This window comes from Ferrimonas balearica (assembly GCF_019802085.1).
In the GTDB taxonomy this organism is placed as follows: domain Bacteria; phylum Pseudomonadota; class Gammaproteobacteria; order Enterobacterales; family Shewanellaceae; genus Ferrimonas; species Ferrimonas balearica_B.
Genome location: NZ_JAHVHV010000008.1, coordinates 1 through 56,673, shown reverse-complemented (window position 1 = coordinate 56,673; position 56,673 = coordinate 1). Strand labels below are relative to the sequence as shown.

The following is a 56,673-nucleotide window of genomic DNA, read 5'->3' as shown; positions in this document are numbered from 1 at the left end:
TGGATCGTGGACGAGCCACTGACCGCCATCGATAAGCGCGGCGTAGCCGAGTTGGAGCGGATGTTCATGCAGCACGCCGATAACGGTGGCTGTGTCATCCTCACCACTCACCAGGACCTGCAACTGGTCTCTGCCGAGCGGCTCGCCAAGCTGCGGCTCGACTATCAATTTGTTTAGGGAAAAGCGATTCATGCGTCAGATTAACTATCGCCAAGCCTTCACGACGGTGCTGAAGCGCGACCTGCAGATCGCTTTTCGTCACTCCGGTGATATTTTCAACCCGCTGATGTTCTTCGTCATGGTGGTGACCCTGTTCCCGCTGGGGATCGGTCCAGAGCCGAACACCCTGACCCGCATCGCCCCGGGGATCATCTGGGTCGCCGCCCTGCTTTCCGCCATGCTGTCGTTGGAACGCCTGTTCAAGTCTGACTACTCAGACGGTGCGCTGGAGCAGATGATGCTCAGCCCCCAGCCGCTCTCCTTGATGGTGCTGGCCAAAGTACTGGCCCACTGGCTGGTCACCGGTGTACCGCTGATCCTGGCCGCCCCCCTGCTGGCCGTTCTGCTGCACCTGGACAGCAACAGCTACGGAGCTCTAATGGCCACGTTGGCGGTTGGCACCCCGATTCTGTCCCTGCTGGGGGCCATTGGCGTGGCCCTAACCGTTGGCCTGAGAAAGGGCGGCGTGCTGCTGAGCCTGCTGATCCTGCCCCTCTATATTCCCGTTTTGATTTTCGCAACCAGCGCCATTGATGCCGCATCGATGAACATGCCGTTCACGGGTCATCTGGCTATCCTTGGTGCAATGTTGGTTGGTGCCCTGGTGCTGGCCCCGGTTGCAATTGGTGCATCTCTAAGAGTGAGTACAAACTAACATGTGGAAGTGGTTACACCCTTACGCGCACCCTGAGCGCGCATACCATCTGGCCGGTGCCATGCTGCCCTGGTTTGCTACCCTGGCCGCCCTACTGATCACTACAGGCACCGTCTGGGGACTGGGCTTCGCCCCCGTCGACTACCAGCAAGGCGACTCCTACCGGATCATCTTCCTGCACGTGCCGGCCGCCTCCATGTCCATGAGCGCCTATATGGCCATGGCGATCTGCGCCTTTATTGGTCTGGTCTGGCAGCTGAAGCTGGCCGACATCGCTGCGGCCGCCATCGCCCCGGTGGGCGCCGTACTGACCTTTATCGCCCTGCTGACCGGTGCCGCCTGGGGTAAGCCCATGTGGGGCACCTGGTGGGTGTGGGACGCGCGGCTGACCTCCGAGCTGGTGCTGCTGTTCCTCTACCTGGGCGTTATTGCCCTGTACGCCTCGTTCGAAGACAAGGTGATGGCCGCCAAGGCGGCGGGGATCCTGGCCATCGTAGGCGTCATCAACCTGCCGATCATCAAATACTCCGTTGAGTGGTGGAACACCCTGCACCAGCCCAACGCCATCACCGTGGGTAAGAGCAACTCCATGCCTCCGGAGATGCTGATCCCGCTGCTGTGCAACATCTTTGGCTTTGCCATGTTGATTGGCGCCCTGTCCATCTTGCGATTCCGTGCAGAAGTGCTGGCCCGTAACAGCATGCGCCCCTGGGTGCGCGCCATGGTCGACGCTGAGGAGAAATCCGCATGAACCTGACTTTCCAATTTGCCTCCCTGGGTGAGTTCCTGAACATGGGCGGTTACGCCTTCTACGTTTGGCTCTCCTACGGTGTTGGGGCCCTGGCGCTGATCGCGCTTATTGTCAATTCCGCGCGAAAGCGCAAAACTGTACTCAACAACATTGCCAAAAAGCAGGCGCGCGAAGAGCGACTGCGTCAACACAGGAGTAATGCCGCATGAACCCACGTCGTAAAAAACGACTCGTCTTCGCCTCCGCCCTGATTGGTGGGGTTGCCGCCATTGCCTCTTTGCTGATCTATGCGCTCAACTCCAACCTGGACCTGTTCTTCACTGCCACCGAAGTGGTTCAGGGCCGTGACAACGGCCTGAAGCCAGAAGTGGGCCAGCGTATCCGTATCGGTGGCATGGTGGTTGAAGGCTCGGTTGAGCGTGACCCCAGCAGCCTGAAGATCGCGTTCCAGGTTGCCGATACCGGCCCGGCCGTTACCGTACTCTATGACGGCATGCTGCCTGATCTGTTCCGCGAAGGTCAGGGCATCGTCGCTCAGGGCACCCTGGTCGAGCCCACCGTTCTGGAAGCGTCAGAAGTACTGGCCAAGCACGACGAGAACTACATGTCGCCTGAGATCGCCGAAGCCATGGGCAAGAACCATGAGCAGATGGAGTACAGCGACGAGCAAAAAGGCGGCGGCTACTGATAGTCCCCTCTATTGAGAAAAGCCCCCAACCTTGGGGGCTTTTTTGTGCCTGTCATTCTCTCTTGCCCTCAAGCAGTTCTCCAAGGCACCAAAGTACACCCCCACTTTTAGGCCATCGCCACCTGAGTGGCAGCGCGCCCCAATAAGACTCGCACCACTGAGCTGCCTTGCATCTCCAACTGGGACCAACCCCGTGCATGCAACTGAATGCTTTATGACTGCGAGACCATTGGCCTATAGGGCTTTGGGGCTTTGGGGCTTTGGGGCTTTGGGGCTATGAAGCTGTGCAGCTATGAAGCTGTGAGGCTGTGAGGCTGTGAGGCTGTGAGGCTGTGAGGCTGTGAGGCTGTGAGGCTGTGAGGCTGTGAGGCTGTGAGGCTGTGAGGCTGTGAGGCTGTGAGGCTGTGAGGCTGTGAGGCTGTGAGGCTGTGAGGCTGTGAGGCTGTGAGGCTGTGCAGGAAAACAAAAAGGGCTGACAAATGCCAGCCCTTTTCTCGAAATGGGAGAGCTTACTCGGCAGAAGCTTGAGCTTCTTCGGCAACCTCTTCACCGGCAGGACGATCAACCAGCTCGATGAAAGCCATCGGCGCGTTGTCACCAGCGCGGAAACCACACTTCAGGATGCGGGTGTAACCACCCGGGCGCTCCTGGTAGCGGGGACCCAGTTCGTTAAACAGTTTACCTACAACAACTTTGTCGCGGGTACGTGCAAATGCCAGACGGCGATTAGCAACGCTATCAGTTTTAGCCAGCGTGATCAGCGGCTCTACTACACGGCGCAGCTCTTTGGCCTTAGGCAAGGTCGTCTTGATAACCTCATGGCAAACCAGGGAGCTAGCCATGTTGCGGAACATAGCCTGGCGGTGGCTGCTGTTGCGGTTAAGTTGACGACCACTCTTACGATGGCGCATGACCTTATCCTTTTAACCTAAATCTTTACCAGACTTGGTTACATGTTGTCGGCAAGTGAGGCCGGCGGCCAGTTCTCCAGGCGCATGCCCAGAGAAAGACCACGAGAGGCCAACACGTCTTTGATCTCAGTGAGCGACTTCTTACCCAGGTTAGGGGTCTTAAGCAGCTCGACTTCGGTACGCTGAACCAGATCGCCAATGTAATGAATGGCTTCTGCTTTCAGACAGTTTGCCGAACGAACAGTGAGCTCCAAGTCGTCGACAGGACGCAGCAGGATCGGATCGAATTCCGGCTTCTCTTCTTTCTCTTCCGGCTCACTGACGTCACGCAGGTCCACGAAGGCCTCCAGTTGCTCAGCCAGGATGGTGGCGGAGCGGCGGATGGCTTCTTCAGGGTCCAGGGTCCCATCAGTGTGCATGTCGATGATCAGCTTATCCAAGTCGGTACGCTGCTCAACACGAGCCGCTTCCACATTGTAGGCAATGCGGACAACGGGGCTGAAGGAAGCGTCAACCAGCAGACGGCCGATGGGACGCTCATCATCTTCAACTTGAGCACGAGCGGAAGCCGGGGTGTAACCACGGCCCAGTTCGACTTTGATACGCATGCTGATTTCGGCATCAGCACCGGTCAGAGTACAGATCAGGTGTTCCGGATTGACGATCTCAACATCACCGTCATGGGTGATGTCTGCCGCAGTGACAGGGCCCGCACCAGACTTGCTCAGAGTCAGAGTCGCTTCGTCTTTGCCCTCGAGCTTGACTGCCAACCCTTTCAGGTTAAGCAGGATCTCGAGAACGTCTTCCTGCACGCCTTCTTTGCTGCTGTACTCGTGCAGTACACCGTCGATTTCCACTTCGGTTACTGCACAGCCAGGCATAGACGAAAGCAGGATGCGACGCAGCGCATTGCCCAGAGTGTGGCCGAAACCACGCTCGAGCGGCTCCAGAGTCACCTTGGCCCGATAGGGGCTAACTTGATCAATATCTACAAGTCGCGGCTTTAGAAATTCGGTAACAGAACCCTGCATTGTGTCCTCTCTCTATGGTTAAGCTTTACTTGGAGTAAAGCTCGACGATCAGCTGTTCGTTGATATCAGCAGACAGATCGCTACGCTCAGGCAGGCGCTTGAAAGTGCCTTCCATCTTAGCGGAATCTACTTCTACCCAAGTCGGCTTCTCGCGCTGCTCAGCAACTTCCAGGGCACCTTTAATGCGGGCCTGCTTCTGAGCCTTCTCACGAACGGCGACGACGTCGTTCGGAGTAACGGAGAAGGACGGGATGTTCACAACACGACCGTTAACCTTGATGGCCTTGTGGCTCACCAGCTGACGAGCTTCAGCGCGAGTAGCACCGAAACCCATGCGGTATACCACGTTGTCCAGACGGCTTTCGAGAAGTTGCAGCAGGTTTTCACCAGTGTTGCCCTTCAGACGAGCCGCTTCCTTGTAGTAGTTGCGGAACTGCTTTTCCAGTACGCCGTACATACGACGAACTTTCTGCTTCTCACGCAACTGCACACCGTAGTCGGACAGACGAGCGCGACGAGCGCCGTGCTGACCAGGGACGGTATCGATCTTACATTTAGAATCGATCGCTCGAACGCCGCTTTTCAGGAACAGGTCTGTACCTTCACGACGGCTGAGTTTGAGCTTAGGACCCAAATATCTTGCCATGTTCTTTCTCCAACAGTCCTAGCGGGCGTTACACGCGGCGCTTTTTCGGCGGACGACAACCGTTGTGCGGAATCGGAGTCACATCGGTGATGTTGGTGATGCGGAAACCCGCAGCATTCAACGCACGGATGGAAGACTCACGACCCGGACCCGGACCTTTCACTTCGACTTCCAGATTCTTCAAGCCGTACTCTTTGGCCATTTCGGCACAGCGCTCGGCGGCCACCTGGGCAGCGAACGGAGTGGACTTACGAGAACCACGGAAACCAGAACCACCAGCGGTGGCCCAAGCCAGAGCGTTGCCCTGACGATCAGTGATGGTCACGATGGTGTTGTTGAAGGAAGCATGAACGTGAGCGATGCCGTCAGCTACCTGCTTACGTACCTTCTTACGAGTACGAGAAGGAGTTTTAGCCATTGGTTAATTCCCCTTACTTCTTAATCGGCTTACGCGGGCCCTTACGGGTGCGCGCGTTAGTCTTGGTACGTTGACCACGAACAGGCAGACTGCGACGGTGACGCAGGCCGCGGAAGCAACCCAGGTCCATCAGACGCTTAATGTTCATGGAGATCTCACGGCGCAGATCACCTTCAACGGTGAACTGACCTACTACGTCACGCACCTTATCGATGGTGGCGTCGTCGAGATCTTTGAATTTCACATCTTCAGCGATACCGGCCTCAGCGCAAATGGCTTTTGCGCGAGTCTGGCCGATGCCGAAAATGGCGGTCAGAGCAACAACCGCATGTTTATGCTCAGGAATGTTAATGCCAGCGATACGGGCCACTATAGCACTCCTACTATTCCAATGGGTCTACTGCGAAAAGCCCGATAGGATACTCGACAGCAGACCAGTTTGCAACAACACAGGGGCTGACCATGGGCCAGCCCTGTGCGCTTTGGTGGGTAGACCGGATAATCCGATTAACCCTGACGCTGTTTGTGCTTCGGCTCAGAGCAGATAACACGTACAACGCCGTTACGTTTGATGACCTTGCAGTTGCGGCACATCTTCTTAACGGATGCACGAACTTTCATTTTGGTACTCCGTATTCGGCGACCTTAACGGCCGTAGCCCTTAAGGTTGGCCTTCTTCAGCACAGAATCATATTGAGAAGACATCATATGAGTCTGTACCTGAGCCATGAAGTCCATGATTACCACCACCATAATCAGCAGTGAGGTACCACCAAAGTAGAAAGGTACATTGGTCGTAATCATCATGAACTCCGGAACCAAGCAGATAAAGGTGATGTAAGCTGCACCTGCCAGAGTCAGGCGAGTCATCACTTTATCAATGTAACGGGCAGTTTGCTCGCCCGGGCGAATACCGGGGATGAACGCACCACTCTTCTTCAGGTTGTCTGCAGTCTCACGGGGGTTGAACACCAGCGCCGTGTAGAAGAAACAGAAGAAGACAATCGCGACCGCATAAATCATCACGTACAGCGGCTGTCCGGGAGACAGTGCCAGAGAGATGTCTGACAAAATGCCACCCTGGTTCTTGTCGAACCACTGGGCCAAGGTGCCCGGGAACAGAATGATGCTGGACGCGAAGATCGGCGGGATAACGCCTGCCATGTTCACTTTCAGCGGTAAATGAGTGCTTTGGGCAGCGAACACGCGGCGGCCTTGCTGACGCTTGGCGTAGTTTACCACGATTCGGCGCTGACCGCGCTCCATAAATACCACGAAGGCGGTGATCAGGCTGACGATGACCGCCAGGCCGATCAGCAGCAGGAAGTGCATTTCACCTTGACGCGCCTGCTCTGCTGTTTGACCGATCGCGGAAGGCAGACCGGCGACGATACCTGTAAAGATCAGGATCGAGATGCCGTTGCCGATGCCACGCTCGGTGATCTGTTCACCCAGCCACATCAGGAACATGGTGCCGGTAACCAGGCTTACGACCGCTACGAAGTAGAAGCCGAAGCCGGGGTTGACCACCAGGCCAGGCAGCATGCTGGGCAAGCCAGTTGCAATACCGATGGACTGGAAGGTCGCCAGCACCAGGGTGCCCCAGCGGGTGTACTGGTTGATCTTACGACGACCAGACTCACCCTCTTTTTTCAGCTCCGCCAGAGTCGGGTGAACCACCGTCAGCAGCTGCATAATAATAGATGCAGAGATGTACGGCATGATCCCCAGGGCGAAGATGGAGGCACGCTCCAAGGCACCACCGGAGAACATGTTGAACATGCTCACGATGGTACCTTGTTGCTGCTTGAACAGTTCAGCAAGTACAGCGGCGTCAATACCAGGAATTGGCACGAAAGAACCGGCTCGGAAGACGATAATCGCTCCGAGAACAAACAACAGGCGCGCTTTCAGCTCTGAAAGGCCCCCTTTCGCACTTTTTAACTCAAGTCCTGGCTTAGCCATTGCGTACTTTCCCGTTACTCTTCGATTTTGCCGCCCGCAGCCTCAATGGCTTCGCGAGCGCCTTTGGTCACTTTCAGACCGCTTACAGTCACTGGGCGCTCGATCTTACCTGAAAGCACTACTTTCGCAAACTGAATGTTAGCGGAAAGGATGCCAGCGTCTTTCAGAGTAGCCAGGCTAACCACGTCACCGTCGACCTTGGCCACTTCGTTCAGACGAACTTCAGCGGAAACCAGGGACTTGCGGGAAGTGAAACCGAACTTGGGCAGACGCTGCTTCAGAGGCATTTGACCGCCTTCGAAGCCAGGACGTACGCTGCCGCCGGAACGGGACTTCTGACCTTTGTGACCACGGCCACCGGTCTTACCCAGACCAGAACCGATACCACGGCCTACGCGCTTGGCAGCAGTTTTGGAGCCAGCGGCCGGAGAAAGGGTATTCAGGCGCATGTTACTCCTCCACTTTTACCATGTAGGAAACTTTGTTCACCATACCGCGAACGGAAGGAGTGTCTTCCAGTTCTACGGTGTGACCGATCTTGCGCAGACCCAGGCCCACCAGAGTCGCCTTATGCTTAGGCAGACGACCGATGGAGCTCTTGATCTGAGTAACCTTGATAGTTTTAGCCATGTCAGATTACCCCCGGATCTCGTCGGCAGACAGGCCACGCTTGGCGGCGATCTGCTCGGGAGACTTCATGTGCACCAGCGCGTCAACGGTGGAGCGCACGATGTTGATCGGGTTGGTGGAACCGTAAGCTTTGGCCAGTACGTTGTGTACGCCAGCAACTTCCAGAACCGCACGCATCGCACCACCGGCAATAATACCGGTACCTTCGGAGGCGGGCTGCATGTAAACCTTGGAACCGGAGTGACGGCCCTTCACCGGGTGGTGCAGGGTACCGTTGTTCAGGGACACGGTGTACATGTTGCGACGGGCTTTCTCCATCGCTTTCTGGATGGCGGCGGGTACTTCGCGGGCTTTGCCGTAGCCAAAGCCAACGCGGCCGTTACCGTCACCAACAACAGTCAGAGCGGTGAAGCTAAAGATGCGACCACCTTTAACCACCTTGGAAACGCGGTTAACTGCAATCAGCTTCTCTTGCAGGTCACCGGCTTGATTTTCAATATTCGCCATGATCCACTCCCAACTTAGAACTGGAGGCCAGCTTCACGAGCAGCGTCAGCCAGAGCGGCTACGCGACCGTGATACTGGAAGCCGCTGCGATCGAAGGAAACGGCTTTGATGCCTTTTTCCAGAGCGCGTTCAGCTACAGCTTTACCAACTGCCTTGGCAGCGTCGGTGTTGCCGGTGCCTTTCAGTTGCTCTTTGATCGCCTTCTCTACAGTGGAAGCGGCAACCACTACATTTGCGTCTGCAGTGATAACCTGGGCGTAGATGTGACGAGGAGTACGGTGCACGACCAGACGAGTCGCGCCCATTTCCTGAATTTGTTTGCGCACGCGGGTAGCGCGACGCAGACGAGCTGCTTTCTTGTCCATCGTGTTACCTTACTTCTTCTTGGCCTCTTTACGACGCACGTTCTCATCAGCGTAACGCACACCTTTACCCTTGTAGGGCTCGGGAGCACGGTAAGCGCGGATGTTCGCGGCCGCCTGACCAACAGACTGCTTGTCTGCGCCAGTGAGGACGATTTCAGTTTGGCTCGGGCATTCGGCCTTCACACCTTCCGGCAGAACGTATTCAACCGGGTGGGAAAAACCGAGAGTCAGGTTGACTGCGTTACCTTTCACCGCTGCACGGTAACCAACACCGTTCAGCTGCAGCTTCTTAGTGAAGCCTTCGGTGACACCGACCACCATGTTGTTAACCAGAGCACGAGCGGTGCCGGCTTGGGCCCAAGCGTTGGCAGCGCCTTCGCGGGGACCAAAGGTCACCTGGTTCTCTTCTTTGGCAACAACTACGGCGTCGTTCAGGACGCGAGTCAGGGTGCCCTTACCACCTTTAACGGTGACTTCCTGGCCGTTCAGAGATACCTCTACGCCAGCAGGGATAGCAACGGGTGCCTTAGCTACACGAGACATATTGCTACCTCCTTACGCTACGTAGCAGATGATCTCACCGCCCAGACCCAGATTACGGGCTGCACGGTCGGTCATCACACCTTTAGAGGTGGACACGATAGCGATACCCAGACCACCCATTACTTTCGGCAGCTCATCTTTCTTTTTGTAGATGCGCAGGCCGGGGCGGCTGGCACGCTCGATGGATTCTACCACCGGCTTACCTTGGAAGTACTTCAGAGTCACTTCCAGAGTCGGTTTAACGTCACCGGAGACGGCGAAATCAGCTACGTAACCTTCAGATTTCAGAACGTTAGCAATAGCCAGTTTCAGCTTTGAGGACGGCATGGTCACTGCAACTTTGTTGGCAGCCTGGCCGTTGCGGATGCGCGTCAGCATATCCGCGATCGGATCTTGCATGCTCATATTCGCTTACTCCCGAATTACCAAGAGGCCTTTTTGAGGCCAGGAACTTCACCACGCATGGCGGCTTCACGCAGCTTGATTCGGCTCAGGCCGAACTTACGCAGGTAGCCATGGGGACGGCCAGTGACGTTACAGCGGTTACGCTGACGGGACGCACTGGAGTCACGCGGGAGTTGTTGCAGTTTCAGGACAGCGGCCCAGCGCTCCTCTTCAGAAGCGTTGACGTCCTTGATGATCGCTTTCAGCGCAGCACGCTTTTCGGCGTACTGAGCTACCAGCTTAGCGCGCTTTGCTTCACGCGCTTTCATGGAAAGTTTAGCCATAACCCTACACCTTACTTGCGGAACGGGAAGTTGAAGGCAGCCAGCAGAGCACGCCCTTCCTCGTCAGAGCCGGCGGAAGTGGTAATGGTGATATCCATACCGCGCAGCTTATCGATTTTGTCGTAATCGATTTCCGGGAAGATGATTTGCTCACGAACGCCCATAGAGTAGTTACCACGACCATCGAACGCTTTCGGGTTCAGGCCACGGAAGTCACGGATACGCGGTACCGCGATGGATACCAGGCGCTCGAAGAACTCCCACATACGCTCGCCGCGCAGGGTCACTTTACAGCCAATCGGATAGCCGTCACGGATCTTAAAGCCAGCAACAGATTTGCGAGCTTTGGTAACCAGAGGCTTCTGACCGGAAATCGCTGCCATGTCAGCAACGGCATTTTCCAGCACCTTCTTGTCCGCTACGGCTTCACCGACACCCATGTTAAGGGTGATCTTTTCAATCCGAGGGACTTGCATGATGCTCTTGTAGCCGAATTGCTGCATCAGCTCTTTTACTACAGCTTCTTTGTAGTAATCATGCAGTTTCGCCATCGTTTACTCCAAAATTACTTAACGATTTCGTCGTTGGACTTGAAGAAACGGACTTTCTTGCCGTCTTCAAATCGGAAACCCACACGATCAGCCTTGCCAGTGGCAGGGTTGAACAGAGCCACGTTGGACGCGTGGATGGGGGCTTCCTTCTCTACGATGCCACCTTGAACACCCAGTTGGGGGTTCGGCTTCTGGTGCTTCTTCACCAGGTTGACGCCATCGACGAGGATCTTACCGGTGGTCAGGACTTGGGAAACCTTACCGCGCTTACCCTTGTCTTTACCGGCCAGTACAATCACTTCGTCGTTGCGACGGATTTTTGCTGCCATGTTTAGCTCCTTACAGTACTTCCGGCGCCAGGGACACAATCTTCATGAACTGCTCATTACGCAGTTCACGAGTCACAGGGCCAAAGATACGAGTGCCGATCGGCTGGTTGTTTGCGTTCAGCAAAACAGCAGCGTTACGGTCGAAGCGAATGACAGAACCGTCGGGACGACGAACGCCCTTCTTGGTACGTACTACCACCGCGTTAAATACATCACCTTTCTTGGCCTTACCGCGCGGGATGGATTCCTTCACGGAAACCTTGATGATGTCGCCGATGCCGGCGTAACGACGGTGAGAGCCACCCAAGACCTTAATACACTGCACGCTGCGTGCGCCGGAGTTATCGGCAACATCCAGCACAGATTGCATTTGGATCATTTCAGTGCTCCGCTAATTTACTTCAATTACCCTTTTCGGGCTGTTGGCTGCCATGAAAAGGCGCGAAATTATAACACCAACCGCAAGAGAAAGGGTAGATAAAAATTAACCGGCCCGGGAGAACCCGGGCCGGTCGTTTTGTGTTGCTGTAAGGGCCTAAAACTTAGGCCTTTTCTACAACACTCACCAGAGTCCAGGACTTAGTCTTGGACAGCGGGCGGCACTCGCGGATTTCCACGAGGTCGCCGATACCGCACTGGTTGGTTTCGTCATGAACGTGCAGCTTGGTAGTGCGCTTCATGAACTTGCCGTAGATCGGGTGCTTAACTTTGCGCTCGATGGCTACGGTGATGGACTTGTCCATCTTGTCACTGATCACACGACCCTGCAGAGTACGGATTTTGTCAGACATTACGCACCTGCCTTCTCAGTCAGAATGGTCTTAACGCGCGCAATGTTGCGGCGTACCTTCTTCATTTCGTGAGTCGCTTTCAGCTGACCGGTCGCGTTCTGCATACGCAGGTTGAACTGTTCACGGAGCAGGTTCAGCAGCTCGGCGTTCAGTTCTTCAACGCTCTTTTCACGCAGATCTTGTGCTTTCATCACATCACCTTACGAGTTACAAAGGTGGTCTGTACGGACAGCTTGGCGGCAGCCAGGGAGAAGGCTTCGCGAGCCAGCTCTTCCGGAACACCTTCCATTTCGTACAGGACGCGACCCGGCTGGATCTGAGCTACCCAGTACTCGACGTTACCTTTACCTTTACCCATACGCACTTCAAGCGGCTTGTTGGTGATCGGCTTGTCCGGGAATACACGGATCCAGATCTTGCCCTGACGCTTGATGTGACGGGTCATGGCACGACGGGCCGCTTCGATTTGACGAGCGGTCAGACGGCCACGGGTGGTCGCTTTCAGGCCGAAAGTGCCAAAGGATACCTTGTCACCGCTGGTGGCTACACCGCGGTTACGACCCTTGTGCATCTTACGGAACTTCATACGTTTAGGTTGCAGCATCTCGGTTCCCCTTACTTACCACGACCTTTGCGCTTCGGCTGCGCCTTCGGCTCTTCCGCAACTACCGGCAGACCGCCCAGAACTTCGCCTTTGAAGATCCAGACTTTGATGCCGATAACACCGTAGGTGGTGTGAGCGGAGGAAGTGGCGTAGTCGATGTCAGCGCGCAGAGTGTGCAGCGGCACACGACCTTCACGGTACCATTCGGTACGTGCGATCTCGGCACCACCCAGACGACCAGAAACTTCGATCTTGATGCCCTTGGCACCCAAACGCATGGCGTTCTGAACCGCGCGCTTCATAGCGCGACGGAACATCACACGACGCTCCAGCTGAGAGGCAACGGAGTCACCTACCAGTTGAGCATCCAGTTCCGGCTTGCGTACTTCACTGATGTTGATCTGCGCAGGAACGCCGGCCAGCTTGGCGACTTTCAGACGCAGCTTCTCAACATCTTCCCCTTTCTTACCAATGACAACGCCAGGGCGAGCAGTGTGAATGGTCACACGAACACTCTTGGCCGGACGCTCAATGGTGATGCGGGAAACGGAAGCGTTCTTCAGTTCCTTTTTCAGGAACTCACGCACTTCGTGGTCGCTGAACAGGTTGTCAGCGTAGTCTTTCTTCTCCGCGTACCAGGTCGAAGACCAGGGCTTGGTGATACCAAGGCGGATACCATTAGGATGTACTTTCTGTCCCATTGCGGCTCCCCTTACTTATCGGCCACAACCACAGTGATGTGGCTGGAACGTTTCAGGATGCGATCGGCACGGCCTTTAGCACGCGGCATGATGCGCTTCATGGTCGGACCTTCGTCAACGAAGATTTTGGCGACTTTCAGATCGTCGATATCCAGACCTTCGTTGTGCTCTGCGTTAGCAATGGCAGATTCCAGTACCTTTTTAACCAGGCTGGCAGCCTTCTTGGGGCTGAAAGCCAGGATGTCCAGGGCACGGTCAACCGGCAGACCACGGATCTGATCGGCAACCAGGCGAGCCTTTTGCGGAGAGGTACGAGCAAAACGGTGTTTAGCTAAAACTTCCATCTTCTTCTACCCCTTAGCGTTTCTTCGCTTTCTTATCCGCAGCGTGGCCGCGGTAAGTGCGAGTCGGCGCAAATTCGCCCAGCTTGTGACCGATCATGTCTTCAGTAACGAAAACCGGAACGTGCTGGCGACCATTATGGACAGCGATGGTGAGACCAATCATATCGGGAATGATCATCGAACGACGGGACCAAGTCTTAACAGGCTTTTTGTCTCCGCTTTCCACCGCTTTCTCTACCTTCTTCAGCAAGTGCAGGTCGATAAACGGACCTTTCTTGAGAGAACGTGGCATGGTGAATCCTCTAAATTACTTGGTACGACGACGTACGATGAACTTATCGGTACGCTTATTGCTGCGGGTCTTCTTACCTTTGGTCGGAACGCCCCACGGAGAAACCGGGTGACGACCACCAGAGGTACGACCCTCACCACCACCGTGCGGGTGATCTACCGGGTTCATGGCAACACCACGAACGGTCGGACGAACACCACGCCAGCGCTTGGCACCAGCTTTACCCAGCTGACGCAGCATGTGCTCGGAGTTACCTACTTCACCCAGGGTGGCACGGCCTTCGGCCAGCACCTTGCGCATCTCGCCGGAACGCAGACGCAGGGTTACGTAAGCACCATCACGGGCAACGATCTGGGCATAGGCACCAGCGGAGCGGGCAATCTGACCGCCTTTACCGGGCTTAAGCTCGATGTTGTGTACGGTAGAACCAACCGGGATGTTGCGCATCGGCAGGGCGTTGCCCACCTTGATGTCAGCTTCCTGGCCGGAAACGATGGAATCGCCAGCTTGCAGGCCTTTGGGGGCCAGGATGTAGCGACGCTCACCGTCAGCGTACAGAACCAGAGCGATGTTGGCGCTGCGGTTCGGATCGTACTCCAGACGCTCAACCTTGGCCGGAACGCCATCTTTGTTGCGCTTGAAGTCGATGATACGGTAGTGCTGCTTGTGACCACCGCCGATGTGGCGAGTGGTGATGCGGCCGGCGTTGTTACGACCACCAGACTTGGACTTCTTGTCCAACAGAGCAGCGTGAGGCTTACCCTTGTGCAGCTCGTTGTTCACGACCTTAACGACGTGGCGACGACCCGCAGAGGTAGGCTTACACTTAACAATAGCCATTATCTAAACTCCTACTGCTTACTCAGCGCCGCCGACAAAGTCGATGTCAGCGCCTTCGGCCAGGGTGACGTAGGCTTTTTTCCAGTCGCTACGACGACCGAAACGAGCGCCGTGACGCTTGACCTTACCCTTAACCACGCTGGTGCGAACGCCAGTGACCTGCACTTCGAACAGCTTCTCAACCGCAGCCTTGATCTCTGCCTTGGTAGCGTCCGTGGCAACCTTGAACACGATGGTGTTGTTCAGTTCGGCAGCCATGGTGCTCTTTTCAGAGATGTGCGGAGCCAGCAGCACTTTCAGCAAACGTTCTTCACGGATCATGCCAGCTTCTCCTCAATCTGCTTAACTGCATCAGCAGTCATCAGAACCTTGTCAAAGGCGATCAGGCTGACCGGATCGATGCCGTCCACGTCGCGAACGTCAACCTTGTACAGGTTGCGAGAAGCCAGGAACAGGTTCTCGTCCACTTCGCCGGTCACGATCAGTACGTCGTTCAGCTCCAGCTCTTTCAGCTTGGAAACCAGTTCTTTGGTTTTCGGAGCTTCAACAGCGAACTTCTCAACAACGATCAGACGGTCTTGACGTACCAGCTCAGACAGAATGCTGCGCAGAGCGGCGCGGTACATCTTCTTGTTCACTTTCTGGCCGTGATCCTGAGGCTTGGCAGCGAAGGTTACGCCACCAGAACGCCAGATCGGGCTCTTAACAGTACCGGCACGAGCACGGCCAGTACCTTTCTGACGCCACGGCTTTTTGCCGGTGCCAGCCACTTCAGCGCGGGTCTTCTGAGCACGGGTACCCTGACGAGCGTTAGCGGCAAAAGCCACTACCACCTGGTGTACCAGAGCCTCGTTGAATTCACGACCGAAGGTAGTTTCGGAAACTTCAAGAGCGCTCTGCGCGTCTTTCATTACCAATTCCATTACTATCTCCTCAGACGTTACGCTTTAACGGCAGGCTTAACGATCACGTCACCGCCGTTGGCACCAGGGATAGCACCCTTGACCAGCAGCAGGTTGCGCTCAGCGTCAATACGTACCACATCCAGGTTCTGAGTGGTTACACGCTCATCACCCATGTGGCCAGCCATTTTCTTGCCCTTGAATACCTTACCCGGGGATTGGTTTTGACCAATGGAACCCGGAGCACGGTGGCTCAAGGAGTTACCGTGAGTCATGTCCTGGGTACGGAAGTTCCAGCGCTTTACAGCACCCTGGAAGCCTTTACCCTTGGATTGACCGGTAACGTCTACTTTTGCGACATCAGTGAAGATGTCGACTTTCAGCTCAGCACCCAGCTCGATGCCTTCGCCTTCACCCTCACCCAGGCGAAGCTCCCAAGTGCCACGACCGGCTTCAACACCGGCTTTGGCAAAGTGACCAGCTTCAGGCTTGGTGACGCGGTTGGCTTTTTTGGTGCCAGCAGTTACCTGCAGGGCACGGTAGCCGTCAGTTTCCAGCGTCTTAACCTGGGTTACACGGTTCGGTTCTACTTCGATTACGGTCACAGGGATAGACACGCCTTCAGGAGTGAAGATGCGAGTCATACCTACTTTGCGACCTACAAGACCGATAGCCATTCTTCTAAACCTCTTTCCGCTTAGGATCTCAGCCTTAACCCAGGCTGATCTGCACGTCGACGCCAGCAGCCAGATCCAGACGCATCAGCGCGTCAACAGTCTTATCGGTAGGCTCAACAATGTCCACCAGGCGCTTGTGAGTACGGATCTCGTATTGATCACGTGCGTCTTTGTTCACGTGAGGAGAGATCAGTACGGTGTAGCGCTCTTTACGGGTGGGCAGCGGGATGGGACCGCGAACTTGAGCACCAGTGCGCTTAGCAGTCTCAACGATTTCCGCGGTAGACTGGTCGATCAGACGGTGATCGAACGCCTTCAGGCGGATACGGATTCTTTGGTTCTGCATTGACCAGAGCTCCAACTCTAAGAAACACATAAACCAATCCCTTCACCACCTTCTATAGAAAGGGGAAGAGACGATTCGCTAACCAATCAACTCCAAATCGGAGTTGCTGTATTCATAGGCGCGCATTGCGCCTTACATCAGATGATGCAGCCGGGCCAATTGCCCGAGCCGGACGAATTATACGCAGACCTGGTCCAAACGCAAGGGCAAAGCAGAAAAAAAGCGCCGTGGTGTGGCCACGGCGCCTTTCGAGTCAGGCTGCGCTCTCCCTGGGTGACAAGCTGGCCGGCTTCTCTTCGTAACCGTGGCCATAGTAGTTGTCGTAACCGCTGCCATATTGGGCCTGCATGGCCCCCTTGCCAGCTCGGTTGAGCACCACGCCCTCCAACAGGATCTTGTTCTCCAAGACTCGGTCGATGGCACTTTTCGCCAGGCGGGCGCGAGTATGGTCCGCGCGTACCACAAACAGCATGGAGCCCGCCATCCGAGCCACCACCAGGGCATCGGATACCGAGTGGATGGGCGGCGTGTCCAACAGCACCATGTCGTACTCGGACTTGGCCAACTGCAACACTCGGCGGAAGCTGTCGCCAGAGAGGGCTTCCAGCGGGTGGGACAGTACCGTACCCGCCGACAGAATGTGCAGACCCGTTTCCTCATCCTTATAGATGCACTCCTCCAGAGAGTGAGTGCCGCTCAGGGTGTTGGTCAGCCCTGGCTGGTAGGAGGGCAGCTCAAAGGCTTTGCCGACCGAGGGTTTACGCAAGTCGCAATCCACCAGCAGCACCTTTTTCACCTGCTGCAGCGACAGCGCCAGGCTGATGGCCGAGGTGGTCTTGCCCTCCCCCGGAGCCGCAGAACTGATGGCCAGGGAGATCCCGCTGGTATTGAGATGCTGGAGCGTAAATGCAGTCCGCACGCTGCGCCACGCTTCACCAAACTCCGGCCGACTTCGATTGAAGTAGCTCTTGGCCAGGGCAGAGCCGCCAATGGCCTTCACCTCGGGAATGATCCCAAGCAGCTTGGCAGCCAACTCGGTTTCCACTTCATTTGCACGGCTGATCACATCGACGAAGCGCGCGTGCAGCAGCGCCAATATCGACGACACCGCCAGAGCCGCCAGCATGATCATGCCAAGCAGGGGCCCTTTCTGAGGTTTGCTGGGTTTGAGTGCCGGCAGTGCCCGATCGGTAAATCGCGCGATCGCTTCATTGAAATCGCCGGCCACGCCGGTCTCTTTAATCCGGGTCAGGAAGGTGTCATAGAGTTGGCGGTTGGTTTCCACCTCCCGTTGCAACTCTCGATATCGGCTCTCGTTCTTGCTCAGCCCCTGGTAGTTCTGCCGCGCCGCCACCAGCTCGGCCGACAGGGTGGCTTCCTGGGCTCGCGCAGTTTGATACTCCTGCTGAATGCCGCTGACCAACTGTCGGATCTGACGGCGCAGCGCAGCTCGCACCTCCCGCAGCTCCGCCTGGGCGGCGATCATGGTCTTGTGCTTGGGGCCGTATCGCTGAGAGAGCTGAGCGACTTTCTGCTCGGCCTGTGCCTCAGCGTTCCGCAGGCGCTCGACAGTGGGGTGACGATTGATCTCAGGCAATGACGCCAAGGCCTCCATGTCATTTCCCCCGGAAGACGCCACGTTTCGCGCCACCGACTCGGCCATGGTTCGGCGACTCTTCGCTTCCGACAAGCGACCGGCGATGGTCTCCAGTTCCTGGCCTTCCAGAGTAAGCAGTCCCTCCACATCCACCAGGCCGGCTTGGTCCCTGAACTGCTGCAGCGCCTCCTCGGAGGCCCGCAAATTCGCCTTGAGCCGCTCCAAACGCTCTCGCATCCAGCCCGTCGCCTCCTGAGTGGCGACCAGCTTGTCTTCCATGTAGGACTCGATGTACGCCTGACCGATGGCATTGGCCACCTCGGCCGCCAGCGCCGGATCCTCCGCCTCAAACTGGATGCTCACCAGCTGGGTGTTGCGCACCGGTTTGAGGGTCAGACGGTCGTAGTACTCGCCCAGTAGTCGCTGATGGCGGCGGTATGCCACGGCTTCCTCGCTGAGTGGAGGCCCCTCCTCACCCCCCAATAAGGCGTCCACTTTGGCCTCTGCCCAGTCCTTCACCATGGACAAGCCGAAGTCCATGCCTTCTTCCGGTTGGAACTCTGCCCGTTCTGCCAGGTTCAGCTGGTTGATCACCACATCGGCGATCTTGCGAGACTGGATGATTTCGTACTGGGTTTGGAAATACTCATCCCGGCTGGAGTCCACGCCGTAGACCCCTTCGATGGACACCACCTTTGAGGGAGAGTTTTCCAGCAGCAGAGTGGCAGTGGAGCTGTAGATGTGGGGCAGTTGCAGCACCACGGCCGCACCAGCAAGGGTCACTGCCAAGGTGAAGAGCGCAATCCACCATTTGTAGCGGGCCAGCACCGCCAGCCTGCCACCCAACCCGACCCACTCCATGGCCAAAACCTCATCCCTACGAGAACTGATATCGCGTTTCATAGGTCTCTCCCAGGGCGGGTCAGAAGAAGGAGTCTTCGATGTATATGGAATCGCCCGGTAATACTTCCGTGGCCATCGAAACGTCGATCACCCTCTCACCATTTGGGGTTCTGCGGGTCAGGGTGATCCCCCGACTGGAGGCCCTTTCGGTCAGCCCCCCGGCCAGCGCCACCGCTTTGCGCACCGTCAGGCCCGGTTGGAAAGGATAGCCGCCTGGGCGGCGGACCTCGCCATTGATGTAGAAAGGCCGGTATTCAACGATGCTGACGGAAACACTGGGGTTGATCAGGTACTCCCCTTTCAGCCCAGAGTGAATGAGCTGCTCCACCTGGGTCAATTTGAGGCCCGAGAGCTTCAACTGCCCCAGATAGGGATAGGAGATCACCCCAGACTCACTGAGCCGGATCTCCGAAATGCTCAGGTCTGCCTCACCAAACACCTGGATCCGAATCTGGTCTCCAGGTCCCAACAGGTAACCCGATGCATCGTCCGCCCAGGCAATGGCGCTCCACAGGCAGCACAAGCCGATTAACCATCTCATCTTTAACATCCTCAGAGCGCTACGGTTATCATCAATCCATACTGGTTTTTATCGTAATTCAGCTCAGGGTCATCCCGGGTTGAGCTGTTGTCGCGGTAGCTGTAATAGGGCTCGAAGCGCAACCAGCGACGAAAATCGTATATGACTCCCAGGCGAAGTCGGGTGATCTCATCTTCCCTGTCATCTCCGGTGTAATCCTTATCGGTGTAGCTGGCGCCGAGGCTGGTGCCCCAGCGTGTCTGCCAGAAGTGCTCCCAGGTGATCTCGTACCGGGACTCTTCGACGTAGTCGCCGTCGGTGAAGGGATCCTTGGTCTCCCGCGCACTGATGAGATCCACCGTGGAGTAGGAGGTGGGCCGCCAGGTAAAGGCGATGTCCCAGGCGAAGCCGGTGAAATCCTCGCGTCCCGAGTCATCGAAGCGCTTATCTTCGATGCCGAAGGCCGCCCGCCCCTCGCTTTGTGCCGAAGCCTCCCAAATCAGTCCGACCAGGCCACGGGTGACCTTGCTGTCCCGTGCCAGCTCTCCCGGCTCTACCCGGTCATAGCTGGTGTCGGTTTCCGACAAGTCCAACAGCAGGCGGGTGCGCGCGCCCATGCGCCATTTGAAGGTGGCCCCATAGCGAAACTTGTCATGGTCTCGATACTGGCTGCGTTCGCGGAAGTTGTCGTAGGTGCGCTGGTAGTATCCCAGGTTGCCGCCGATCTGCATGCGCGCCGACAATGCGCCAAATTCGTACGCCCCGGTGACGTCGTGGGAGGTGAACTCCACCGGCTCATCGGTCTGATCGAACTCGGCAATGCCGGTGCCTCGAGCCTGGTGCCCCTTGTGAAATTCGTAATTGGCGTCCACCCGGTGCCGCGCCGTGAACTCGTGATGGCCGGTCAGATCCAGGGTGTGGTCGAGGTAGTTGTCGTCGGAAGAATCAAAGTAGGTGGTGGAGTCCAGCAGGTAATCAACTCTCAGGTGGCTGATGCGGCGCCCAAACAGCACCCGCACCTCGGGCAACACCCTGAGATATTGGGAGTCCAGGGTGTCGGCACCGGAGTGAAGCAGGTTGTCATCGTAACCGTACTCCAGCCCGATTCTGGGCTCCATGCGGATCCCTTCGCCCAGGTCCACTCGGGCAGGCTCAAACTCCGCGGCCAGACCCGCACTGGCCCAGGCCCCCAATAACCATCCCACGCTCTTTCTCACACGCCACCTCTCTTCAGTAAGCGTTTTCGTGTAGAAAGCCTCTCCTCAACGTCAACAGCAGGATATGGATATCAAGAACCACAGACCAGTGGGTGATGTAGTGCATGTCGTACTCTACCCGCCTGGCCATCTTGTCCAGGGTATCGGTTTCGCCCCGCCAGCCATTGACCTGGGCCCAACCGGTGATACCCGGCTTCACTTTGTGTCGCAACATGTAGCCCTGGATAAGGGCTCGGTATTGCTCATTGTGTGCCACCGCATGGGGCCTGGGCCCCACAACCGACATTCGCCCCTGGAGTACATTGATGAACTGAGGCAGCTCATCCAGGGAAGTTCGCCGCAGAAACGCGCCTATCTTAGTGATCCGGCTATCGTTTCTGGTGGCCTGTTTTATAGTAGATCCATTTTCAACGCACGTCATTGAGCGAAACTTCCACACCTCAATTCGGCGCCCATCTACCCCGTAGCGCACCTGCTTGAACAACACCGGCCCCTTGGACTCCAGCCGGATGGCCGCGGCAATCAGCAGCATGGGCAGGGCAAACACCAACAGTGCCAGGGAGGCGATGGTGAGATCTTCGGCCCGTTTCAGAGCCCCCCAGGGGCCGCGGATGGGCGACTCATAGACGCTCAAGGTGCGGATCCCACCCACTTGGTACCAGGCGGCGTTCACCAGGTTGTAGATGAAGAAGTTGGGCACCAGGTGCACTTCGCTGGTGGTGTTGGCGCAGCGCTGCAAAATGGCGGCAATGCGATCCTCGGCTTTCATCGGCAGCGCCACGAAGATTTGGTCCACCCCGCCCTTGGCCGCCCGTTCCAGGGCAAAATCGATGTCACCCAGCAGTCGGGGCTGAACCATGGGGTCAAGCCGGTGCTTCTCCCGGTCATCACAGAACCCGAGGATTCGAACCCCTAACTCCGGCTGCTCCGCCATGGCGTCCGCCAACTGGATCCCCAAAGGTGTGGCGCCGACTACCAGGGCCGTTTTAAGGTTTTTGCCTTCCGCCCTGAGCCGGCGCAGATGATGGCGCAAAAGCCAGCGCCACCCCACCAGCAGGGCCGCTACCGCCGCCATCCAGTAGGCAAAGCCCACCCGGCCGAAGGTCACCCCCAGCTTGAGGAAGTAGAGCCCCAGCACCATGGCGATGGCCACAGCGCACCACACCAGCAGGGTAACCAGTATCACCTCGGAAAAGGGGGCCAGACGCCAGGAGCGGTAGAGAGAGAAGATTTCGGACAGATAGAGCATCATCAAAGCAGCGATGCAGGCCCAGAGCACGAGCTGCTCCGGAGGCAGGTACAACGGCCCGCCCAGCGACCAGACCAGGGCCAATCCCAACAACACAGAGGAAAAATCGAACAGGCGGACCCACCCAGGATGCAGCCCCCGGCCCGCGCCCTCATCGAACTCGCGGTCAATCACCTTCCCCTCCTACAACTCACCAACTTCTTACATCAACTGACTAGCGTTCAAGGGTCAAAAACAAAGGGCGCTTCCTGCGCCCTTTCAGTGTAGTCACTGGCCTGAGACCGAGTAGGTTTTATTTGAATAAGAGGAACCTGCAGAGGGTCCACCGGTCGCCAGTATCAACTGTCCCTGGTAGGTGCCAAAACCGGCCCCGTGGGTGGGGAACTGCGCATCCCCAAGGAACTGCCAGCTGTTTGTGGCCGGGTTGTACTCCTCATACTGGGTAAAGACGTTGCCAGGCACCCCGCTGGCGAACTCACCCCCGATGATCTGGATACGACCATTCAGGGTACCCACTGCAAAGGTACGACGCCCGGTGGGCAGGTTCGCTCCGTTGCTCCAGCTATTGCTGCCCGGATCGTAGATCTCCATGGTGTTGAGCTCGCCCTCAACGGTGTCGCCATTGGACTGACGATGGCGACCGCCCATCACATAGAGCTTGCCATTCACCGCGGCGGTGCCCGGGTTGTCCCGCACCTGACTCATCGACGGTCCGGTTTGCCAACTGTTGTTGGCCGGATCGTAGATCAGCAGGCTGTTCACCGAGGCGCCGTTGCCGTCCATGCCGCCGGCGATGTAGATCTTGTTGCCGATCACCTCGGCACGGATCCCCCCAAGGGCCACCGGCATGTCGGCGATGCTCTGCCAGCTGTTGCTGCCGGGATCGTACCGGTAGCTGTCATTGACGGCGCCGGAGAAGGGGCCGGAGGAGCCACCAAAGGCGTAGAGATCTCCGTTGTAGGCGGCCACTGCCAGGTTCTCCACTGCGGTCCCGGGCTTGGCGGCCAGGGTGACCCACTGATCATCATCGATGTCGTAAGCGTAGTGGGTGTTCACGTGGCCGGAGGCGGTCTTGCCCCCCACCAGGTGCAGGCGCCCATTGAGCACGGCCGAACCGCTGTCCAGCAGGGACGCCGGAGCGTCCGCCAGCTCGAACCAGCAGGAGGAGCCGCTCAGTTCCAGCACCGAGACCACGCCGGAGCCAAATTCACCCACATAAAGGTTGCCGTTGCGTTCGGTCAGCGGCAAGGGGTCCACCAGATCCGAATACACCTTCTCCGCCAGCACCACTTGGTTACCGCTGCTGTCGAGCTGCAGCCGGGTCACCCCGTCGTCTTTGGAGTAGTAGGTGGTCATCAGATCGCCGTTCAGTGCGCCACAGGCTCGACCGGAGCGGAACTCGATCAACGCGTTGGCTGACTTGTTGTTACCGAGTACGAAGATCTCGGGCTCGTAGTTGGACAGCGGCGAAACCCCTTGGTAGCTGCCGTCCTTGAAGACGCATTCGTCACGGGTCGGGTTCGGGTGACCGTAATACTTGCCCTGCTCCAGTTTCAGCAGCAGATCCGGCTGGGTACCCGGGTTGTCACCCCCCTCGTCGTAGGGCGCCGGATCCCCCAGGCCGCTGCAGTCCGGGGTGGGCTGGGGCGGGTAAGCCCCCTGCACACCCAGGCCATTGTCGGTGGCATAGGCCTCGCCGTTGCGGTGGAACACGAAGTCGTAGGCATTACGCAGCCCGGTGACCCAGTTCTCCACATCACAGGGGTTGGGACCGAAGATGTTCGGGCTGTTGTCGCAGGTGCCATCGAAGTTGGAGGCAAAGACATCCGCCACCAGGATGGCCGCCGACAGCGGCTGCTCCGCCCGATCGCCAAACTCGGTATCGGCGATGTTTGGATCCACCGCAGCGCCCGCCCCGGTGATGCCACCAATGGCGATGTACAACTTGTCATCGGGCCCGAAGTGCAAGCTGTTGGGACCATGATTGGCCTTGGCCCTGGGCAACCCGGAGATCACCACCTCGGAGCTGGCAAAGTTGTTGCCAAACAGGCGGGTGACTTCGCCAGAGTTGATCTCCCCATTGCTGGTGGACGAGCTGGAGTGGTTCACCCACAGCGAGAAGTCATCGGGGTCCGTTGGATTGTCATGGTACACCTCGATGCCCAGGGTCATGCGCGGCCCGTGGCGGTCGGTCAGGCCGGTGATCACCTGATCGCTTACCACCTGAAGGTTGTCGTTAAAGGTCAACGCATGGATGGTGCCGAATAGTTCGGTGACATACAGCCGGCCGTCGGGGCCCCACACCATGGAGGTGGGGAAATCCAGCTCGTGACTGCTGACCTTGTCAAAGCTCCAGTCTCCGGTGCCGGGACCGCCGCCACCGCCGCCGGAGCTGCCGAGGCTCTCGACGCTGAACGACTCGAACTGGAACTGCATGGACGCCGCACCGTTACGGTGGCTCGCCATCAGACCGGTAAAGGTTCGGGTGCCGACCACAGGATCGATCCCCGCCGCATCAAAGCTGAAGAATTCCGGCTCCAGATCGAAGCTGCCAACATTCACCTCGCTGCCGCCGTTGATGCTGTAGCGGGCGTTGATGGTCTGGGTGTCCGGATTGGCGATCAGCACCAGTTCCAGAGTGTCACTGGACAGGTCTCCGACGCTGGGGTCGAACTTGCCCAGCACCACGCCGCCCAGTTCGTAGATGAATTCCACCACCTGGCCGCCGGGGGTGGAGTTGTAGACCAGCTTGACGAAGTGGTCCTCGTCATAGCCAAACCACAGCCCCGCTTGCTCGTACTTGCCGGTGCCGGTTGGCGGGTCCACCAAAATGGTGCTGATGCGGGCCACGTCATTGGGGCCGGCATAGCCGATGCCCACAGCATTATCCAGGTTGTTGATCCCCTGGTGCTGGAGCCCCTTGGTGGTGGTGATCACCAGCCGTTCGGTGGAGGTGTTCATGTCCAGCAGGCCGGGCAGGTAGCCGCTGCCGTTACTGGTGGGCTGCAGATAGGTGAAGCCCGTGCCCAGCCCATTGCTGTCCTCGAGCCCGCCGGAGTCCTGGTCAAATTCCAGGGTGTAGGGTAGGGAAACCTTGATCCCGGCACAGGGCACCGGACCGCAGTCACCGCCGCCTCCGCCGCCACCACCGGGATCGGTGATCACCAGCGACACTGGCACTTGCACCGAGTCGTAGCCGGAGGAGAAGAAGGTCACGGTATCCGAGTAGGAACCCGGAGAGAGGCCGTTGGTGTTGGCCAGGAAGGTGACGCTCTGGGGGGTGGTGTCGCCACCGAGGTCCAGTGACAGCCAGTTGGCGTCGTGGTCTTCGCTGAAGATCACCGAGGCGCCGTCGGAGGCGGTGATGGTGCTGTTGGCACTCAAGACCCCGTTATCCGGCAGACTATTGAAGTTGATTGAGCCGGGCGAGGCCTGCAGTGCAGCGCCCCCCTGGCCGACGGTAAAGCTGCCCTGGAGGATCACGTTCCCATCGGCCGTTTGCACCTGAGCCGTCACCTGATGGCTCCCCTGGGTCAGGCTGTCGACGCTGAAAGGTTTAGCGTCGCGGTTCGACTCGGTGCCGGCAAAATCGTAGGGCGCCACGCTTTCGGTCTTGGCGGCCGAGCCACTACGATCCGGGTCATCCAGATAGAAGCGTACCTTGGAGATCCCCGACTCGGGGCTGACAAAGATGTAGACGTTGCCGGAGAGGCTCTGACCCGTAAGCGGGCTGGGGCTGGAACGGTCGGGCTGAGTGCTGACCAGCAGGCTGTAACCCGAGCTGGAACCGGACACCGTCAGGTTTACCTGATGGGTGGCACCCTGATAGCCAGAGGCTGAGGCCGTGATGGTGCCACTGTAGCTGCCGGCACTCAGGCCGGCCGTATCGACGGTGTAGTTGACGTTACCGGGCGCCGACTGAGTCTGGCTGCCCAACTGCAGCCAGCTGGCGGAGCTGGACAGGTTCGCCGTTACCCCGCCACCACTGCTGACATCCAGGCTGGCGCTGCCACCCTGGGTCTGACCGGCCGCCAAAGAGACGCTGCGACTGGTGGGGGTGAAGGTCAGACTCGGAGTGCTGCCCCCCCCATTGTCCACGGTAAAGCTCGCTTGGGCCTCGAAGGGGTCACCCGATTGCGGTGTCACCAGGACGGTGATGAAGTGGGAGCCGTCAGAGAGGCTGTTGGTGTCGAAAGGCTGACCATTGCCCCCGCCGGCGGTGCCAGCGAAGTCATAGGGGCTGATGTTCTCCGTCTGGAACGACGAACCGCCAGTACCTTGATCGAGGAAGAATTTTACTTGGCTCAGTGGCTGGGCGGGTTCATAGAAGATGTACACCACCCCCTCCACCGTGTTGCCTGCCAGCGCCTGGGAGGGGTTTTTATCGGCCTCCGCGCTGACCCTGAGCTGTGCATGAGCCCCGGTTACCAGAAGAAAAAATAAACTGAATACAATCCCATATCGAGCAAGGTATCGGCTTAGCATCACTGGTTGCTCCCAATCTGGAATGACGGTTCCAACAGCGGGTGATTGAGATGATACTTCCCTGTTACATCAGATGCCTTTTGGCAGGTTTAACGTAAAAAAGCATAGCGCAAGGCCCTAAATAATCAGCGTAAGCTGGGAGATTTTTCATAACACACTGTAATGCCGAATTATTATTTTTTGATTGAGTTGAACTCGAAGATGAACCTCAAGTTATATTCATTTTTCTCAATCAATTATAAAGGTGAGGTGATTTTTGGCTCGGCTGCGTATCCAAGGCGAAGTTGGTGATATGGGCTTAACATAGAGAGTTTGAGTGAATCGCTCAGGAATTATTTTTAATGGCTTTTTTTTCAGTGATATAGAAAGGATTAGTAGCAGTTATGGCGGAAAGCCGCCTTCGCCGTCGATAAGGCCAGGAGACAACGGCTACACCAGGCTCTGGTTCAAACGTCGGTAGTGCAGCCAAAGCGCCCCCAGACCCAGGGCATAGAGCACCGCCCCCACTAGCACTAGCACCAAAAGTTCCGACAGCCCGGTGTAGGCCCCGGCATTGAGTACACCGCGCAGCCACCAGAGTGCCAATGCCATCAGGCTGGAGATAACCAGCGAAGGCAGCAAGGCTTTGAGCAGCGTGGCGGGCTGAGTGCCCAGCAGTACCGAAACCGATTTCAGGTACACCGCTAGGAACAGGGCGGTGACGAAGAACAGAGCCCAGGTAAAGGCGACCAACCCCCAATCGATGGCGGTATAGAGCACCATCGACATGACGATCAAGCGTACAATATTGACTTTCAATTCAACTTCCGGTCTGCCCAAAGATTTAAAGACGACCGACAATACCGTGATAACGGACTGAACCAACCCAACCAGACAAAGCACTTTGAGTACTTCGATGGTTTTAAACCAGGTCTCGCCGAAGATACTTAAAATAAAGGCGTCGGCGACCATATACATGCCCATCAGCATGGGGAAAACTATAAAACAAGTCGACCTCAATGCCCTTATAATACCGCGAGTTAAAGCGACGGCATCGTCTTGTAATTGGGACAGTGCAGGAAATAATACCTTGACGATCTCCTGGCAGATATTTCGGATGGGCACAAACATCAGTTTGTAGGCCAGGGTGTAGTAGCCCAGAGCCTCGGCCCCCAAAAACCGCCCCACCAGCAGATAGTCCAGATTGTGCATGAAGTACTGCAGGTACTGGATCCCCAAAATATTGATGCTGAAACTGAACACGTCTTTGAGGGCGGCCAGGGAGAAGCGCCACTCGGGGCGCCAAGGGCAGTTGTTCCACAGGGCCACCGCCTTGAAGCTCTGCTGGATGATCGGCTGGGCCACCAGGGCCCATACTCCATACCCCATCAGCGCCAGGGTCACCACCACCAGCCCGGTGGCCAGGTGTACCCCGGTGTCCATGATGGTCAGGCGCTTGAACCGCATCTTTTTGCGCATTAGGGCCTGAGGGATGGTATTGAGGGCCGACAAGACAAAGGTGCAGGAGAGCGCCTGGCTGATGGCCACCAGCTCCGGCCGATGGTAGAAGTCCGCGATGGCCGGTGCCGCCAGGAAAAAGGCCCCGGCCACCAGCACGCTGATCCCCATGTTGACCCAGAATAACGTGGAGTAATGGATCTGGCTCAGATCCTTGCGCTGGATCACCGCAGCTGAAAACCCGGTATCCGACAGGATCATGGCCATGCCCGAGAGCACGGTCACCATGCCCATCAAACCGAAATCCTCCGGACTGAGCAGCTTGGCCAGTATGGCGGTGATCACCAAAGTGGCCAGCTGCTGAAGCTGGCGTCCCCCCAGGGTCCAACTGACGGCGGTGATGGTTTTCTTAACCAGGCTCACCGATATTACCTGTACTGCTCAGATTGCAGGCCGAAGCGGTACTCCACCCGCAGCCACTGCATGTAGTACTTGTTGTGAAACAGCACGGCAATCGCCTTGAACCGCTGAAGCCAGCTGAAGGGGGCGGCCCGGTCACAGTGATAAACCCGCATCGCCGTCAGCGGGGGTCTCAGGCAGTTGCCCAGGATCCTAAGCAGAGTAAAGGAGCTGCGAAAGTACTCCGATTCGTCACGCAGTTGGTAGGAGCCACTGACCAAGCGCCGGATCTTACGCCGGTATTCGGACAGGGAGTTACGGGCCGGATGCCGCACGAGCATCCGGTCACAGTAGGCCAGGGTAAACCCCTGGGTCACGGCACGGCGGGTCAGCTCTACATCGCTGCCGGAGGTGGCCGACGCGTTAAAGCCCTGCAGTTGATCCATGACCCTGCGGCGGACCGCCAGGTTCGCGGTAAAGGCGTGATCCCGGCTGACCGCCCGACGCTGATCCAAGCCGCAGAGCATGTCGAACAGTTCGGCGGCATTGGGCCGCTCCGGGTTGGCGGCATACAGTTCCACTTTGCCCGCCACCAGATCCGCTCCGGTGCGCGAAAGGGCTTCGCCCGCGCGGCGGATCCAGTCCGGTTCCGGCAAGCAGTCGGCGTCCACGAACAGGAGGACCTCACCCTGTGCGGCCCCCACGCCCCGGTTGCGAGCCGCGTACGACCCCGGGCTGGGCTCAGACAATATGCGAACCTTGGGATCCGCCCAACTGTTCAAGGGCAGGGGGGGCTGGCTGCCGTTATCCACCACCAGCAGCTCGAACGTCTCCTCGGTCTGTTGCCCAAGAAGCGCTTCGACACAGTGTTCCAGCCGATCAAAGTCGTTAAACACCGGGATGATGACGCTGAACTTCACCCCATCACTCCTCCGCCAGCTTTTCTTGGTTGGCGGCGCTGCCGCGCCGCCCGGTCTTGCTCAGCAGGTAACCCAGGGTGGCCCTCCAGCCCGCCCGATCCAAGGCAAAGCGCAGGGGGGTCCACTTGTCCTTGCGAGAGCCGATGTAGGCCAGGGCGGTGGCGGCGACCTTTGACCGGTAACACTCCTCTCCGATCACCGAGCGGTGTTTCTCCACCGCCCGCAACCGACGCTCGATCTGCTCAATGGACAACTCCTTGGCGCTGTTGCTGATCCGGCCGTGGGAACCGTCGCTGAACAGGCACAGCGGTTCCGGCACGTAGCTCAGCGGCTGCTTAAGGGCATAGCGCAGGAAAAGGTCCCAGTCTTGGGAACACACCAGTGACTCATCAAACCCCTCGGCCTTAAGCGCCTTGGCCCGCCCCAGCACCCCACTGGTGCCGCAGACCCGGTTGTAACGATACAGTCGCTCGGCGCTGATCCGCTTGAGCGGCAGGGTCTGGACGTGCCCGTTCTCAATCACCCGGTAGCCGCAAAGACAGAGATCAGCATCCCCCAGGGCCGCCAGCTGACGGCTGATCTTCTCCGGCACCCACTGATCATCGTCGTCCAAAAAGGCGATGAACTCGCCTTTGGCTTCCCGGATCCCCCGGTTGCGCGCTGCACAGGCGCCCTGGTTACGAGGCTGGCGCAAATAGCGCAGTGGCATGGGAGGTGAGCGCAGCGCCTCGGAGTAGTCCTCGGTGGAGCAGTCATCCACCACGATCAGTTCGATATTGGGGTGATCCTGCTTGGCGACGCTGGCCATCGCCTTGCCCAGGCGATCGGGCCGGTTGTAGGTGGTGATCACCACGGTCACCAAGGCGGTCTTATTCATAACCCCTCCCCTCTCTTGCCAGTTGGCAAAACGCGTGCGCGGAGCGCTGCCAGCTGAACTGCTGCGATAAGGTCTTCATCGCCAGCGCGACTTCGTCACGGTACGGCGGATGTTGCAGGTATTCGGTCAGTTTGCCCCTGAGAGCCTCAACGTTGTCGGCCTCGAACAGCACCCTGGGATCCCCGGACACCACATCGGCGTTCTCAGGTACATCGGCACAAAGGACGCAGCGCCCCGCCCCCATGGCGGTCAGCAGGCTGTTGGACATCCCCTCCAAGACCGAGGGCAGCACAAACAGGGCGCAGTGACGCATCAGCGTCGACAGCTCCTGCTGGCCAAGGTGGCCAAGAAAGTGGACGTCATCGGCGGCCATCGCTTCCAACTGGGCCTGGTACGCCCGGTTTTTGCACTTGCCCCCCGCCACCACCAGCGGCAGCCTCGACTCTTTGGGCAAGCTGTGGTGCGCCGCCAGCAGCACGTCCAACCGCTTGACGGGATCAAGCCGCCCCGCGTAGAGCAGGAAGCGGCCGGACTCCAGCCCCTTCTGCGCCAGGAAGCCCGGTCTGTCGGGCTCAAGCGGGGTAATGCCATTGGGGATGTACACCGTCTCCAGCCCCTGCGCGGCGAAATGGCGCTGCATCGCCAGGCTGTTGACCGTGCACTGGTGGGCCACCCGGGTTGCCGAGTACTCCCCCAGCTTGAGTACCTGCTGGTTAAGCCCTTTCCAGCCATCCCGCTGGCTGTCGATGGCACGCAGACAGGCCACGGTGCGAGCGCCAAACAGCCGGCCGAGAAAAGAGAGCAAACTGGGCCCTGAGGCAAACAGGAACAGGGTATCCGGCCGTACCCGCACCAGCACATAGAGCAGCAATCCCAGGGTGCAAAGCCCCTGCCCCATCCGGCCGAGCCACTTGGGGGCCTCTACCAGTTGCAGCCCCGACTCCTGCCGCTCCACAAACCCCAGGCCCTGGCCCCGGCCGGTCACCCAGGAGTCGATGTCGGGCATGCTCGCCGTGGCCCGAGCCAACTGGCGGATGGCGTTCTCCACCCCGCCATAGCTGGAGTGGTAACCCCGACCGCCCACCCAGGCGACTTTAATCGGCTTGGTCATGGGCCCTGCGCTCCAGATAGTCAAAGTGGATCATCGCCAGCCAAACCCAGATGTAGTTCCCCCCAAGGAAGATGCCGTCGTTATGGAACAGGGCATGGAAGGCGTAGGGCACCAGTGCCACCCAGATGGCCATGCCGTACTGGCGCTTCAATCTCAACAGATAGGCCAGGAACACCGCCGCCCCCAGCAGGCCGTAGACAAACAGCATCTTGACCGCATGGTTGTGGATCCCCCGGTAGACCACCACCTCGGCGTTATTGATGCGGTAGAGCTGGTGCCAATACTGATCCGCCAGATCACTGGCTTCCACCAGCCAACCGTGGCCCAGGGGGTTATCCAAAAACAGCTGCAGCCCCAACAGCGACAGGGGCACGCGGGCCGCCAGGCTGGTGTCCGAGGTGCTGAAGATGCGCAGCTCCAGCACCTGGGCGGCTAATACGAACAGCAGCGGGGCGATGGCAATGCCAGCCAAGACCAGCATCAGCCCCATCCCCCGGTTTCGTCCGTTCAGCAGCAGGTGGGCCGGCCACAACAGAAGCAGGCCACCGATGGTCGACCGGGTGCCTGAGAAGATGGCGGCGGCAAACAGCAGCACCAGCAGCCCCTTCACCACCAGCGGTGAGAAGGGTTGCAACTGCGGCGCCCGACTGCGGGCGTAATAGAACAGTGCCACCACCAGGGCGATCTGATAGCCCAGATGCACCGGGGAGTAGGAGAGGCCGCGGGCCCGGTATTGGTCATCGAATTCGCCACTGCCGCGCACCTGCTCCAAAGCCACCACTTGGTCGCGATCCAGCCCCTGCCAGGTTTCGAACCGGTATTTGAGATCCCAGGCCGCCTGGATATCCAGCCCCTGCATTACCGCCACCGTGCAGGTCAGGGCGATCACCAGGACAAAGACCTGCGCCACCGGTCGTACGCCAATCAAGCGGCAGATCAGAAGAGTGAAGAGGAAGGTCATGGCGGGCTGGAGCATCCACTTGATGGTCATCAGCAGGGTGCCGGCCCAATCCAGGGTTCCCCACAGCGAGGTGAGCACCCCGATCACCGTCAGGGCCCCCAAGGCGGGCAGGTGGGGGTTGTCGTTAAACAGGTCCGCCGTCTGCACCCGATAAAGCAGCAACAGGCTGCCCAGCCCCACCAGCAGCACCCAGACCCGCACCGGCAGAACCAGTTCCAGCTTGACCATGGTGATCGCCAGAACCCAGTAGAGCAGGAAGCTGCCCAGCACCAAACTGATGGGCGTGGTTGGCTGCCAAACCAGGGCGCGTTGATTCATGCCGACCTCCCTACCAGTGCGCGTCGATGCAGCGCCAGGACCCTGTCCAGCGAATAGTGATGCCGCACCTTGCTCACCGCGGCCTGGCTGAGCGCATCCAGATCCGCCTGCCGACCCCGTTCAATGGCCGCCACAATGGCGTCCGCGCTGAAGTCCTCGGTGATCAGGCCATCCACACCGTCCTCCACCACCTCGGCACAGCCGTAGTTGGGGCTGACGATGCAGGCACACCCGGCGGCCATCCCCTCCAGCAGCGCCTTGGGCATGGCCTCGTAGTTGCTCACCAGGAAGAACCAGCGGTACTCCACCAGGGCCGCCCGGACCTCTTCATTGGGGCGAACCCCAAGAAACCGGCAATCGGCCCCCAGACGGTTGGCCAGGGCTTCCAACTCCTCCCTTAAGGGGCCGTCACCATAGAGATCCAGCGGCAAGCGGGCGTCGGCGCACGCCTCCACCAGGGAGAAGAGGTTCTTAAAGGGCATCAGGCGCCCTACGTACACCGCGCGGTCGGCGCGCTTGGCGGGGGGCCAGCTGATCTGCGGCACCCCCGCCAGATCGATAAAGTTGGGACAGTGGCTGATTTTGCTGCTTCTCGGGGTGGCCTGGTAGTCGCTGTGGGTGCACACCAAAGCATGATCGGAACAGGCCAGAGCCAGGCGATCCAACGGCCAGGAGAACGCCAAGCGGGCGTATTGCCGCCGATCCAGGTGGCGCCGCCACAGGGAGTGGCCGTAACGATACACAAAGCGGGTGCCGGTAAGCGTGCGAGCAATGAGCCCGGTCCAGCAACCGCTGGTCTGGTGATTGATCACCGCCTGGGCGCCGGCAAAATCATCCCGCTTCAACCAGGGGCCCACCAGGGAATAGGCCAGCTTACCCAGCGCGCCCGAGGCCCAGCTCGGGGCCGGCAACACCCGGATCCCCGCCGCCAGTCGGCCCGCCGCCTGCTCCTCGGCCACCAGTGCCGCGTCATTGGGGTCATAGGTAAACCAAAGCACCTGGTCCGCCAGGCCCGAGCTCAAGTAGGCCTCAAAGATCACCTTCTCTTTGGCCAGGATCCCCATGGACTTCCAGCGGCTGACGGACATGCCGTAGGAGAACACCACCAGAATCGTCGTGCTGCTCATCCGTCCGCCCTCCGGGAGATGGCCCGCCACCAACGCACGCTGCGCCGCAGCGACTGGGGAGCGGCAAAGCGCGCAAAAGCCGCGCACACGGCCCGGACCTGGGCTCCCTCCCCCTGCCAGGTTGTGGCGTGATGCAGGCAAAGCGCCGCCAGGGAGTACAGCGCCTGGTGCTGACGGCGGTTGATGGTGATGGTGCCCTCGGCTTCCACCCGCTCTGCCAAAGGCTCACTGAGGGCCAGGAAGCGGGCGCCATGGCGCAAAAGGCGCAGGTAAAGCTCGTAATCCTGGGCATAGCGATAAGCGTCGTTGTAGCCCCCCACCGCTTTGAGGGTGCTCAGGCGCACATTGAAGGCGGAATGGACCAACACATTGCGCCGCTGCAGCGCCCGGCTGATGTGGTCGTGGCCCCGGGGTACCGTCAGGCGATACTGGCGCTCCCCGGCCACCACCTGGGTATCGCTGACCACCACATCCACCTCCGGGTGGGCGTCAAAGGTTTCCAATACCCTTTCCAGGCGTCGTGGGGCGAATCGGTCGTCGTCGTCCAGGCGGGCCAGGATCTCACCCTGGCAGTGTTCGATGCCGCGGTTGAGGGAGCGGGTCAGCCCCAGGTTGCGTTCGTTCTGCAGGACACGGACTCGACTGCGCTGGGTCAGCGGCAGGGGGGCGAGCAGCTTATCGGGGGCGACGTCGGGGTCGTCGAGCACCAACACCACCTCAAGCGGGACAGCGGCATCGGTCAATACGGAGCGCAATGCGCAGATCAGGGAGGGACGGCCAAGGGAAGCGATCAACACGGAGATGCGGCAGGGGCCCGCCGGCGATAAGACCGCAGGCCCTGGTGAGGCCACCTCATCGACTTTTTCCATCCGCTACCGCCCCCATAATTCAACCACAGACCCAGACAGAATGAGATCTAAGCGTAGTCAAAAATGGCTAATGCGCAGCGTGGCTTGGCGGGGTAATGAGGAAATTTTCCAGTCTCGAGTGCGCTTGGGTTTCACAGTGAAGCAGGCACAAAAAAAGGGCGCCTGACGGCGCCCCTCTTTAGCGTGAAACCGCTATCGTTGATTACTCAACGATGGTGGCAACAACACCAGCACCTACGGTACGGCCACCCTCACGGATAGCGAAACGCAGGCCTTCTTCCATCGCGATCGGCGCGATCAGGGTAACAGTCATCTGAATGTTGTCACCCGGCATTACCATCTCAACACCTTCCGGCAGCTCGATGGTGCCAGTGATGTCGGTGGTACGGAAGTAGAACTGAGGACGGTAGCCTTTGAAGAACGGGGTGTGACGACCACCTTCTTCTTTGGACAGTACGTAAACCTCAGAGGTGAACTTGGTGTGCGGGGTGATGGAACCCGGCTGAGCCAGTACCTGACCACGCTCAACTTCTTCACGCTTGGTACCACGCAGCAGAACACCACAGTTCTCACCGGCACGGCCTTCGTCCAGCAGCTTGCGGAACATCTCTACGCCAGTACAGGTGGTCTTCTGGGTCTCTTTGATGCCCACGATTTCCACTTCATCACCAACTTTGATGATGCCGCGCTCTACACGACCGGTTACTACGGTACCACGGCCCTGGATGGAGAATACGTCTTCGATCGGCAGGATGAAGGCACCGTCGATGGCACGCTCCGGCTCGGGGATGTAGGTGTCCAGGGCTTCGGCCAGCTCCAGGATCTTCTTCTCCCACTCGGCGTCGCCTTCCAGTGCTTTCAGAGCGGAACCCTGGATGACCGGAGTGTCGTCGCCCGGGAAGTCGTACTCGGACAGCAGCTCGCGTACTTCCATCTCTACCAGCTCGAGCAGCTCTTCGTCATCAACCATGTCGCACTTGTTCATGAACACGATGATGTAGGGTACGCCAACCTGACGGGACAGCAGGATGTGCTCACGGGTCTGGGGCATCGGACCGTCGGTAGCAGCTACTACCAGGATCGCGCCGTCCATCTGAGCAGCACCGGTGATCATGTTCTTTACGTAGTCGGCGTGGCCGGGGCAGTCTACGTGAGCGTAGTGACGGATCTCAGTGTCGTACTCAACGTGAGAAGCGGCGATGGTGATACCACGCTCGCGCTCTTCCGGAGCGTTATCGATCTGGTCGAAAGCCTTGGCTTCACCACCCATGTGCTTGGCCAGCACGTTGGTGATAGCAGCGGTCAGAGTGGTTTTACCGTGGTCAACGTGGCCGATGGTACCAACGTTAACGTGGGGTTTCGTACGTTCAAATTTTTCTTTAGACACGACGTCTTTCCTTTCAATTTGCGACCGGACCCAGAGGATCAGGTCTGTTAACGAACTGAGTTTTCGCCTTTAAGGCGTCAATATCCGCGCGCTTCGATAACCGCTTGCGCTACGTTCTGCGGGGCTTCGGCGTACTCGCTGAACTCCATGGAGTAGGAAGCACGGCCCTGGGTGGCAGAACGGAGGTCGGTGGCATAGCCAAACATCTCGGCCAGCGGCACCTTAGCACGCACGATCTTCAAACCGGCAGTACCGTCATCCATACCTTCGATGATGCCGCGACGGCGGTTGATATCACCCACCACATCGCCCATCCAGTCCTCAGGAGTGGTGACCTCCACTTTCATCATGGGTTCCAGCAGCACCGGGCTCGCTTCCAGGGCACCTTTACGGAAGCCCAGGGAGCCGGCGATCTTGAACGCCATTTCGTTGGAGTCCACATCGTGGTATGAACCGTCGAACAGAGTAGCTTTAACGTCCAGCACGGGGAAGCCCGCGAGCACACCTTGAGCCATCTGTTCCTGGATGCCTTTATCTACAGCTGGAATATATTCCCTCGGCACCACGCCGCCAACAATTTCATTGACGAATTCGTAGCCGGCACCGGCTTCTCGGGGCTCCAGCTTCAGCCAGACATGACCAAACTGACCACGGCCACCGGATTGACGCACAAACTTGCCTTCCACTTCCACGGAGGAGCGGATGGTTTCGCGGTAGGCGACCTGGGGCTTACCTACGTTACATTCAACGCTGAACTCCCGCTTCATGCGGTCAACGATGATGTCCAGGTGCAGCTCACCCATACCGGAGATCAGGGTCTGGCCGGATTCCTCGTCCGTTTCCACGCGGAAGGACGGGTCTTCGGCGGCCAGTTTGCCCAGGGCAATGCCCATCTTCTCTTGGTCGGCCTTGGTTCTCGGCTCAACCGCGATCTGAATCACCGGCTCAGGGAACTCCATGCGCTCCAGCACCACTTTGTGGTCCATGTCGCACAGGGTGTCGCCCGTTGTGACGTCTTTCAGGCCAATGGCAGCAGCAATGTCGCCAGCGCGGACCTCTTTGATCTCTTTACGGTCGTTGGAGTGCATCTGCACCATACGACCTAAGCGCTCGCGCTTTTGCTTGACGGAGTTGTACACGGCCTCGCCGGTGTTGGCGGTACCGGAGTACACCCGCATAAAGGTCAAGCTGCCGACAAAAGGATCGGTTGCGATCTTAAATGCCAGGGCGGCAAAAGGCGCGTTGTCATCGGACTCACGAGCAACCTCGTTGTCGTCCATGTCCACGCCCTTGATGGCCGGAACATCGATGGGTGCCGGCAGGTATTCCACCACCGCATCCAGGACCGCCTGAACCCCTTTGTTCTTAAATGCAGAACCACAGGTGGCCAGGACGATTTCGTTGTTCAGGGTACGCTGGCGAAGAGCTTTCTTGATCTCTTCTTCGGACAATTCGCCCTCTTCCAGGTACTTCTCCATCAGCTCTTCGGAGGCTTCAGCGGCGGACTCCACCAGGTATTCCCGCATCTCAGCGGCCTTGTCGGCCAGCTCGGCAGGCACATCCAGGTAGTCAAAGGTCATGCCCTGATCCGCTGCGTTCCAGCTGATGAACTTCATCTTGATCAGGTCGATGACGCCTTGGAATTCGTCCTCAGCGCCCACGTTCATTTGGATGGGAACACAGGTGGCACCCAGACGGTTGCGGATCTGCTCCACAACACGGTCAAAGTCCGCACCGGCCCGGTCCATCTTGTTGACGAACACCAGACGCGGCACGTGGTACTTGTCGGCCTGACGCCATACGGTTTCAGACTGAGGTTCCACCCCAGAGGCACCACAGAACACCACCACCGCGCCGTCCAGCACACGCAGGGAACGTTCCACCTCGATGGTGAAGTCCACGTGTCCGGGGGTGTCGATGATGTTGATGCGATGCTCAGGGTACTGGGCTTCCATACCCCGCCAGAAGGTGGTGGTGGCCGCAGAAGTGATGGTGATACCCCGCTCCTGCTCCTGTTCCATCCAATCCATGGTCGCGGCGCCGTCGTGCACTTCACCGATCTTGTGCGACAAGCCGGTGTAGAACAGCACGCGCTCAGAAGTCGTCGTTTTACCGGCGTCTACGTGCGCCACAATCCCGATATTGCGATAGCGCTCAATTGGGGTCGTACGAGCCACAATAAAGTCCTCTTACTAGAGTCAAACGCCCTAGTTCTTGCAAAAGTGGCGCAGCACCGAAGTGCTGCGCCCAAGCTATTACCAGCGGTAATGAGCGAACGCTTTGTTCGCTTCGGCCATGCGGTGAACGTCTTCACGCTTCTTAACCGCAGAACCTTTGTTTTCGCTCGCGTCCAGCAGTTCACCTGCCAGGCGCAGAGCCATCGATTTTTCGCTACGCTTACGAGCCGCTTCCACCAACCAGCGCATGGCCAGAGTGTTACGACGAACCGGACGCACTTCCACCGGTACCTGGTAGGTAGAACCACCAACACGGCGGGACTTCACTTCCACGGTCGGACGGATGTTGTCCAGTGCAGTTTCAAAGATTTCCAGGTGGGACTTGCCGGACTTCTCGGCAGCCGCATCCAGACCACCGTAGATGATCTTTTCAGCGGTGGACTTCTTACCGTCCAGCATTACCACGTTGACAAACTTTGCCAGAAGCTCAGATCCGAACTTCGGATCCGGCAGAATTTTACGTTGACCTACGACGCGACGTCTTGGCATGGGATTTCTCCGATTTCTTCAGGTTTATCCAAAACAGGATGAACGATTTAAGTGCTTGGCCTTACTTAACGGAGAACCATTAAGACTTAGGACGCTTGGCGCCGTACTTGGAACGACCTTGACGACGGTCGTTCACACCGGCGGTATCCAGGGCACCACGTACAGTGTGGTAGCGAACACCCGGCAGGTCTTTTACACGACCGCCGCGGATCAGCACTACGGAGTGCTCCTGCAGGTTGTGACCTTCACCACCGATGTAGGAGGTGACTTCAAAACCGTTAGTCAGACGAACACGGCACACTTTACGCAGTGCGGAGTTCGGCTTCTTCGGGGTGGTAGTGTACACGCGAGTGCAAACACCACGCTTTTGGGGGCACGCTTCCAGCGCCGGAACGTTGGTCTTTTTGACCTTGTCCTTGCGCGGCTTACGTACCAGCTGGTTAACAGTAGCCATTCATATCTCCTGATTAGCTTCAACTACTCAGTTTCAGGTGCGAAAAATCGATCCCCGTATTGAGGGGACGCGAAATTTTAAGCACCTGCCAGGTGGGTGTCAAGAATTAGCCAAGGGGCTTAGGTCGCATTCTCGTCCCAGACAAAAAAAGGGGCGTCCTAAGACGCCCCTGTTTACGGATTTCGCTTCCGTTTACTGCTCGCCGGGGCCTGCGGCATTGAGCAGGTCAGCCAGGTTCTGCTCGGCCTCGGAGGCACTCACAGTGGGGGCTTCCACCTGGGCTTCCTGCTGACGCTTACGGTGGTAAGCGTAGCCGGTACCGGCCGGGATCAGACGACCCACAGTCACGTTCTCCTTCAGGCCACGCAGATCGTCACGCTTGCCGTAAGTGGCCGCGTCGGTCAGCACTCGCGTGGTCTCCTGGAAGGAGGCCGCGGAGATGAAGGACTCGGTGGCCAGAGAGGCCTTGGTGATGCCCAGCAGTTCGCGCTCGAAGGTCGCCGGCTGTTTGCCTTCGGCCTCCAGGTCGCGGTTGGCCTGGTGCACGCGGGCCACTTCAACCTGCTCGCCTTCGAGGAACTCGGAGTCGCCACCGTTGAGGATGATGCACTTACGCAGCATCTGGCGGATCACCACCTCGATGTGCTTATCGTTGATCTTCACACCCTGCAGGCGGTAAACGTCCTGGACCTCGTTGACGATGTAGTTGGCCACCGCGTGGATGCCACGCAGGCGCAGGATGTCGTGCGGCGCTTCCGGACCGTCAGCGATCACTTCACCCTTCTCAACCTTTTCACCTTCGAACACGTTCAGGTTACGCCACTTCGGAATCATCTCCTCGTAAGGCTGACCACCGTCGTGCGGGGTGATCACCAAGCGGCGCTTGCCCTTGGTCTCCTTACCGAAGGAGATGGTGCCGGTGATCTCGGCCAGAATGGCCGGCTCTTTCGGCTTCCGGGCTTCGAACAGGTCGGCCACGCGGGGCAGACCACCGGTGATGTCCTTGGTACCGCCGGATTCCTGAGGAATACGGGCCAGGGCGTCACCGACGTTCACTTCGGCACCGTCCTCCAGGCTCACGATGGCGTTACCGGACAGGAAGTACTGTGCCGGCACTTCGGTGCCCGGGATCAGGATGTCGTTGCCGGAGGCGTCCACCAGCTTCACCATCGGACGCATGTCCTTACCGGCGCTGGCGCGCTGCGCCACATCCAGCACCACGATGCTGGACAGGCCGGTCAGTTCATCGGTCTGCTTGGTCATGGTCACGCCGTCGATCATGTCGACGAACTTAATGCGACCCTCTACCTCGGTGATGATGGGGTGCGTGTGCGGGTCCCAGTTGGCGACGATGTCACCGGCGGCCACGGCATCGCCTTCGGCCTTATCCAGTACGGCACCGTAAGGCAGCTTGTAGCGCTCCTTCTCACGGCCCAGCTCGTCGATCACCGCCAGTTCGGTGGAACGGGAGGTCACCACGATCTTGCCATCGGCGTTGGTCACGTACTTGGCGTTCTGCAGCTTCAGAGAACCGGAGTTCTTGATCTGAACGTTGGATTCCGCGGAGGCACGGGAAGCCGCACCACCGATGTGGAAGGTCCGCATGGTCAGCTGGGTACCGGGTTCACCGATGGACTGAGCCGCCACGACACCAATGGCCTCACCTTCGGCCACCATGTGGCCTCGGGCCAGGTCACGGCCGTAACAGTGACCACAGACACCGAAGTCGGTGTTACAGGTGATCACGGAGCGCACCACGATCTCATCGACGGAGTTGGCTTCGATGATGTCACACCATTTCTCGTCGATCAGGGTGTTGCGCGGCAGCAGCACTTCGTCTTCGGTGCCGGGCTTGATCACGTCCTTGGCCACCACGCGGCCCAGAACGCGCTCGCGCAGCGGCTCAACCACGTCACCACCCTCGATGAGCGGCTTCACGGTCAGACCCTCTTCGCTGCCACAATCCGGTTCTACCACCACCAGATCCTGGGACACGTCCACCAGACGGCGAGTCAGGTAACCGGAGTTCGCGGTCTTCAGTGCGGTATCCGCCAGACCCTTACGGGCACCGTGAGTCGAGATGAAGTACTGCTGTACGTTCAGACCTTCACGGAAGTTGGCCACGATGGGGGTCTCGATGATGGAGCCGTCCGGCTTGGCCATCAGGCCCCGCATCCCCGCCAGCTGACGGATCTGAGCGGCACTACCCCGGGCTCCGGAGTCGGCCATCATGTAGATGCTGTTGAAGGACTTCTGGTCTTCGTCTTCACCGTCGCGGTTTACCACGGTATCGGTGGAGAGGTTTTCCATCATCGCCTTGGAGACTTTCTCGTTGGCGCTGGCCCAGATGTCGATCACCTTGTTGTAGCGCTCACCGGCGGTCACCAGACCGGCCTGGAACTGCTCGGAGATCTCCGCCACTTCCTCTTCGGCTGCGGCCACGATCTCTTTCTTGGCGTCCGGGATCACCATGTCGTTGATGCCCACGGAGGTGCCGGAAACGGTGGCGAAGTGGAAACCGGTGTACATCAGTTGGTCGGCGAAGATCACGGTGGACTTCAGACCCAGTACCCGGTAGCAGCTGTTCAGCACCTTGGAGATCGGCTTCTTACCCATGTCCTGGTTGATCAGCTCGAAGGGCAGGCCCTTGGGCAGGATCATGGACAGGATGGCACGGCCGATGGTGGTGTCGACGATCTTGGACTCCTCGACGATCTCACCCTCTTCGGTCTTGTAGCTGTCGGTGATGCGCACCTTAACGCGAGCGTGCAGCTCGGCGTCGCCGGTCCGGTACACCTTCTCCGCTTCTTCCACGGAGGAGAGCACCATGGCCTCACCCTTGCCGTTCACCATCTCACGGGTCATGTAGTACAGACCCAGTACCACGTCCTGAGAAGGCACGATGATGGGGTCACCGGAGGCGGGCGACAGGATGTTGTTGGTGGACATCATCAGCGCACGGGCTTCGAGCTGGGCTTCCAGAGTCAGAGGTACGTGTACCGCCATCTGGTCACCATCGAAGTCGGCGTTGTAGGCCGCACACACCAGGGGGTGCAGCTGGATCGCTTTACCTTCGATCAGCACCGGCTCGAACGCCTGGATACCCAGACGGTGCAGGGTCGGCGCCCGGTTCAGCAGTACCGGGTGTTCCCGGATCACTTCGTCCAGTACGTCCCAAACCTCACCCATCTCACGCTCGACCATCTTCTTGGCGGCTTTGATGGTGGTGGCCAGGCCACGGGCTTCCAGCTTGCCGTAGATGAAGGGCTTGAACAGCTCAAGCGCCATCTTCTTGGGCAGACCACACTGGTGCAGGCGCAGGGTCGGGCCCACGGTAATTACGGAACGACCGGAGTAGTCCACGCGCTTACCCAGCAGGTTCTGACGGAATCGACCCTGCTTACCCTTGATCATGTCGGCCAGGGACTTCAGCGGACGACGGTTGGAGCCGGTGATGGCCCGACCGCGGCGGCCGTTGTCCAGCAGAGCGTCCACGGACTCCTGCAGCATCCGCTTTTCGTTGCGGACGATGATGTCCGGAGCGGCCAGATCCAGCAGGCGCTTCAGACGGTTGTTACGGTTGATCACCCGGCGGTACAGATCGTTCAGATCCGAGGTGGCAAAACGGCCACCGTCCAGCGGGACCAGCGGACGCAGGTCCGGCGGCAGGACAGGCAGAACGCCCATGATCATCCACTCCGGCTTGTTGCCAGAGTTGTAGAAGGCTTCCATCAGCTTCAGACGCTTAGTCAGCTTCTTCCGCTTGGTTTCGGAGTTGGTCTGCGGCAGCTCTTCACGCATGACGTTGATCTCGCTCTCGAGATCGATGTCTTTAAGCAGCTGCTGAACCGCTTCGGCACCCATGCGGGCGTCGAACTCGTCACCGTGCTCCTCGAGGGCATCCAGGTACTCCTCTTCGGTCAGCATCTGGCCACGCTCCAGGGCGGTCATGCCCGGCTCGATAACCACGTAGCTTTCGAAGTAGAGCACGCGCTCGATGTCACGCAGGGTCATGTCCAGCAGCAGACCGATGCGGGAGGGCAGGGACTTCAGGAACCAGATGTGAGCCACCGGAGAAGCCAGCTCGATGTGACCCATGCGCTCACGACGCACTTTGGTCTGGGTCACTTCAACGCCACACTTCTCACAGATCACACCGCGGTGCTTCAGGCGCTTGTACTTACCGCACAAACACTCGTAGTCCTTCACCGGGCCAAAGATGCGGGCACAGAACAGGCCATCGCGCTCGGGCTTGAAGGTACGGTAGTTGATGGTTTCCGGCTTTTTCACTTCACCGAAAGACCAGCTACGGATCATGTCCGGCGACGCAAGGCCGATCTTGATGCCGTTAAATTCTTCGGACGCATTCTGTTTCTTAAGAAACTGAAGTAAGTCTTTCACGATCGTCTCCTAAATGGAGGTTTTAACCCGTGTGCCCCGCCCGCAAGCGGGGCACTCGACCGATACCAGGCTGCAACAATGCAGCGGACGGCTTAGTCCTGATCCAATTCGATGTTGATGCCCAGAGAACGGATCTCCTTGAGCACCACGTTGAAGGATTCAGGCATGCCAGGCAACATCTGGTAGTTACCGTCCACGATGTTCTTGTACATCTGGGTACGGCCGTTGACGTCATCAGACTTGACGGTAAGCATCTCCTGCAGGGTGTAGGCGGCGCCGTAGGCCTGCAGGGCCCACACTTCCATCTCACCGAAACGCTGACCACCGAACTGAGCCTTACCACCCAGCGGCTGCTGAGTAACCAGGCTGTAGGAACCGGTGGAACGGGCGTGCATCTTGTCGTCAACCAGGTGGTTCAGCTTGAGCATGTACATGTAGCCGACAGTCACCGGACGCTCGAAGGCGTTGCCAGTGCGGCCATCGTACAGGGTGAACTGACCGGAATCCGGCAGGTCGCCCAGGCGCAGCATCTCCTTGATCTCCGCCTCAGCGGCACCGTCGAAGGCCGGAGTGGCTACTGGCAGACCGCCTTTGAGGTTGTCCGCCAGGCGCAGCACTTCGGCGTCAGAGAAGGTGGTCAGATCCACTTTCTGCTGGGTGTCGCCCAGGTCGTAGGCCTTCTGCATGAACTCACGCAGTTCCTCAACCTTGCGCTGCTGCTCCAGCATGGCGTTGATCTTGTCACCGATGCCCTTGGCCGCCATGCCCAGGTGCACTTCGAGGATCTGACCGATGTTCATACGGGACGGTACACCCAGCGGGTTCAGTACGATGTCCACCGGTTGACCGTTCTCGTCGTGCGGCATGTCTTCCACCGGAACGATGGTGGAGATTACACCTTTGTTCCCGTGACGACCGGCCATCTTATCGCCGGGCTGAATGCGACGCTTAACCGCCAGGTACACCTTGACGATCTTCAGGACACCCGGAGCCAGGTCATCGCCCTGGGTGATCTTGCGGCGCTTGATTTCGAACTTCTTGTCGAACTCGGCTTTCAGCTCTTCGTACTGGTCAGCCAGCTGCTCCAGCTCGGTCTGCTTGCCTTCGTCGTCCAGCGGCTGCTCCAGCCACTTTTCGCGACCCAGCTTGTTCAGCTGAGCCTCGGTGACGCCGGCGCCCAGCAGCAGAGTGCGGGCACGGTCGTAGATGCCGTTTTCCAGGATGCTGAACTCTTCGGTCAGATCCTTCTTGGCATCACGCAGCTGCATGTTCTCGATGTCGACGGCGCGCTTGTCTTTCTCGACGCCGTCACGGGTGAACACCTGAACGTCGATAACGGTGCCGTAGACGCCGTTGGGTACGCGCAGGGAGGAGTCCTTCACGTCGGAGGCCTTCTCACCGAAGATGGCGCGCAGCAGCTTCTCTTCCGGAGTCAGCTGGGTTTCGCCTTTCGGGGTCACCTTACCGACCAGGATGTCGCCGGGCTTCATCTCGGCGCCCACGTACACGATGCCGGACTCATCCAGCTTGGACAGCGCAGACTCACCCACGTTGGGGATGTCGGCGGTGATCTCTTCCGGACCCAGCTTGGTGTCACGAGCAATACAGGACAGTTCCTGGATGTGGATGGTGGTCAGGCGATCTTCCTGAACCACACGCTCGGACAGCAGGATGGAATCCTCAAAGTTGTAACCGTTCCAGGTCATGAACGCGACGCGCAGGTTCTGACCCAGGGCCAGGTCACCCAGGTCGGTGGACGGGCCGTCGGCCAGTACGTCACCGCGGGTTACCGGCTCGCCGATGGCACACACCGGACGCTGGTTGATGCAGGTGTTCTGGTTAGAGCGGGTGTACTTGGTCAGGTTGTAGATGTCGATACCGGCTTCACCGGCCATCAGCTCATCTTCGTTGACCTTGATCACGATGCGGGAGGCGTCCACGTAGTCCACCACACCGCCACGCTTGGCCACCACGGTCACACCGGAGTCCACGGCCACGGCACGCTCAATGCCGGTACCCACCAGCGGCTTGTCCGCCTTCAGGGTCGGCACCGCCTGACGCTGCATGTTCGCACCCATCAGGGCGCGGTTCGCATCGTCGTGCTCGAGGAAGGGGATCAGGGACGCGGCCACAGAGATGATCTGCTGCGGGGAGACGTCCATGTACTGCACCTGATCGGTGGTCACGAAGGTGGACTCGCTCTTATGACGCGCCGCCACCAGTTCGTCGATCAGGTTACCGTCGTCGTCGATCTGGGCGTTGGCCTGGGCGATCACGAAGTGACCTTCCTCGATGGCGGACAGGTAATCCACCTCTTCGGTCACCTTGCCATCCACTACGCGACGGTAGGGGGTTTCCAGGAAACCGTACTCGTTGGTGCGAGCAAAGGTGGACAGGGAGTTGATCAGACCGATGTTCGGACCTTCAGGGGTCTCGATGGGACACAGACGACCGTAGTGGGTCGGGTGTACGTCTCGCACCTCGAAGCCAGCACGCTCACGGGTCAGACCGCCCGGGCCCAGCGCGGAGATCCGGCGCTTGTGGGTCACTTCGGACAGCGGGTTGTTCTGATCCATAAACTGGGACAGCTGGGAGGAGCCGAAGAACTCCTTCACCGCGGCGGAGATCGGCTTGGCGTTGATCAGGTCCTGAGGCATCAGGTTGTCCAGATCGCCCAGGGACAGACGCTCGCGCACGGCGCGCTCTACCCGTACCAGGCCCACGCGGAACTGGTTCTCGGCCATCTCACCGACGGAACGGATACGACGGTTGCCCAGGTGATCGATGTCGTCGACCTCGTCACCGCCGTTGCGGATCTCGATGATCTTGCGCATCACCTCGACGATGTCTTCCTTGGTCAGGATGCCAACGCCGGTGGACTCACCACGGCCCAGACGACGGTTGAACTTCATCCGGCCAACGGTGGACAGGTCGTAACGATCTTCAGAGAAGAACAGGTTCTCGAACAGCGCCTCGGCGGCTTCGCGGGTCGGCGGCTCGCCCGGGCGCATCATGCGGTAGATCTCAACCAGGGCTTCCATCCGGTCGGAGGTGGAATCGACCTGCAGAGTGGTGGAGATGTAGGGACCGTGGTCCAGATCGTTGGTGTACAGGGTGTCGAAGGCCTTGACGCCGGCCTGAGACAGCTTGGCCACGTCTTCCAGGGACATCTCCTGGTTGGCAGCCACCACCACTTCACCGGTGGCCTCGTCGATGTAGTCCTTGGCGGATACCTTGCCCACCAGGTACTCAACCGGCACTTCCAGCTGAGTCACATCGCCTTTTTCGAACTGGCGGATGTGGCGGGCGGTCACACGACGGCCCTTCTCGACGATGATGTTGCCGTCGTTGTCCTTGATGTCGAACAGGGCGGTTTCACCGCGCAGACGCTCGGGCACCAGGTCCATCACCAGCTTCTCTTTCTTCAGGTGGAAATGCACCTTCTCGAAGAACAGATCCAGGATCTCCTGAGTGGAGTAACTCAGGGCACGCAGGATGATGGAAGCGGGCAGCTTACGACGACGGTCGATACGGACAAAGAGGTTGTCCTTGGGATCGAATTCGAAGTCCAGCCAGGAGCCACGGTAGGGGATCACCCGCGCGTTGTAGAGAACCTTGCCGGAGGAGTGGGTCTTGCCCTTGTCGTGATCGAAGAAGACACCCGGGCTGCGGTGCAGCTGGGAAACGATCACACGCTCGGTACCGTTGATCACGAAGGTACCGTTTTCGGTCATGAGCGGAATGTCGCCCATGTACACTTCCTGCTCCTTGATGTCCTTGACGGCGCCACCGGCCTCTTTGTCCATCAGTACCATGCGCAGCTTAACGCGCAGGGGAGCGGAATAGGTTACACCGCGGATCTGACACTCTTTGACGTCAAATACCGGCTCGCCCAGCTTATAGCTGACGTACTGCAGTTCGGAGTAACCGGAGAAGCTTTTGATCGGAAAGACACTGCGGAAGGCCGCTTCCAGGCCACGCTCGCCTTCCGGATCCTGCTCTAGGAAATTTTGGAACGAGTCCAGCTGGATCGAAAGCAGGTAAGGAACGTCCAGCACCTTGGGACGCTTACCAAAATCCTTGCGGATGCGTTTTTTCTCGAAATCGGAGTAAACCATGTGGTTCCTCTGCTCGTGATTGAAGATCCAAAATGCGCTCCGAGGGAGGCATTTCGTCCTATTATGCGCAAGAACCCAACCAATAATCTCTGCCAGGCCCGCGTTCCAAGAGGGGGGCAAACCCCGCGAGGGGCTTGCTTGCGCTTATAGCGCAAAAGGGCCGGTGGTCAAATAACCACCAGCCCAACCTGATTACTCAGGTCAATAAGCTATAGGATAGCTTACTTGAGCTCAACTTCGCAGCCGGCTTCTTCCAGGTCTTTCTTCAGAGCTTCAGCTTCTTCTTTAGACAGACCTTCTTTGATGGCAGCCGGAGCAGACTCTACCAGAGCCTTGGCTTCTTTCAGGCCCAGACCGGTAGCGCCACGAACGGCCTTAATAGCACCAACCTTGTTGGAGCCAGCGCCCTTCAGTACTACGTCGAATTCGGTCTGCTCTTCAGCAGCGCCGGCGTCGCCAGCACCACCAGCTACAACAGCAGCAGCAGCAGATACACCGAACTTCTCTTCCATAGCTTCGATCAGTTCAACAACGTCCATTACAGACATTTCTGCAACGGCTTCGATGATTTGGTCTTTAGTGATAGACATTACTAACAATCCTAAAAATTACTGTAAAAGGTTAAGCGGCCAACAGAATTAGGCAGCTTGCTCTTCTTTTTGGTCGCGCAGAGCAGCCAGGGTACGTACCAGCTTGCCAGCAGATGCTTCCTTCATGGTCATCATCAGCTGTGCAATCGCTTCGTCGTAGGTCGGCAGCTTAGCCAGACGGTCAATTTGCTCGGCAGGGATCAGTTCCCCTTCGTACGCCAGTGCTTTGACCTCGAACGCTTCTTCTTCCTTGGCGAAGTCTTTAAACAGACGCGCCGCGGCACCGGGGTGCTCTACGGAGAAGGCGATCAGGGTCGGACCTGCAAATGCGTCGCTCAGGCACTCGTAAGAGGTACCTTCAACAGCGCGCTTGGCCAGAGTGTTACGCACAACGCGCATAACGATACCGGCTTCACGAGCTTGCTTACGCAGAGCGGCCATCTTGCCTACGGTGACGCCACGTGCATCGGCGACAACAGCAGACAGAGCACCTTTGGCAACTTCATTGACCTCAGCAACAATTGCTTTCTTGCCTTCGAGGTTTAATGCCATTGGGCTTCACTCCTGGATTCCACCTAGGCTTTCGCCTAGAAACTTAACAACCCCACAAAGTGGGGATTCCATACGGCTGGGAGTTCCAGAAGATTAAAAATCTTCTCAGGTCCTTCACCGTCTACGCAGGAAATTAAGGGGTTTGAGCCCCACCTGCGGTCTTGGACGAAAGCCCGCTTCGTGAGTCACGGGCTTCGACCTCAGGGCGCAAAATTATACAGATAATTTGGCGCCCTGCAAATTAGGCTTGGGTTTCCAGGCTGGCCTGGTCAACCGCAACACCGGCACCCATGGTGGTAGAGATGGACACTTTCTTGATGAAGGTGCCTTTGGCGGAAGCAGGCTTGGCCTTCTTCAGCGCTACCAGCAGGGATTCCAGGTTTTCTTTCAGCTTGTCAGCGTCGAAGTCAACCTTACCGATGGTGGTGTGGATGATACCGTTCTTGTCGTTGCGGTAGCGTACCTGACCGGCCTTGGCGTTCTTAACCGCCTCGGCAACGTTCGGGGTAACAGTACCGGTCTTCGGGTTCGGCATCAGGCCACGGGGACCCAGGATCTGGCCCAGCTGACCCACAACGCGCATCGCATCCGGGGAAGCGATAACCACGTCGAAGTTCATCTCACCGGCTTTCACCTGAGCGGCCAGCTCGTCCATGCCTACCAGGTCAGCACCAGCTTCTTTGGCGGCATCGGCGTTGGCACCCTGAGTGAACACGGCAACGCGAACGTCACGGCCAGTACCGTGAGGCAGCACGGTGGCGCCACGCACGTTCTGGTCGGATTTACGCGGGTCAACACCCAGGTTTACAGCAACGTCTACGGACTCAACGAACTTGGCGGTGGCCAGTTCCTTGAGCAGAGTTACAGCTTCGTTGATCTCGTACTCGCGAGTGGCATCAACCTTCTCGCGGATTATGCGCATGCGCTTAGAAATCTTAGCCATCGATTAGTCCTCCACTACCAGGCCCATGGAACGGGCAGTACCAGCAATGGAACGAGCCATCGCGTCAATGTCGGCACCAGTCATGTCGGCAGCCTTGGTTTCAGCGATCTCTTTAACCTGAGCCATGGTGACAGTACCCACCTTCTCAGTGTTCGGACGGCTGGAACCGGACTTCAGGCCAGCAGCTTTCTTCAGCAGAACGGAAGCCGGCGGAGTCTTGGTAACGAAAGTGAAGGAACGGTCGGCGTATACAGTGATAACAACCGGGATCGGCAGACCTTTCTCTACCTTGTCTGTACGAGCGTTAAACGCCTTACAGAATTCCATGATGTTCACACCGTGCTGACCCAGAGCCGGACCAACCGGCGGGGACGGGTTAGCAGAACCAGCTGCAACCTGCAGCTTGATATATGCTTGGACTTTCTTAGCCATGGTAAATACCTCTACTTGGGTTCAAGCGCCGAACGCGAGGTTCAGCTCCCCGGGAAAAAAGGGGCGGCGAATTATAGACAAATTCGCCGCACCAGGACAAACGTTTTGTGGTGATCTTTTGATCAGCTCTTTTCGACCTGACCGAAGTCCAGCTCCACCGGGGTGGAACGACCGAAGATCATCACCGACACCTTCACGCGGCTCTTCTCGTAATCCACCTCTTCGACGGTGCCGTTGAAGTCGGCAAAGGGACCGTCGTTGACGCGAACCACTTCACCCGGCTCGAACAGGGTGCGATGGCGCGGAGACTCGGTGGACTCCTGCAGACGGTTGAGAATGGCGTTGGCCTCTTTTTCGGTGATCGGGGCCGGACGGTCGGAGGTGCCGCCGATAAAGCCCATCACGCGAGGCACGTTACGCACCAGGTGCCAGGACTGGTCGTTCATGACCATCTGCACCAGCACGTAACCGGGGAAGAACTTGCGCTCGCTCTTGCGACGCTGACCGGCGCGCATCTCGACCACCTCTTCGGTGGGCACCAGCACCTCGCCAAAGAACTCTTCCATCGCGTGCATCTGGATGTGCTCTTTCAGGGATTGGGCTACGCGCGCCTCAAAACCGGAGAAAGCCTGGACCACATACCAGCGCATTTTCGGTTGCTCAGACATTCGGTTATACCCCTGTAATCAGATTGACGATCCACACCAGGCCCATGTCCAGCAGCCAGAGGAAGAACGCCACAATGGCGGTGGCGGCAAACACGATCAGCGTGGTCTGCACGGTTTCCTGGCGAGTCGGCCAGACCACCTTACGCACTTCCATACGGGACTCTTGGGCAAAGGCCCAGCCCGCCTTGCCCTTTTCAGTCTGGGCAGCAACAAAGAGGGCGATAACGATGGCCACTACCACGCCGATCGCGCGGATCAGAACGGATTCCGCACTGAAATAGTGGTTGCCAACCACGGCAGCCGCAAGAATCAACGCCACCAAACCCCATTTCAGTGTATCCATGGAGCTGCCTTGGTTTTCAGTATTGGTACTCATTACTACAATCCCGTATTCGAGTCTGTCGCACCCGGTTTTTGTCACCGAATGCCGTTGTGGGCCGGCAGCTGAATGTTGGACCGCCTCTGTTGGGCCATCCACCGGCAAAAAAGCAGCCCTAGATTCTATGCATTCTCACCACCGGTGACAAGATGACAACCCGGGGGAAATGCAAAAAGGACGCCAGAAGGCGTCCTTTTTCGAATACTGTCGCTATTGTTGATTACTCAACGATGGTGGCAACAACACCAGCACCTACGGTACGGCCACCCTCACGGATAGCGAAACGCAGGCCTTCTTCCATCGCGATCGGCGCGATCAGGGTAACAGTCATCTGAATGTTGTCACCCGGCATTACCATCTCAACACCTTCCGGCAGCTCGATGGTGCCAGTGATGTCGGTGGTACGGAAGTAGAACTGAGGACGGTAGCCTTTGAAGAACGGGGTGTGACGACCACCTTCTTCTTTGGACAGTACGTAAACCTCAGAGGTGAACTTGGTGTGCGGGGTGATGGAACCCGGAGCAGCCAGAACCTGACCACGCTCAACTTCCTCACGCTTGGTACCACGCAGCAGAACACCACAGTTCTCACCTGCACGGCCTTCGTCCAGCAGCTTGCGGAACATCTCTACACCAGTACAGGTAGTCTTCTGGGTCTCTTTGATGCCCACGATTTCCACTTCATCACCAACCTTGATGATGCCGCGCTCTACACGACCGGTAACAACGGTACCACGACCCTGGATGGAGAATACGTCTTCGATCGGCAGGATGAAGGCACCGTCGATGGCACGCTCCGGCTCCGGGATGTAGGTGTCCAGGGCTTCGGCCAGCTCCAGGATCTTCTTCTCCCAGTCGGCGTCGCCTTCCAGTGCTTTCAGAGCGGAACCCTGGATGACCGGAGTGTCGTCGCCCGGGAAGTCGTACTCGGACAGCAGCTCACGCACTTCCATCTCTACCAGCTCGAGCAGCTCTTCGTCATCAACCATGTCGCACTTGTTCATGAACACGATGATGTACGGTACGCCAACCTGACGGGACAGCAGGATGTGCTCACGGGTCTGGGGCATCGGACCGTCGGTAGCAGCTACTACCAGGATCGCGCCGTCCATCTGAGCAGCACCGGTGATCATGTTCTTTACGTAGTCAGCGTGGCCGGGGCAGTCTACGTGAGCGTAGTGACGGATCTCAGTGTCGTACTCAACGTGAGAAGCGGCGATGGTGATACCACGCTCGCGCTCTTCCGGAGCGTTATCGATCTGGTCGAAAGCCTTGGCCTCACCACCCATGTGCTTGGCCAGCACGTTGGTGATAGCAGCAGTCAGAGTGGTTTTACCGTGGTCAACGTGGCCGATGGTACCAACGTTAACGTGGGGTTTTGTACGTTCAAACTTTTCTTTAGACATGGTGTTGCCTCGATCCAAACGAAATGGGCTCAGCCCCGGGGCTTAGTAGACTCGGAAATTGAGTATAACAAGGAAAATTTGGCGTGATGCGAGAGAAAGGTGGTGCTGATACCCAGATTTGAACTGGGGACCTCACCCTTACCAAGGGTGCGCTCTACCAACTGAGCTATATCAGCACATCATTTTGGAGCGGGCAGCGGGAATCGAACCCGCATCTCTAGCTTGGAAGGCTAGGGTAATAGCCATTATACGATGCCCGCATTTTCCCTCGGGCAGTCTGCCAAGGAGAAAGTGGTGGAGGGGGTAGGATTCGAACCTACGAAGGCGGAGCCGTCAGATTTACAGTCTGATCCCTTTGGCCACTCGGGAACCCCTCCAGATGGTGCCGGCACCAAGAGTCGAACTCGGGACCTACTGATTACAAGTCAGTTGCTCTACCAACTGAGCTATGCCGGCACTGCACCAATGTGCGGTGCGCATAATAGGAAAACGCCCGAATCAGCGCAATAGGATTTTCAAAAAAAAACGACCGCCATCGCCGAATGACCAGCTTTTAACCAGCCTGAAGGGGCACTTGCCACGGGCCCACCCGCGCCCAGTGAAGCGCATTTGGGCGCTGTACCTTTGGGTGTGCATAGGGTATGGTCGCCGTCGCACCCCATGGAGAAAAGATACCTTTGAACCAGCAAGACAAACAGGGCGCCTTCCAGGCCTTTACCCGCGCACAATGGGCGGCCCTGCGGGACGCCGTCCCTCTGCCATTAAGCGAAGAGGAACTCGTGCGGCTTCGGGGTATCAATGAGAGTGTCTCTTTGGAAGAGGTGGAGGCGATCTACCTGCCCTTGTCGCGACTGCTGAACCTGTATGTGCACTCCAGTCAGCGCCGGGGCGACGTGCTCCAGCAGTTTCTCGGTCGCCGCCCCTCACGCGGGCCCTACATCATCAGCGTGGCCGGTTCCGTGGCCGTGGGCAAAAGCACCACCGCCCGGATCCTCCAGGCCCTGCTACAGCGCTGGCCCGAACACCCCCAGGTGGAATTGGTCACCACCGATGGCTTTCTCTACCCACTGGAGGAGCTGCAAAAGCGCGACCTGCTCAGACGCAAAGGGTTCCCGGAGAGCTACGACAGCCGGATGCTGCTGGAGTTTGTCCGTGACGTGAAATCCGGTGAACGCACCGCCGCGCCGCTATACTCCCACCTGAGCTACGACCGCATCCCCAATGCCCAGCAGGAGATCCACTCCCCGGACATCCTGATACTGGAGGGGCTCAATGTCCTGCAAAGCGGCATGGACTACCCGGACAACGCCAACCGCTCCTTCGTCTCCGACTACGTGGATTTCTCCATCTACGTCGATGCCGAGGAGGATCTGCTGAAAACCTGGTACGTCGACCGCTTCCTGAGTTTCCGGGACGGCGCCTTTCGCGATCCCAACTCCTACTTCCACCACTACGCCAAGTTGAGCGAGGGGGAGGCCCGCAAGACCGCGAGCAAGATTTGGGAGGCGATCAACGGGCCCAACTTGAACCAGAACATCCTCCCCACTCGCGAGCGGGCCAACCTCATTCTGGGCAAAGGGGAGCAGCACCGGATTGAGCAGGTTCGTCTGCGGGGTTAATCCCCGGGGCGCAGGCTCAGCTCACCGCCGGCAAAACGCTTCAAGCTGCCATCGGGCAGCGCCAGCAGCAGGTGGCCCTGCTCATCGATGCCTCGCGCTATTCCCCGCTCCTCACGTTTGCCCAGCACCAGCCTGACCGGCTGATTGGCGAAACGGTCCAGGGCCTTCCAACGGTCCACAAAGGGCGACAGCCCCTCCTGTTCGAACAGCGCCATGCCACTATCCAGACTCTGAAGTACGGCGCGGGCCAGCTGATTTCGGTCTACCCCATCGAGCTGCTCACTGAGATCAGCCCAGGGTTGGTCGATCTGCGCCGCCACCCTCTCTGGCATGGCCACGTTGATGCCACAGCCGATGACCAGGTCGCAGGCCTCCCCCTGTTGTCCGGAGATCTCCACCAGAACACCCGCCAACTTGCGTCCGGACAGGTAGAGGTCGTTGGGCCACTTTAGGGAAAGATCATCGACCCCCATCGAATGGAGCGCGTCGGCCAGCATGACCCCCACTGCCAGGCTCAAGCCTCCGGTGGCACTGAGGCCCTGCTCCAGGCGCCAGAAGTAGGAGAGGTAGAGGTGGGAGGCCACCGGCGACACCCAGGTGCGCCCACGACGCCCCCGGCCACCGGTTTGCAGCTCTGCCAGGCAGGCTTCGCCATTTCGGCAGTGACGAGTCCGCTCGAGCAAAAATCCGTTGGTGGACTCCAGCTGCCAAAACAGATGAAGGGGGGCAGGACGTGCGCTGGCCCCCAGGGTCTCCGGGTCCAGCAGGCTCAGAGGGCGAGCGAGGCGATAGCCCTTGCCCTTGACCCGGAACAGGTCCAGTCCCAGAGCCTCGAGCGACTCGATGTGGTTATGGATGGCGGCACGGCTGACGCCCAGGTCCTGGGCCAGCTGCGCGCCGGAATGAAACTGGCCATCGGCCAGCAGGGTAATGAGGTCTTGTCGAATCGGGGTCAGCATGGGTTACCAGCACAGCGCCCCGTCGCGATCGAGAATGCGCACCTCGGGCTCCAGCTCGACGCCGTAGCGGTCGGACACCGTTTGCACTACGTGGCGCGCCAGGGCGGTTACGTCCTGGCCACTGGCCCGGTCTTTGTTGACCAGCACCAGCGCCTGCTCGGTGTGCACCGCGGCATCGCCCAGCCGGTAGCCCTTCAGTCCCGCCTGATCGATAAGCCAGCCGGCGGGGATCTTGGTGTGTTCCGGCCCCGCCGGGTAACTGGGCATGGTGGGGTAACGTTGACGCAGCGCTTCGAACCGAGGCGTCGGCACCACCGGGTTCTTAAAAAAGCTGCCCGCATTACCCACCCGGGTCGGGTCGGGCAGTTTGGCAGAGCGCAGCGAGCACACGGCGTCAAAGATGGCCGAAGGGGTGGCATCGGTGCCCAATTTTGCCAAGGGGCCGTAACCGATGACAGGCTGCCAGGCTTTGGTGAGCTTAAGGCCTACGGCCACGACAATGGCCCTCCCTTTAAGCTCGCCTTTAAAGATGGAGTCCCGGTACCCAAAGTGGCACTGGTGGGCATCCAAACGCATCACCTCGCCGCTGACGCAGTCCCAGTACTCCACGTACTCGCACAGATCGCAAAGCTCGACACCATAGGCTCCAATATTTTGCACCGGTGCGGCACCGACGGTGCCGGGAATGAGTGCCAGGTTTTCCAACCCAGGCATCCCCTGCGCGAGAGACCAGGCGACAACCTGATGCCAGTTCTCTCCGGCGCCCAGGCGCAGATGATAGGCGTCACTGGACTCGGTAACTTGACGGCCGGGAATGCGATTTAGGATCACCAGACCCTCAAAGTCTTCGGTGAACAGCAGATTGCTGCCCTCACCCACCACCAGCTTGGGCAGGTTCTGCCACTGCGGACCGTGATAGCTGCGCGCCAGTTCGGCCACGCTGTCGACCTCCACCAGGGCCTTGGCCTTGGCAGAAACACCGAAAGTGTGATGATCCCGAAGATCCGCATCGAAGGTAAAAGAAAGAGGCACAGTACCCGCTCACCCAAGATTGACGCTAAGCGCCGTTTGAAAAAGAAGGCGCAGTCTAATGAATCTGCCCGCCAAGATCGACCGCCCAGCTCATATTTTCACCAGGAGCCCTGTCGACCCGACCGAAAGGCTCGCACCAATTATGGAAAGCACTTGGAAGAAAGCCAATTAAAATAGTCTCTTATAAAGAGCCGCAGAGAAATAGCGGATAACCAGGCGCCAGACAGGATTTACCGCAATATTGCCGGGCGAAGCGGAACCGAAGCGCAGCTACGCAGTTCGCTGAGGTGGAGGCATGGGTGAGAGCGACCGTTTCGCAGCAACGCAGCGCTTGAGCGCGAGGCAGGACGCCGAGCGGAGGGGAGCACCAGGGACGGCTTGCTCGCACCGCACTGACACAAAACGCTCAGCCGCCCAGGCCTCAAAACGCAAAAAAGCCTGAGTCTCTCGACTCAGGCTTGATGCAAATAATGGCGGAGTGGACGGGACTCGAACCCGCGACCCCCGGCGTGACAGGCCGGTATTCTAACCAACTGAACTACCACTCCGCACTATTCGGTGCGAACGACGCATGGCGTCACTCA

Annotated in this window: 61 protein-coding genes and 5 tRNA genes (1 of these 66 only partly in view); 6 read left to right on the top strand and 60 right to left on the bottom strand. The window is 58.5% G+C overall.

The window, feature by feature from the left end; translation table 11 throughout:
- The 5 genes in view from ccmA to ccmE are tightly spaced (at most 13 nt apart) and all read left to right on the top strand, a layout consistent with a single transcriptional unit that may run on beyond the window.
- Positions 1–177 carry the end of a cytochrome c biogenesis heme-transporting ATPase CcmA gene (gene ccmA / locus KUV81_RS19580; protein ID WP_222545585.1) on the top strand. The gene continues 471 nt to the left of window position 1, outside the view, so 177 of the gene's 648 nt are visible here — the last part of the coding sequence; its start codon lies beyond the left edge, outside the window; it ends in the stop codon at positions 175–177.
- A 13-nt stretch (positions 178–190) separates the two neighbouring features.
- Positions 191–874, top strand: a complete 684-nt coding sequence (gene ccmB, locus KUV81_RS19575) for a heme exporter protein CcmB (RefSeq protein WP_222545584.1) — start codon at positions 191–193, stop codon at positions 872–874.
- A 1-nt stretch (position 875) separates the two neighbouring features.
- A complete protein-coding gene (locus tag KUV81_RS19570; RefSeq protein WP_222545583.1) occupies positions 876–1,625 on the top strand; it encodes a heme ABC transporter permease in 750 nt (249 codons plus the stop codon).
- Positions 1,622–1,834, top strand: a complete 213-nt coding sequence (gene ccmD, locus KUV81_RS19565) for a heme exporter protein CcmD (protein WP_222545582.1) — start codon at positions 1,622–1,624, stop codon at positions 1,832–1,834. Before KUV81_RS19570 ends, ccmD begins: the two co-directional genes overlap by 4 nt.
- Positions 1,831–2,313 (top strand): cytochrome c maturation protein CcmE, encoded by a 483-nt coding sequence (gene ccmE, locus KUV81_RS19560; RefSeq protein WP_222545581.1) that lies wholly within the window; start codon positions 1,831–1,833, stop codon positions 2,311–2,313. Before ccmD ends, ccmE begins: the two co-directional genes overlap by 4 nt.
- Before the next feature lie 509 nt (positions 2,314–2,822).
- On the opposite strand, the gene rplQ is transcribed toward ccmE, so the two are convergent.
- From rplQ to KUV81_RS19275, 57 genes are all read right to left on the bottom strand, one after another.
- On the bottom strand, positions 2,823–3,224 hold the full coding sequence (gene rplQ, locus KUV81_RS19555) for a 50S ribosomal protein L17 (RefSeq protein WP_222545580.1): 402 nt from the start codon (positions 3,222–3,224) through the stop codon (positions 2,823–2,825).
- A 38-nt stretch (positions 3,225–3,262) separates the two neighbouring features.
- On the bottom strand, positions 3,263–4,255 hold the full coding sequence (locus KUV81_RS19550) for a DNA-directed RNA polymerase subunit alpha (RefSeq protein WP_222545579.1): 993 nt from the start codon (positions 4,253–4,255) through the stop codon (positions 3,263–3,265).
- Between the two features lie 25 nt (positions 4,256–4,280).
- Positions 4,281–4,901, bottom strand: coding sequence for a 30S ribosomal protein S4 (gene rpsD, locus KUV81_RS19545; RefSeq protein WP_222545578.1), 621 nt, complete (start codon positions 4,899–4,901; stop codon positions 4,281–4,283).
- Between the two features lie 28 nt (positions 4,902–4,929).
- On the bottom strand, positions 4,930–5,319 hold the full coding sequence (gene rpsK / locus KUV81_RS19540) for a 30S ribosomal protein S11 (RefSeq protein WP_222545577.1): 390 nt from the start codon (positions 5,317–5,319) through the stop codon (positions 4,930–4,932).
- Between the two features lie 13 nt (positions 5,320–5,332).
- The gene (gene rpsM, locus KUV81_RS19535) at positions 5,333–5,689 is read right to left on the bottom strand and encodes a 30S ribosomal protein S13 (protein ID WP_222545576.1); all 357 of its coding nucleotides are present in this window, start codon (positions 5,687–5,689) and stop codon (positions 5,333–5,335) included.
- A gap of 137 nt (positions 5,690–5,826) precedes the next feature.
- Positions 5,827–5,940, bottom strand: a complete 114-nt coding sequence (gene rpmJ / locus KUV81_RS19530; protein WP_013343810.1) for a 50S ribosomal protein L36 — start codon at positions 5,938–5,940, stop codon at positions 5,827–5,829.
- 24 nt (positions 5,941–5,964) lie between these two features.
- Positions 5,965–7,284: a preprotein translocase subunit SecY gene (gene secY / locus KUV81_RS19525; RefSeq protein ID WP_222545575.1), complete on the bottom strand. Its 1,320-nt coding sequence runs from the start codon at positions 7,282–7,284 to the stop codon at positions 5,965–5,967.
- A 14-nt stretch (positions 7,285–7,298) separates the two neighbouring features.
- On the bottom strand, positions 7,299–7,733 hold the full coding sequence (gene rplO / locus KUV81_RS19520) for a 50S ribosomal protein L15 (protein ID WP_222545574.1): 435 nt from the start codon (positions 7,731–7,733) through the stop codon (positions 7,299–7,301).
- A gap of 1 nt (position 7,734) precedes the next feature.
- Positions 7,735–7,914, bottom strand: a complete 180-nt coding sequence (gene rpmD, locus KUV81_RS19515; protein WP_222545573.1) for a 50S ribosomal protein L30 — start codon at positions 7,912–7,914, stop codon at positions 7,735–7,737.
- 6 nt (positions 7,915–7,920) lie between these two features.
- The gene (gene rpsE, locus KUV81_RS19510; RefSeq protein WP_222545572.1) at positions 7,921–8,421 is read right to left on the bottom strand and encodes a 30S ribosomal protein S5; all 501 of its coding nucleotides are present in this window, start codon (positions 8,419–8,421) and stop codon (positions 7,921–7,923) included.
- 14 nt (positions 8,422–8,435) lie between these two features.
- Positions 8,436–8,786 (bottom strand): 50S ribosomal protein L18, encoded by a 351-nt coding sequence (rplR, locus tag KUV81_RS19505; protein WP_222545571.1) that lies wholly within the window; start codon positions 8,784–8,786, stop codon positions 8,436–8,438.
- Positions 8,787–8,795: 9 nt separating this feature from the next.
- A complete protein-coding gene (gene rplF, locus KUV81_RS19500; protein ID WP_222545570.1) occupies positions 8,796–9,329 on the bottom strand; it encodes a 50S ribosomal protein L6 in 534 nt (177 codons plus the stop codon).
- Between the two features lie 12 nt (positions 9,330–9,341).
- The gene (gene rpsH, locus KUV81_RS19495; protein WP_222545569.1) at positions 9,342–9,734 is read right to left on the bottom strand and encodes a 30S ribosomal protein S8; all 393 of its coding nucleotides are present in this window, start codon (positions 9,732–9,734) and stop codon (positions 9,342–9,344) included.
- A gap of 17 nt (positions 9,735–9,751) precedes the next feature.
- Positions 9,752–10,057: a 30S ribosomal protein S14 gene (gene rpsN / locus KUV81_RS19490; protein ID WP_222210135.1), complete on the bottom strand. Its 306-nt coding sequence runs from the start codon at positions 10,055–10,057 to the stop codon at positions 9,752–9,754.
- Positions 10,058–10,068: 11 nt separating this feature from the next.
- Positions 10,069–10,608 (bottom strand): 50S ribosomal protein L5, encoded by a 540-nt coding sequence (gene rplE, locus KUV81_RS19485; protein WP_222545568.1) that lies wholly within the window; start codon positions 10,606–10,608, stop codon positions 10,069–10,071.
- A 14-nt stretch (positions 10,609–10,622) separates the two neighbouring features.
- Positions 10,623–10,937 carry a 50S ribosomal protein L24 gene (rplX, locus tag KUV81_RS19480; RefSeq protein WP_222545567.1) on the bottom strand — a complete coding sequence of 105 codons (315 nt, stop codon included), beginning with the start codon at positions 10,935–10,937 and terminating at the stop codon, positions 10,623–10,625.
- A 10-nt stretch (positions 10,938–10,947) separates the two neighbouring features.
- Entirely contained in the window at positions 10,948–11,316 is a 369-nt protein-coding gene (gene rplN, locus KUV81_RS19475) for a 50S ribosomal protein L14 (RefSeq protein ID WP_222545566.1), read from the bottom strand.
- Positions 11,317–11,479: 163 nt separating this feature from the next.
- Positions 11,480–11,728 (bottom strand): 30S ribosomal protein S17, encoded by a 249-nt coding sequence (rpsQ, locus tag KUV81_RS19470; protein WP_222545565.1) that lies wholly within the window; start codon positions 11,726–11,728, stop codon positions 11,480–11,482.
- The gene (gene rpmC / locus KUV81_RS19465; protein WP_222526911.1) at positions 11,728–11,919 is read right to left on the bottom strand and encodes a 50S ribosomal protein L29; all 192 of its coding nucleotides are present in this window, start codon (positions 11,917–11,919) and stop codon (positions 11,728–11,730) included. Before rpmC ends, rpsQ begins: the two co-directional genes overlap by 1 nt.
- Positions 11,919–12,332, bottom strand: a complete 414-nt coding sequence (gene rplP, locus KUV81_RS19460) for a 50S ribosomal protein L16 (RefSeq protein WP_222545564.1) — start codon at positions 12,330–12,332, stop codon at positions 11,919–11,921. Before rplP ends, rpmC begins: the two co-directional genes overlap by 1 nt.
- 11 nt (positions 12,333–12,343) lie before the next feature.
- Positions 12,344–13,033 carry a 30S ribosomal protein S3 gene (gene rpsC / locus KUV81_RS19455; protein WP_222545563.1) on the bottom strand — a complete coding sequence of 230 codons (690 nt, stop codon included), beginning with the start codon at positions 13,031–13,033 and terminating at the stop codon, positions 12,344–12,346.
- An 11-nt stretch (positions 13,034–13,044) separates the two neighbouring features.
- A complete protein-coding gene (rplV, locus tag KUV81_RS19450; protein ID WP_222545562.1) occupies positions 13,045–13,377 on the bottom strand; it encodes a 50S ribosomal protein L22 in 333 nt (110 codons plus the stop codon).
- A gap of 13 nt (positions 13,378–13,390) precedes the next feature.
- Positions 13,391–13,669: a 30S ribosomal protein S19 gene (rpsS, locus tag KUV81_RS19445; RefSeq protein ID WP_013343793.1), complete on the bottom strand. Its 279-nt coding sequence runs from the start codon at positions 13,667–13,669 to the stop codon at positions 13,391–13,393.
- 15 nt (positions 13,670–13,684) lie between these two features.
- Positions 13,685–14,509, bottom strand: coding sequence for a 50S ribosomal protein L2 (gene rplB, locus KUV81_RS19440; RefSeq protein ID WP_222545561.1), 825 nt, complete (start codon positions 14,507–14,509; stop codon positions 13,685–13,687).
- Positions 14,510–14,527: 18 nt separating this feature from the next.
- Positions 14,528–14,830 (bottom strand): 50S ribosomal protein L23, encoded by a 303-nt coding sequence (rplW, locus tag KUV81_RS19435; protein ID WP_222545560.1) that lies wholly within the window; start codon positions 14,828–14,830, stop codon positions 14,528–14,530.
- Positions 14,827–15,432 carry a 50S ribosomal protein L4 gene (gene rplD / locus KUV81_RS19430; RefSeq protein ID WP_222545559.1) on the bottom strand — a complete coding sequence of 202 codons (606 nt, stop codon included), beginning with the start codon at positions 15,430–15,432 and terminating at the stop codon, positions 14,827–14,829. The genes rplW and rplD overlap by 4 nt, the downstream gene beginning before the upstream one ends.
- 17 nt (positions 15,433–15,449) lie before the next feature.
- A complete protein-coding gene (gene rplC, locus KUV81_RS19425) occupies positions 15,450–16,088 on the bottom strand; it encodes a 50S ribosomal protein L3 (protein ID WP_222545558.1) in 639 nt (212 codons plus the stop codon).
- Positions 16,089–16,122: 34 nt separating this feature from the next.
- On the bottom strand, positions 16,123–16,434 hold the full coding sequence (rpsJ, locus tag KUV81_RS19420; protein ID WP_013343788.1) for a 30S ribosomal protein S10: 312 nt from the start codon (positions 16,432–16,434) through the stop codon (positions 16,123–16,125).
- A 253-nt stretch (positions 16,435–16,687) separates the two neighbouring features.
- Positions 16,688–18,892 (bottom strand): GumC family protein, encoded by a 2,205-nt coding sequence (locus tag KUV81_RS19415; RefSeq protein WP_222545557.1) that lies wholly within the window; start codon positions 18,890–18,892, stop codon positions 16,688–16,690.
- A 61-nt stretch (positions 18,893–18,953) separates the two neighbouring features.
- Complete coding sequence (locus tag KUV81_RS19410; protein ID WP_222545556.1) at positions 18,954–19,475, bottom strand: polysaccharide biosynthesis/export family protein; 522 nt, start codon at positions 19,473–19,475, stop codon at positions 18,954–18,956.
- An 11-nt stretch (positions 19,476–19,486) separates the two neighbouring features.
- A complete protein-coding gene (locus KUV81_RS19405) occupies positions 19,487–20,659 on the bottom strand; it encodes an outer membrane beta-barrel protein (RefSeq protein ID WP_222545555.1) in 1,173 nt (390 codons plus the stop codon).
- A gap of 25 nt (positions 20,660–20,684) precedes the next feature.
- Positions 20,685–22,094 (bottom strand): undecaprenyl-phosphate glucose phosphotransferase, encoded by a 1,410-nt coding sequence (locus KUV81_RS19400; protein WP_315900109.1) that lies wholly within the window; start codon positions 22,092–22,094, stop codon positions 20,685–20,687.
- Between the two features lie 93 nt (positions 22,095–22,187).
- Positions 22,188–26,258, bottom strand: coding sequence for a kelch repeat-containing protein (locus tag KUV81_RS19885; RefSeq protein ID WP_222545554.1), 4,071 nt, complete (start codon positions 26,256–26,258; stop codon positions 22,188–22,190).
- Positions 26,259–26,834: 576 nt separating this feature from the next.
- Entirely contained in the window at positions 26,835–28,265 is a 1,431-nt protein-coding gene (locus KUV81_RS19390; protein WP_222545553.1) for an MOP flippase family protein, read from the bottom strand.
- Positions 28,266–28,270: 5 nt separating this feature from the next.
- Positions 28,271–29,161 (bottom strand): glycosyltransferase, encoded by an 891-nt coding sequence (locus tag KUV81_RS19385; protein ID WP_222545552.1) that lies wholly within the window; start codon positions 29,159–29,161, stop codon positions 28,271–28,273.
- Positions 29,162–29,165: 4 nt separating this feature from the next.
- Complete coding sequence (locus KUV81_RS19380) at positions 29,166–30,038, bottom strand: glycosyltransferase family 2 protein (protein WP_222545551.1); 873 nt, start codon at positions 30,036–30,038, stop codon at positions 29,166–29,168.
- Positions 30,031–31,149, bottom strand: a complete 1,119-nt coding sequence (locus KUV81_RS19375; RefSeq protein WP_222545550.1) for a glycosyltransferase family 4 protein — start codon at positions 31,147–31,149, stop codon at positions 30,031–30,033. The genes KUV81_RS19380 and KUV81_RS19375 overlap by 8 nt, the downstream gene beginning before the upstream one ends.
- A complete protein-coding gene (locus KUV81_RS19370; protein WP_222545549.1) occupies positions 31,133–32,428 on the bottom strand; it encodes an O-antigen ligase family protein in 1,296 nt (431 codons plus the stop codon). The genes KUV81_RS19375 and KUV81_RS19370 overlap by 17 nt, the downstream gene beginning before the upstream one ends.
- Positions 32,425–33,555 carry a glycosyltransferase family 4 protein gene (locus KUV81_RS19365; RefSeq protein ID WP_222545548.1) on the bottom strand — a complete coding sequence of 377 codons (1,131 nt, stop codon included), beginning with the start codon at positions 33,553–33,555 and terminating at the stop codon, positions 32,425–32,427. Before KUV81_RS19365 ends, KUV81_RS19370 begins: the two co-directional genes overlap by 4 nt.
- Positions 33,552–34,424: a glycosyltransferase gene (locus tag KUV81_RS19360; protein WP_222545547.1), complete on the bottom strand. Its 873-nt coding sequence runs from the start codon at positions 34,422–34,424 to the stop codon at positions 33,552–33,554. Before KUV81_RS19360 ends, KUV81_RS19365 begins: the two co-directional genes overlap by 4 nt.
- A 202-nt stretch (positions 34,425–34,626) precedes the next feature.
- On the bottom strand, positions 34,627–35,811 hold the full coding sequence (gene tuf / locus KUV81_RS19355) for an elongation factor Tu (protein ID WP_222545546.1): 1,185 nt from the start codon (positions 35,809–35,811) through the stop codon (positions 34,627–34,629).
- A 77-nt stretch (positions 35,812–35,888) separates the two neighbouring features.
- Positions 35,889–37,988: an elongation factor G gene (gene fusA / locus KUV81_RS19350; protein WP_222545545.1), complete on the bottom strand. Its 2,100-nt coding sequence runs from the start codon at positions 37,986–37,988 to the stop codon at positions 35,889–35,891.
- A gap of 78 nt (positions 37,989–38,066) precedes the next feature.
- Positions 38,067–38,537, bottom strand: coding sequence for a 30S ribosomal protein S7 (gene rpsG / locus KUV81_RS19345; protein WP_222545544.1), 471 nt, complete (start codon positions 38,535–38,537; stop codon positions 38,067–38,069).
- A gap of 79 nt (positions 38,538–38,616) precedes the next feature.
- Entirely contained in the window at positions 38,617–38,991 is a 375-nt protein-coding gene (rpsL, locus tag KUV81_RS19340) for a 30S ribosomal protein S12 (RefSeq protein WP_013343773.1), read from the bottom strand.
- A 192-nt stretch (positions 38,992–39,183) separates the two neighbouring features.
- Positions 39,184–43,392: a DNA-directed RNA polymerase subunit beta' gene (gene rpoC / locus KUV81_RS19335; RefSeq protein ID WP_222545543.1), complete on the bottom strand. Its 4,209-nt coding sequence runs from the start codon at positions 43,390–43,392 to the stop codon at positions 39,184–39,186.
- A 92-nt stretch (positions 43,393–43,484) separates the two neighbouring features.
- Complete coding sequence (gene rpoB / locus KUV81_RS19330; protein WP_222545542.1) at positions 43,485–47,510, bottom strand: DNA-directed RNA polymerase subunit beta; 4,026 nt, start codon at positions 47,508–47,510, stop codon at positions 43,485–43,487.
- A gap of 221 nt (positions 47,511–47,731) precedes the next feature.
- The gene (gene rplL / locus KUV81_RS19325) at positions 47,732–48,100 is read right to left on the bottom strand and encodes a 50S ribosomal protein L7/L12 (RefSeq protein WP_222545541.1); all 369 of its coding nucleotides are present in this window, start codon (positions 48,098–48,100) and stop codon (positions 47,732–47,734) included.
- Between the two features lie 48 nt (positions 48,101–48,148).
- Positions 48,149–48,652, bottom strand: a complete 504-nt coding sequence (gene rplJ, locus KUV81_RS19320) for a 50S ribosomal protein L10 (protein WP_222545540.1) — start codon at positions 48,650–48,652, stop codon at positions 48,149–48,151.
- Positions 48,653–48,893: 241 nt separating this feature from the next.
- Positions 48,894–49,595, bottom strand: a complete 702-nt coding sequence (rplA, locus tag KUV81_RS19315) for a 50S ribosomal protein L1 (RefSeq protein ID WP_222545539.1) — start codon at positions 49,593–49,595, stop codon at positions 48,894–48,896.
- A gap of 3 nt (positions 49,596–49,598) precedes the next feature.
- Positions 49,599–50,027, bottom strand: coding sequence for a 50S ribosomal protein L11 (gene rplK, locus KUV81_RS19310; protein WP_222545538.1), 429 nt, complete (start codon positions 50,025–50,027; stop codon positions 49,599–49,601).
- A gap of 122 nt (positions 50,028–50,149) precedes the next feature.
- On the bottom strand, positions 50,150–50,695 hold the full coding sequence (gene nusG / locus KUV81_RS19305; RefSeq protein WP_222545537.1) for a transcription termination/antitermination protein NusG: 546 nt from the start codon (positions 50,693–50,695) through the stop codon (positions 50,150–50,152).
- 4 nt (positions 50,696–50,699) lie between these two features.
- On the bottom strand, positions 50,700–51,071 hold the full coding sequence (secE, locus tag KUV81_RS19300) for a preprotein translocase subunit SecE (RefSeq protein ID WP_222545536.1): 372 nt from the start codon (positions 51,069–51,071) through the stop codon (positions 50,700–50,702).
- Between the two features lie 223 nt (positions 51,072–51,294).
- Complete coding sequence (gene tuf, locus KUV81_RS19295; RefSeq protein WP_222545535.1) at positions 51,295–52,479, bottom strand: elongation factor Tu; 1,185 nt, start codon at positions 52,477–52,479, stop codon at positions 51,295–51,297.
- Positions 52,480–52,579: 100 nt separating this feature from the next.
- Positions 52,580–52,655: transfer RNA gene (locus tag KUV81_RS19290), tRNA-Thr, on the bottom strand.
- 9 nt (positions 52,656–52,664) lie between these two features.
- Positions 52,665–52,739: transfer RNA gene (locus KUV81_RS19285), tRNA-Gly, on the bottom strand.
- Positions 52,740–52,771: 32 nt separating this feature from the next.
- Positions 52,772–52,856, bottom strand: a tRNA-Tyr gene (locus KUV81_RS19280).
- A gap of 3 nt (positions 52,857–52,859) precedes the next feature.
- A tRNA-Thr gene (locus KUV81_RS19275) sits at positions 52,860–52,935 on the bottom strand.
- A gap of 185 nt (positions 52,936–53,120) precedes the next feature.
- Here KUV81_RS19275 and coaA point away from each other — a divergent pair.
- Complete coding sequence (gene coaA, locus KUV81_RS19270) at positions 53,121–54,098, top strand: type I pantothenate kinase (RefSeq protein ID WP_222545534.1); 978 nt, start codon at positions 53,121–53,123, stop codon at positions 54,096–54,098.
- On the opposite strand, the gene birA is transcribed toward coaA, so the two are convergent.
- From birA to KUV81_RS19255, 3 genes are all read right to left on the bottom strand, one after another.
- The gene (birA, locus tag KUV81_RS19265; protein ID WP_222545533.1) at positions 54,095–55,057 is read right to left on the bottom strand and encodes a bifunctional biotin--[acetyl-CoA-carboxylase] ligase/biotin operon repressor BirA; all 963 of its coding nucleotides are present in this window, start codon (positions 55,055–55,057) and stop codon (positions 54,095–54,097) included. The two genes, coaA and birA, sit on opposite strands and share 4 nt — an antisense overlap.
- Positions 55,058–55,060: 3 nt before the next feature.
- The gene (gene murB / locus KUV81_RS19260; RefSeq protein ID WP_222545532.1) at positions 55,061–56,089 is read right to left on the bottom strand and encodes a UDP-N-acetylmuramate dehydrogenase; all 1,029 of its coding nucleotides are present in this window, start codon (positions 56,087–56,089) and stop codon (positions 55,061–55,063) included.
- Between the two features lie 471 nt (positions 56,090–56,560).
- A tRNA-Asp gene (locus KUV81_RS19255) sits at positions 56,561–56,637 on the bottom strand.
- Positions 56,638–56,673: the final 36 nt, after the last annotated feature.

Coding starts and splice junctions, on each gene's coding strand:
- secE (WP_222545536.1), bottom strand. CDS start 51,071: ATGAGTACCAATACTGAAAACCAAGGCAGCTCCATGGATACACTGAAA.
- KUV81_RS19415 (WP_222545557.1), bottom strand. CDS start 18,892: ATGGAGTGGGTCGGGTTGGGTGGCAGGCTGGCGGTGCTGGCCCGCTAC.
- rpsK (WP_222545577.1), bottom strand. CDS start 5,319: ATGGCTAAAACTCCTTCTCGTACTCGTAAGAAGGTACGTAAGCAGGTA.
- KUV81_RS19410 (WP_222545556.1), bottom strand. CDS start 19,475: ATGAGATGGTTAATCGGCTTGTGCTGCCTGTGGAGCGCCATTGCCTGG.
- tuf (WP_222545535.1), bottom strand. CDS start 52,479: ATGTCTAAAGAAAAGTTTGAACGTACAAAACCCCACGTTAACGTTGGT.
- rpoB (WP_222545542.1), bottom strand. CDS start 47,510: ATGGTTTACTCCGATTTCGAGAAAAAACGCATCCGCAAGGATTTTGGT.
- rplX (WP_222545567.1), bottom strand. CDS start 10,937: ATGGCAGCAAAAATCCGTCGCAACGACGAAGTGATTGTACTGGCCGGT.
- rplP (WP_222545564.1), bottom strand. CDS start 12,332: ATGCTGCAACCTAAACGTATGAAGTTCCGTAAGATGCACAAGGGTCGT.
- secY (WP_222545575.1), bottom strand. CDS start 7,284: ATGGCTAAGCCAGGACTTGAGTTAAAAAGTGCGAAAGGGGGCCTTTCA.
- KUV81_RS19370 (WP_222545549.1), bottom strand. CDS start 32,428: ATGAATCAACGCGCCCTGGTTTGGCAGCCAACCACGCCCATCAGTTTG.
- rplQ (WP_222545580.1), bottom strand. CDS start 3,224: ATGCGCCATCGTAAGAGTGGTCGTCAACTTAACCGCAACAGCAGCCAC.
- rpsQ (WP_222545565.1), bottom strand. CDS start 11,728: ATGTCTGACAAAATCCGTACTCTGCAGGGTCGTGTGATCAGTGACAAG.
- rplW (WP_222545560.1), bottom strand. CDS start 14,830: ATGATCCGTGAAGAACGTTTGCTGAAAGTGCTGCTGGCTCCGCACATC.
- rplO (WP_222545574.1), bottom strand. CDS start 7,733: ATGCGCCTGAATACCCTTTCTCCGGCCGCTGGCTCCAAAACTGCTGCC.
- rplB (WP_222545561.1), bottom strand. CDS start 14,509: ATGGCTATTGTTAAGTGTAAGCCTACCTCTGCGGGTCGTCGCCACGTC.
- rpsJ (WP_013343788.1), bottom strand. CDS start 16,434: ATGCAGAACCAAAGAATCCGTATCCGCCTGAAGGCGTTCGATCACCGT.
- rpsG (WP_222545544.1), bottom strand. CDS start 38,537: ATGCCAAGACGTCGCGTCGTAGGTCAACGTAAAATTCTGCCGGATCCG.
- nusG (WP_222545537.1), bottom strand. CDS start 50,695: ATGTCTGAGCAACCGAAAATGCGCTGGTATGTGGTCCAGGCTTTCTCC.
- KUV81_RS19380 (WP_222545551.1), bottom strand. CDS start 30,038: ATGAATAAGACCGCCTTGGTGACCGTGGTGATCACCACCTACAACCGG.
- birA (WP_222545533.1), bottom strand. CDS start 55,057: ATGCTGACCCCGATTCGACAAGACCTCATTACCCTGCTGGCCGATGGC.
- rplL (WP_222545541.1), bottom strand. CDS start 48,100: ATGTCTATCACTAAAGACCAAATCATCGAAGCCGTTGCAGAAATGTCT.
- rpsN (WP_222210135.1), bottom strand. CDS start 10,057: ATGGCTAAACTTTCCATGAAAGCGCGTGAAGCAAAGCGCGCTAAGCTG.
- rpsD (WP_222545578.1), bottom strand. CDS start 4,901: ATGGCAAGATATTTGGGTCCTAAGCTCAAACTCAGCCGTCGTGAAGGT.
- rplA (WP_222545539.1), bottom strand. CDS start 49,595: ATGGCTAAGATTTCTAAGCGCATGCGCATAATCCGCGAGAAGGTTGAT.
- rplE (WP_222545568.1), bottom strand. CDS start 10,608: ATGGCGAAACTGCATGATTACTACAAAGAAGCTGTAGTAAAAGAGCTG.
- KUV81_RS19360 (WP_222545547.1), bottom strand. CDS start 34,424: ATGGAAAAAGTCGATGAGGTGGCCTCACCAGGGCCTGCGGTCTTATCG.
- ccmB (WP_222545584.1), top strand. CDS start 191: ATGCGTCAGATTAACTATCGCCAAGCCTTCACGACGGTGCTGAAGCGC.
- rpsS (WP_013343793.1), bottom strand. CDS start 13,669: ATGCCACGTTCTCTCAAGAAAGGTCCGTTTATCGACCTGCACTTGCTG.
- KUV81_RS19550 (WP_222545579.1), bottom strand. CDS start 4,255: ATGCAGGGTTCTGTTACCGAATTTCTAAAGCCGCGACTTGTAGATATT.
- rpsL (WP_013343773.1), bottom strand. CDS start 38,991: ATGGCTACTGTTAACCAGCTGGTACGTAAGCCGCGCAAGGACAAGGTC.
- rplD (WP_222545559.1), bottom strand. CDS start 15,432: ATGGAATTGGTAATGAAAGACGCGCAGAGCGCTCTTGAAGTTTCCGAA.
- rplC (WP_222545558.1), bottom strand. CDS start 16,088: ATGGCTATCGGTCTTGTAGGTCGCAAAGTAGGTATGACTCGCATCTTC.
- rpmJ (WP_013343810.1), bottom strand. CDS start 5,940: ATGAAAGTTCGTGCATCCGTTAAGAAGATGTGCCGCAACTGCAAGGTC.
- rplK (WP_222545538.1), bottom strand. CDS start 50,027: ATGGCTAAGAAAGTCCAAGCATATATCAAGCTGCAGGTTGCAGCTGGT.
- rpsE (WP_222545572.1), bottom strand. CDS start 8,421: ATGGCGAATATTGAAAATCAAGCCGGTGACCTGCAAGAGAAGCTGATT.
- rpmD (WP_222545573.1), bottom strand. CDS start 7,914: ATGGCTAAAACTATCAAGGTTACTCAGATCAAGAGCTCCATCGGTCGT.
- rpsC (WP_222545563.1), bottom strand. CDS start 13,033: ATGGGACAGAAAGTACATCCTAATGGTATCCGCCTTGGTATCACCAAG.
- ccmE (WP_222545581.1), top strand. CDS start 1,831: ATGAACCCACGTCGTAAAAAACGACTCGTCTTCGCCTCCGCCCTGATT.
- KUV81_RS19375 (WP_222545550.1), bottom strand. CDS start 31,149: ATGACCAAGCCGATTAAAGTCGCCTGGGTGGGCGGTCGGGGTTACCAC.
- rplR (WP_222545571.1), bottom strand. CDS start 8,786: ATGGACAAGAAAGCAGCTCGTCTGCGTCGCGCTACCCGCGTGCGCAAA.
- rplV (WP_222545562.1), bottom strand. CDS start 13,377: ATGGAAGTTTTAGCTAAACACCGTTTTGCTCGTACCTCTCCGCAAAAG.
- rplF (WP_222545570.1), bottom strand. CDS start 9,329: ATGTCTCGTGTAGCTAAGGCACCCGTTGCTATCCCTGCTGGCGTAGAG.
- coaA (WP_222545534.1), top strand. CDS start 53,121: ATGGTCGCCGTCGCACCCCATGGAGAAAAGATACCTTTGAACCAGCAA.
- rpmC (WP_222526911.1), bottom strand. CDS start 11,919: ATGAAAGCACAAGATCTGCGTGAAAAGAGCGTTGAAGAACTGAACGCC.
- ccmD (WP_222545582.1), top strand. CDS start 1,622: ATGAACCTGACTTTCCAATTTGCCTCCCTGGGTGAGTTCCTGAACATG.
- rplJ (WP_222545540.1), bottom strand. CDS start 48,652: ATGGCATTAAACCTCGAAGGCAAGAAAGCAATTGTTGCTGAGGTCAAT.
- KUV81_RS19365 (WP_222545548.1), bottom strand. CDS start 33,555: ATGAGCAGCACGACGATTCTGGTGGTGTTCTCCTACGGCATGTCCGTC.
- rpsH (WP_222545569.1), bottom strand. CDS start 9,734: ATGAGCATGCAAGATCCGATCGCGGATATGCTGACGCGCATCCGCAAC.
- KUV81_RS19570 (WP_222545583.1), top strand. CDS start 876: ATGTGGAAGTGGTTACACCCTTACGCGCACCCTGAGCGCGCATACCAT.
- rplN (WP_222545566.1), bottom strand. CDS start 11,316: ATGATCCAAATGCAATCTGTGCTGGATGTTGCCGATAACTCCGGCGCA.